General features: G+C 68.7%; 58 protein-coding genes (2 of these 58 only partly in view). 26 read left to right on the plus strand and 32 right to left on the minus strand.

Annotated features, from left to right (window positions below):
• From TU34_RS02060 to TU34_RS02080, 5 genes are all read right to left on the minus strand, one after another.
• Positions 1-85 carry the start of an MBL fold metallo-hydrolase gene (locus TU34_RS02060; RefSeq protein WP_045821184.1) on the minus strand. The gene continues 695 nt to the left of window position 1, outside the view, so 85 of the gene's 780 nt are visible here — the first part of the coding sequence; its start codon is at positions 83-85; the stop codon falls past the left edge of the window.
• Entirely contained in the window at positions 82-2,040 is a 1,959-nt protein-coding gene (locus TU34_RS02065; RefSeq protein WP_045821185.1) for a galactan 5-O-arabinofuranosyltransferase, read from the minus strand. The genes TU34_RS02060 and TU34_RS02065 overlap by 4 nt, the downstream gene beginning before the upstream one ends.
• A gap of 7 nt (positions 2,041-2,047) precedes the next feature.
• Positions 2,048-2,809: a decaprenylphospho-beta-D-erythro-pentofuranosid-2-ulose 2-reductase gene (locus TU34_RS02070; protein ID WP_045821186.1), complete on the minus strand. Its 762-nt coding sequence runs from the start codon at positions 2,807-2,809 to the stop codon at positions 2,048-2,050.
• A gap of 42 nt (positions 2,810-2,851) precedes the next feature.
• Positions 2,852-4,267 carry a decaprenylphosphoryl-beta-D-ribose oxidase gene (locus tag TU34_RS02075; RefSeq protein WP_045821187.1) on the minus strand — a complete coding sequence of 472 codons (1,416 nt, stop codon included), beginning with the start codon at positions 4,265-4,267 and terminating at the stop codon, positions 2,852-2,854.
• A gap of 78 nt (positions 4,268-4,345) precedes the next feature.
• Positions 4,346-4,909 carry a TetR/AcrR family transcriptional regulator gene (locus tag TU34_RS02080; RefSeq protein WP_045821188.1) on the minus strand — a complete coding sequence of 188 codons (564 nt, stop codon included), beginning with the start codon at positions 4,907-4,909 and terminating at the stop codon, positions 4,346-4,348.
• A gap of 74 nt (positions 4,910-4,983) precedes the next feature.
• Between TU34_RS02080 and TU34_RS02085 the strand changes: the two genes are divergently transcribed.
• Complete coding sequence (locus TU34_RS02085; protein WP_045821189.1) at positions 4,984-5,781, plus strand: SDR family oxidoreductase; 798 nt, start codon at positions 4,984-4,986, stop codon at positions 5,779-5,781.
• A 102-nt stretch (positions 5,782-5,883) separates the two neighbouring features.
• Here TU34_RS02085 and TU34_RS02090 read toward each other — a convergent pair whose 3' ends face one another.
• Entirely contained in the window at positions 5,884-6,375 is a 492-nt protein-coding gene (locus TU34_RS02090; protein WP_045821253.1) for a ribonuclease H family protein, read from the minus strand.
• 108 nt (positions 6,376-6,483) lie between these two features.
• Between TU34_RS02090 and TU34_RS02095 the strand changes: the two genes are divergently transcribed.
• From TU34_RS02095 to TU34_RS02105, 3 genes are all read left to right on the plus strand, one after another.
• On the plus strand, positions 6,484-7,485 hold the full coding sequence (locus TU34_RS02095; protein WP_045821190.1) for an oxidoreductase: 1,002 nt from the start codon (positions 6,484-6,486) through the stop codon (positions 7,483-7,485).
• A 118-nt stretch (positions 7,486-7,603) separates the two neighbouring features.
• Complete coding sequence (locus tag TU34_RS02100; protein ID WP_052688643.1) at positions 7,604-7,852, plus strand: hypothetical protein; 249 nt, start codon at positions 7,604-7,606, stop codon at positions 7,850-7,852.
• A 38-nt stretch (positions 7,853-7,890) separates the two neighbouring features.
• The gene (locus TU34_RS02105; protein ID WP_045821192.1) at positions 7,891-9,381 is read left to right on the plus strand and encodes a protein adenylyltransferase SelO; all 1,491 of its coding nucleotides are present in this window, start codon (positions 7,891-7,893) and stop codon (positions 9,379-9,381) included.
• A 6-nt stretch (positions 9,382-9,387) separates the two neighbouring features.
• On the opposite strand, the gene TU34_RS02110 is transcribed toward TU34_RS02105, so the two are convergent.
• Together TU34_RS02110 and TU34_RS02115 are read right to left on the minus strand one after the other, a co-directional pair.
• Positions 9,388-10,911, minus strand: a complete 1,524-nt coding sequence (locus TU34_RS02110; protein WP_082079759.1) for a phytoene desaturase family protein — start codon at positions 10,909-10,911, stop codon at positions 9,388-9,390.
• Between the two features lie 2 nt (positions 10,912-10,913).
• Entirely contained in the window at positions 10,914-12,146 is a 1,233-nt protein-coding gene (locus TU34_RS02115) for an MFS transporter (RefSeq protein WP_045821254.1), read from the minus strand.
• Between the two features lie 122 nt (positions 12,147-12,268).
• Here TU34_RS02115 and TU34_RS02120 point away from each other — a divergent pair, with 122 nt between their 5' ends.
• Positions 12,269-13,096, plus strand: a complete 828-nt coding sequence (locus TU34_RS02120; protein ID WP_238981130.1) for an alpha/beta fold hydrolase — start codon at positions 12,269-12,271, stop codon at positions 13,094-13,096.
• A 5-nt stretch (positions 13,097-13,101) separates the two neighbouring features.
• Positions 13,102-14,484 (plus strand): amidohydrolase family protein, encoded by a 1,383-nt coding sequence (locus TU34_RS02125; protein ID WP_238981133.1) that lies wholly within the window; start codon positions 13,102-13,104, stop codon positions 14,482-14,484.
• On the opposite strand, the gene TU34_RS02130 is transcribed toward TU34_RS02125, so the two are convergent.
• Together TU34_RS02130 and TU34_RS02135 are read right to left on the minus strand one after the other, a co-directional pair.
• Complete coding sequence (locus tag TU34_RS02130; RefSeq protein ID WP_045821195.1) at positions 14,457-16,046, minus strand: FAD-dependent monooxygenase; 1,590 nt, start codon at positions 16,044-16,046, stop codon at positions 14,457-14,459. The two genes, TU34_RS02125 and TU34_RS02130, sit on opposite strands and share 28 nt — an antisense overlap.
• A gap of 2 nt (positions 16,047-16,048) precedes the next feature.
• Entirely contained in the window at positions 16,049-16,942 is an 894-nt protein-coding gene (locus tag TU34_RS02135; RefSeq protein ID WP_045821196.1) for an alpha/beta fold hydrolase, read from the minus strand.
• Positions 16,943-17,049: 107 nt separating this feature from the next.
• On the opposite strand from TU34_RS02135, the gene TU34_RS02140 reads away from it, so the two are divergent.
• The 5 genes from TU34_RS02140 (at position 17,050) to TU34_RS02160 (ending at position 21,117) form a co-directional block, all read left to right on the plus strand.
• Positions 17,050-17,721 (plus strand): TetR/AcrR family transcriptional regulator, encoded by a 672-nt coding sequence (locus TU34_RS02140; RefSeq protein ID WP_045821256.1) that lies wholly within the window; start codon positions 17,050-17,052, stop codon positions 17,719-17,721.
• Positions 17,718-18,080 (plus strand): YidH family protein, encoded by a 363-nt coding sequence (locus TU34_RS02145; protein ID WP_045821197.1) that lies wholly within the window; start codon positions 17,718-17,720, stop codon positions 18,078-18,080. The genes TU34_RS02140 and TU34_RS02145 overlap by 4 nt, the downstream gene beginning before the upstream one ends.
• Positions 18,081-18,172: 92 nt before the next feature.
• Positions 18,173-18,814: a TetR/AcrR family transcriptional regulator gene (locus TU34_RS02150; RefSeq protein WP_045821198.1), complete on the plus strand. Its 642-nt coding sequence runs from the start codon at positions 18,173-18,175 to the stop codon at positions 18,812-18,814.
• A gap of 45 nt (positions 18,815-18,859) precedes the next feature.
• Positions 18,860-20,089: an acyl-CoA dehydrogenase family protein gene (locus tag TU34_RS02155; protein WP_045821199.1), complete on the plus strand. Its 1,230-nt coding sequence runs from the start codon at positions 18,860-18,862 to the stop codon at positions 20,087-20,089.
• A complete protein-coding gene (locus TU34_RS02160) occupies positions 20,086-21,117 on the plus strand; it encodes a phosphotransferase family protein (RefSeq protein WP_045821200.1) in 1,032 nt (343 codons plus the stop codon). The genes TU34_RS02155 and TU34_RS02160 overlap by 4 nt, the downstream gene beginning before the upstream one ends.
• A 27-nt stretch (positions 21,118-21,144) precedes the next feature.
• On the opposite strand, the gene TU34_RS02165 is transcribed toward TU34_RS02160, so the two are convergent.
• The 4 genes from TU34_RS02165 to TU34_RS02180 form a co-directional block, all read right to left on the minus strand.
• Positions 21,145-21,828 carry a histidine phosphatase family protein gene (locus TU34_RS02165; RefSeq protein ID WP_045821201.1) on the minus strand — a complete coding sequence of 228 codons (684 nt, stop codon included), beginning with the start codon at positions 21,826-21,828 and terminating at the stop codon, positions 21,145-21,147.
• A gap of 75 nt (positions 21,829-21,903) precedes the next feature.
• Entirely contained in the window at positions 21,904-22,119 is a 216-nt protein-coding gene (locus TU34_RS02170) for a hypothetical protein (RefSeq protein WP_045821202.1), read from the minus strand.
• Between the two features lie 70 nt (positions 22,120-22,189).
• On the minus strand, positions 22,190-22,426 hold the full coding sequence (locus TU34_RS02175; RefSeq protein WP_045821203.1) for a hypothetical protein: 237 nt from the start codon (positions 22,424-22,426) through the stop codon (positions 22,190-22,192).
• Positions 22,427-22,543: 117 nt separating this feature from the next.
• Positions 22,544-24,064, minus strand: a complete 1,521-nt coding sequence (locus TU34_RS02180) for an MFS transporter (RefSeq protein WP_045821257.1) — start codon at positions 24,062-24,064, stop codon at positions 22,544-22,546.
• A 99-nt stretch (positions 24,065-24,163) separates the two neighbouring features.
• On the opposite strand from TU34_RS02180, the gene TU34_RS02185 reads away from it, so the two are divergent.
• Complete coding sequence (locus tag TU34_RS02185; RefSeq protein ID WP_045821204.1) at positions 24,164-24,922, plus strand: TetR/AcrR family transcriptional regulator; 759 nt, start codon at positions 24,164-24,166, stop codon at positions 24,920-24,922.
• An 86-nt stretch (positions 24,923-25,008) separates the two neighbouring features.
• Entirely contained in the window at positions 25,009-25,350 is a 342-nt protein-coding gene (locus TU34_RS02190) for a helix-turn-helix domain-containing protein (RefSeq protein ID WP_045821205.1), read from the plus strand.
• A gap of 65 nt (positions 25,351-25,415) precedes the next feature.
• Here the strand turns inward: TU34_RS02190 and TU34_RS02195 are convergent, their stop codons facing one another.
• The 3 genes from TU34_RS02195 to TU34_RS02205 all read right to left on the minus strand — a co-directional run bounded on the left by TU34_RS02195 (position 25,416) and on the right by TU34_RS02205 (position 27,973).
• Entirely contained in the window at positions 25,416-25,976 is a 561-nt protein-coding gene (locus TU34_RS02195; RefSeq protein WP_045821258.1) for a hypothetical protein, read from the minus strand.
• A gap of 85 nt (positions 25,977-26,061) precedes the next feature.
• The gene (locus tag TU34_RS02200) at positions 26,062-26,727 is read right to left on the minus strand and encodes a response regulator (protein WP_045821206.1); all 666 of its coding nucleotides are present in this window, start codon (positions 26,725-26,727) and stop codon (positions 26,062-26,064) included.
• Positions 26,720-27,973 (minus strand): sensor histidine kinase, encoded by a 1,254-nt coding sequence (locus TU34_RS02205; RefSeq protein ID WP_045821207.1) that lies wholly within the window; start codon positions 27,971-27,973, stop codon positions 26,720-26,722. Before TU34_RS02205 ends, TU34_RS02200 begins: the two co-directional genes overlap by 8 nt.
• A 147-nt stretch (positions 27,974-28,120) precedes the next feature.
• Here TU34_RS02205 and TU34_RS02210 point away from each other — a divergent pair, with 147 nt between their 5' ends.
• The gene (locus TU34_RS02210) at positions 28,121-28,531 is read left to right on the plus strand and encodes a VOC family protein (RefSeq protein WP_045821208.1); all 411 of its coding nucleotides are present in this window, start codon (positions 28,121-28,123) and stop codon (positions 28,529-28,531) included.
• A gap of 28 nt (positions 28,532-28,559) precedes the next feature.
• Here TU34_RS02210 and TU34_RS02215 read toward each other — a convergent pair whose 3' ends face one another.
• Together TU34_RS02215 and TU34_RS02220 are read right to left on the minus strand one after the other, a co-directional pair.
• On the minus strand, positions 28,560-29,597 hold the full coding sequence (locus tag TU34_RS02215; protein ID WP_045821209.1) for a sigma-70 family RNA polymerase sigma factor: 1,038 nt from the start codon (positions 29,595-29,597) through the stop codon (positions 28,560-28,562).
• Between the two features lie 39 nt (positions 29,598-29,636).
• Entirely contained in the window at positions 29,637-30,107 is a 471-nt protein-coding gene (locus TU34_RS02220; protein WP_045821259.1) for a nucleoside deaminase, read from the minus strand.
• A gap of 277 nt (positions 30,108-30,384) precedes the next feature.
• Between TU34_RS02220 and TU34_RS02225 the strand changes: the two genes are divergently transcribed.
• Positions 30,385-31,932 (plus strand): DUF222 domain-containing protein, encoded by a 1,548-nt coding sequence (locus tag TU34_RS02225; protein WP_052688624.1) that lies wholly within the window; start codon positions 30,385-30,387, stop codon positions 31,930-31,932.
• Between the two features lie 82 nt (positions 31,933-32,014).
• Here the strand turns inward: TU34_RS02225 and TU34_RS02230 are convergent, their stop codons facing one another.
• Entirely contained in the window at positions 32,015-32,704 is a 690-nt protein-coding gene (locus TU34_RS02230; protein WP_045821210.1) for a TetR/AcrR family transcriptional regulator, read from the minus strand.
• A 79-nt stretch (positions 32,705-32,783) separates the two neighbouring features.
• Between TU34_RS02230 and TU34_RS02235 the strand changes: the two genes are divergently transcribed.
• Complete coding sequence (locus TU34_RS02235) at positions 32,784-33,926, plus strand: FAD-dependent oxidoreductase (protein WP_045821211.1); 1,143 nt, start codon at positions 32,784-32,786, stop codon at positions 33,924-33,926.
• A gap of 12 nt (positions 33,927-33,938) precedes the next feature.
• On the opposite strand, the gene TU34_RS02240 is transcribed toward TU34_RS02235, so the two are convergent.
• Genes TU34_RS02240 through TU34_RS02250 form a run of 3 tightly spaced genes read right to left on the minus strand, consistent with a single transcriptional unit; the run spans position 33,939 to position 37,501 of the window.
• Positions 33,939-35,153 carry an SfnB family sulfur acquisition oxidoreductase gene (locus tag TU34_RS02240; protein ID WP_045821212.1) on the minus strand — a complete coding sequence of 405 codons (1,215 nt, stop codon included), beginning with the start codon at positions 35,151-35,153 and terminating at the stop codon, positions 33,939-33,941.
• 2 nt (positions 35,154-35,155) lie between these two features.
• The gene (sfnG, locus tag TU34_RS02245) at positions 35,156-36,262 is read right to left on the minus strand and encodes a dimethylsulfone monooxygenase SfnG (protein ID WP_045821213.1); all 1,107 of its coding nucleotides are present in this window, start codon (positions 36,260-36,262) and stop codon (positions 35,156-35,158) included.
• 60 nt (positions 36,263-36,322) lie between these two features.
• The gene (locus tag TU34_RS02250) at positions 36,323-37,501 is read right to left on the minus strand and encodes an LLM class flavin-dependent oxidoreductase (RefSeq protein WP_045821214.1); all 1,179 of its coding nucleotides are present in this window, start codon (positions 37,499-37,501) and stop codon (positions 36,323-36,325) included.
• Between the two features lie 354 nt (positions 37,502-37,855).
• On the opposite strand from TU34_RS02250, the gene TU34_RS02255 reads away from it, so the two are divergent.
• The gene (locus tag TU34_RS02255) at positions 37,856-39,196 is read left to right on the plus strand and encodes an ROK family transcriptional regulator (protein WP_082079763.1); all 1,341 of its coding nucleotides are present in this window, start codon (positions 37,856-37,858) and stop codon (positions 39,194-39,196) included.
• Between the two features lie 4 nt (positions 39,197-39,200).
• Here TU34_RS02255 and TU34_RS02260 read toward each other — a convergent pair whose 3' ends face one another.
• The 3 genes from TU34_RS02260 to TU34_RS02270 form a co-directional block, all read right to left on the minus strand.
• Complete coding sequence (locus TU34_RS02260) at positions 39,201-40,457, minus strand: MFS transporter (RefSeq protein ID WP_045821215.1); 1,257 nt, start codon at positions 40,455-40,457, stop codon at positions 39,201-39,203.
• Between the two features lie 208 nt (positions 40,458-40,665).
• Positions 40,666-41,514 (minus strand): ABC transporter permease, encoded by an 849-nt coding sequence (locus TU34_RS02265; RefSeq protein WP_045821216.1) that lies wholly within the window; start codon positions 41,512-41,514, stop codon positions 40,666-40,668.
• Positions 41,511-42,512 carry a daunorubicin resistance protein DrrA family ABC transporter ATP-binding protein gene (locus TU34_RS02270; RefSeq protein ID WP_045821217.1) on the minus strand — a complete coding sequence of 334 codons (1,002 nt, stop codon included), beginning with the start codon at positions 42,510-42,512 and terminating at the stop codon, positions 41,511-41,513. Before TU34_RS02270 ends, TU34_RS02265 begins: the two co-directional genes overlap by 4 nt.
• Before the next feature lie 236 nt (positions 42,513-42,748).
• Between TU34_RS02270 and TU34_RS02275 the strand changes: the two genes are divergently transcribed.
• Positions 42,749-43,519: a lysophospholipid acyltransferase family protein gene (locus TU34_RS02275; RefSeq protein WP_045821218.1), complete on the plus strand. Its 771-nt coding sequence runs from the start codon at positions 42,749-42,751 to the stop codon at positions 43,517-43,519.
• Here TU34_RS02275 and TU34_RS02280 read toward each other — a convergent pair.
• On the minus strand, positions 43,501-43,785 hold the full coding sequence (locus tag TU34_RS02280) for a hypothetical protein (RefSeq protein ID WP_045821219.1): 285 nt from the start codon (positions 43,783-43,785) through the stop codon (positions 43,501-43,503). The genes TU34_RS02275 and TU34_RS02280 overlap by 19 nt on opposite strands.
• Before the next feature lie 121 nt (positions 43,786-43,906).
• Between TU34_RS02280 and TU34_RS02285 the strand changes: the two genes are divergently transcribed.
• Positions 43,907-45,922, plus strand: coding sequence for an SDR family oxidoreductase (locus TU34_RS02285; protein WP_045821220.1), 2,016 nt, complete (start codon positions 43,907-43,909; stop codon positions 45,920-45,922).
• Between the two features lie 102 nt (positions 45,923-46,024).
• Here the strand turns inward: TU34_RS02285 and surE are convergent, their stop codons facing one another.
• Complete coding sequence (gene surE / locus TU34_RS23410; protein ID WP_052688626.1) at positions 46,025-46,807, minus strand: 5'/3'-nucleotidase SurE; 783 nt, start codon at positions 46,805-46,807, stop codon at positions 46,025-46,027.
• 60 nt (positions 46,808-46,867) lie between these two features.
• Between surE and TU34_RS02295 the strand changes: the two genes are divergently transcribed.
• The 5 genes from TU34_RS02295 to TU34_RS02315 all read left to right on the plus strand — a co-directional run bounded on the left by TU34_RS02295 (position 46,868) and on the right by TU34_RS02315 (position 50,843).
• Complete coding sequence (locus tag TU34_RS02295; protein WP_045821221.1) at positions 46,868-47,695, plus strand: DNA-formamidopyrimidine glycosylase family protein; 828 nt, start codon at positions 46,868-46,870, stop codon at positions 47,693-47,695.
• Between the two features lie 67 nt (positions 47,696-47,762).
• The gene (locus TU34_RS02300; RefSeq protein WP_045821222.1) at positions 47,763-48,182 is read left to right on the plus strand and encodes a TOBE domain-containing protein; all 420 of its coding nucleotides are present in this window, start codon (positions 47,763-47,765) and stop codon (positions 48,180-48,182) included.
• Positions 48,182-48,982 carry a molybdate ABC transporter substrate-binding protein gene (gene modA, locus TU34_RS02305; protein ID WP_052688628.1) on the plus strand — a complete coding sequence of 267 codons (801 nt, stop codon included), beginning with the start codon at positions 48,182-48,184 and terminating at the stop codon, positions 48,980-48,982. Before TU34_RS02300 ends, modA begins: the two co-directional genes overlap by 1 nt.
• Positions 48,979-49,782, plus strand: coding sequence for an ABC transporter permease (locus TU34_RS02310; protein WP_045821223.1), 804 nt, complete (start codon positions 48,979-48,981; stop codon positions 49,780-49,782). Before modA ends, TU34_RS02310 begins: the two co-directional genes overlap by 4 nt.
• Positions 49,779-50,843 carry a sulfate/molybdate ABC transporter ATP-binding protein gene (locus tag TU34_RS02315; protein ID WP_045821224.1) on the plus strand — a complete coding sequence of 355 codons (1,065 nt, stop codon included), beginning with the start codon at positions 49,779-49,781 and terminating at the stop codon, positions 50,841-50,843. Before TU34_RS02310 ends, TU34_RS02315 begins: the two co-directional genes overlap by 4 nt.
• Positions 50,844-50,863: 20 nt before the next feature.
• On the opposite strand, the gene TU34_RS02320 is transcribed toward TU34_RS02315, so the two are convergent.
• Positions 50,864-51,862: a substrate-binding domain-containing protein gene (locus tag TU34_RS02320; RefSeq protein ID WP_045821225.1), complete on the minus strand. Its 999-nt coding sequence runs from the start codon at positions 51,860-51,862 to the stop codon at positions 50,864-50,866.
• Between the two features lie 146 nt (positions 51,863-52,008).
• Here TU34_RS02320 and TU34_RS02325 point away from each other — a divergent pair, with 146 nt between their 5' ends.
• Complete coding sequence (locus tag TU34_RS02325; protein WP_045821226.1) at positions 52,009-52,650, plus strand: TetR/AcrR family transcriptional regulator; 642 nt, start codon at positions 52,009-52,011, stop codon at positions 52,648-52,650.
• 2 nt (positions 52,651-52,652) lie between these two features.
• Here the strand turns inward: TU34_RS02325 and TU34_RS02330 are convergent, their stop codons facing one another.
• The 3 genes from TU34_RS02330 to TU34_RS02340 form a co-directional block, all read right to left on the minus strand.
• Positions 52,653-53,222 (minus strand): dihydrofolate reductase family protein, encoded by a 570-nt coding sequence (locus tag TU34_RS02330; protein ID WP_045821227.1) that lies wholly within the window; start codon positions 53,220-53,222, stop codon positions 52,653-52,655.
• Positions 53,223-53,285: 63 nt separating this feature from the next.
• Entirely contained in the window at positions 53,286-54,278 is a 993-nt protein-coding gene (locus tag TU34_RS02335; RefSeq protein WP_238981131.1) for an adenylate/guanylate cyclase domain-containing protein, read from the minus strand.
• Entirely contained in the window at positions 54,275-55,468 is a 1,194-nt protein-coding gene (locus tag TU34_RS02340) for a TetR/AcrR family transcriptional regulator (protein WP_045821228.1), read from the minus strand. The genes TU34_RS02335 and TU34_RS02340 overlap by 4 nt, the downstream gene beginning before the upstream one ends.
• A 153-nt stretch (positions 55,469-55,621) precedes the next feature.
• On the opposite strand from TU34_RS02340, the gene TU34_RS02345 reads away from it, so the two are divergent.
• On the plus strand, positions 55,622-55,984 hold the beginning of the coding sequence (locus TU34_RS02345) for an acetyl-CoA C-acetyltransferase (RefSeq protein WP_045821229.1). The gene runs 846 nt beyond the window's last position; only the first 363 of its 1,209 coding nucleotides appear in the window; it begins with the start codon at positions 55,622-55,624; its stop codon lies off the right edge, out of view.

Below are 55,984 nucleotides of genomic sequence, written 5' to 3' on the forward strand. Positions count from 1 at the left end.
GAACCCAGTTGACGTGTTCGGTGTGGATGAGATGCGCGCTTCCGCCACTCTCGTTCTCGACGGTCGTGATCGTGAAGTGACTCATCTGCGCACCACCAGGACGAAGGGACCGACCTCGGTCACGGTGAACCGGGGATCGTCGAACAGGGCCGAACCGAAGGCGACCGTGTACCGCCGCACGTTGGGGTCGTTCGGGTAGACGTCGGTGGCCAGGCGCAGAGCATATCCGTCGGCGCTGTAGCGGAACAGGAACACCTGCGGCGCGCGCCAGGGCGAGGTGTCGAGGGCGCGGATCAGCTCGTCGGGGGTCTGCAGGGTCGCCCACCGCTCGATCGCGGCGGCGCGTTTGTCGAACTCTGCCAGGGGGTTCGCGTAATGCGAGGTCAGTCCCTGGAAGCCGTAGTAGGGGTAGATCGACAGGAACCCGTAGTCGGCGGTGAGGACGATCGTCTCGTCGCGCGGACGTCCCGTCTGCTGCCGGATGAGCGTGTCGATCTGCGGGAAGTACGACTGCGCGCCGGGCGGGCGCTTGTCGGCGCGGTCACCGTTGCCGTCGGTGTCGGTGTAGGCGGTCGTGATCTCCGAACTCAGGTGATCGGGGATGTTCTGCGAAACCCCCACCGCGGCAACGACCGCCGCGACCACCACCAGGAAGCGGATGTCGCCGAACCGTCTCACGGCCGCCCGCGCGATCTCGGCGATGCCGAGAACCCCCGCGGCCGAGAGGATCACCGCGAGCAGCGGTTCGAGCCGGAACGACAGCAGTGTGGTCCCCATGGCCGTCAGCGCCATCGACAACAGGCAGAACAGGTAGATCGCGATCACGACGATCCCGAGTGCGAGCGACACCGTGCGCTGCCGGTTGCGCAGCAGCAACCACAGCAGGCCGATCATGCACAGCACACCGACCAACGTCAGGTGCAGCATCGGTGTGGGCAGCTGTGCCCCGCTCGAGGGCAGGTAGTGCTCGGCGGTCCCGCCGCTGGCCGGCGAATTACGCAGCCGTGCCAGGAGATACGGAGCCCACACGATCAACGCGATCAGCCCGGACACCACGCCCATGCCGATCAGCCGCGCCGCGTGTACGCCGAGTACCCGCAGGCGTCGACGCCGGAGGGCGCCGGGGTCGGTGGCCCGGTTGGCGGTCGCGCGGATCGCGTCGACGGCGAGGTAGAGGGCCATCAGCACCGCCGACAGCGCGAACAACCCGGCGAACAGTGTGTAGAAGGTGGCGCTGACGCCGATGAAGATCCCGCCGGCGAGCAGGGCCGCGCGTCGACCGGACCGCAGCGCGTGGAACACCGTGATCATCATCGGCGCACCGACGAGGATCAGCACGGCGGCATAGGGTTCCGGGCCCGCGTACATGATCGTCACCGCGGTCGTCGCCAGGGTGATCGCGATCGCGCGGTCGGTGCGGATCATGCGGGTCCACAGCGCCATCGCCACGGCGGCGGCCACGGCGATCGACAGGATCGCCCACGGCTTGAATGCCTCCCATGCGGGCTGATCGACGAGGTTCGCGTACCGACCTCCGAGCCAGAACCACCCGGCCGGGTAATACGGTGCGAGGTCGATGTAGGTCATGTCGGCCAGGCCGTGGGTGTCGGCGAGGCGCGTGAGGTACTCGGTGCGGAACTGCTGATCGACCGAGATCCCGAACAGGTAGAGCTTGGTGGCACCCAGTGGCATCGCGAGGGTGACCGTCGCGAACGCCGAGATGCCCACCCAGCTCAGCGGTGTCACCCACCGGGTGAGTGCACCCATCCGTGAGGCCACCACCGCGACGAGCAGGACCGCGATCGCCACGCACTGACCGACGGTGGTGAGCGCGCCGGTGACGTTCGAGGAGTTGAACGCCGGCCACTGCACCTGACCGATGGCGAACAGTCCGATCGCCCCGACCACCGCCGCGACCACCGCGGCCGCGACGATCGTCGCGGTGTCGACGCCGTACCGACGCAGGCCACGGTGTCCGGCGGGCGCGGGCGACGGGTGCGGCGACTCGGCCGTCGACGCGTCGGTGGTTGCGGCGCTCACGTCGGGATCAGATGGGGAGTTTGCGGAAGATCGGCCGCGGGATGTGGCGCAGGACGATCATCACGTAGCGGAACGGCGGCGGCGCCCACACGATCTCCTTGCCCTTGTCGGCGGCGCGTACCGCCAGGCGGCCCACGTCCTCCTTGTTCACCGTCATCGGGGCTTCCTTGACGTGCGCCGAGAGACGTGTGCGAACCATGCCGGGTCGGATGACCAGCACGCGGACGTTGAACTCGCGCAACGCCTCCCCGAGTCCGAGGAAGAATCCGTCGAGCCCGGCCTTGGTGGAGCCGTAGACGAAGTTGCTGCGGCGCACGCGCTCACCGGCGACCGAGCTCATGGCGATGATCTGGCCGTGCCCCTGCGCGCGCAGGCGCTCGCCGAGCAGGACACCCACCGACACCGCGGCGGTGTAGTTGATGTCGGCGGTGAAGACGGCCTTGCGCTGGTCCTGCCAGACCTCCTCGTCGACCCCCTGGACACCGAACGCCACGATCGCGACGTCGACATCGCCACCGGCGAAGGCCTTCTCGACCACCTCGGGGTGCGTGTCGGGCTTGAGTGCGTCGAAGTCGATGCGCTCGACCGACGTGGCGCCGGCGGCGGTCATCGTCTCGATCGCCGCGTCGCCGGCCGGGTCACCGGGCACCGTCGCGAGGATCACGCGCATCGGCCCCTTCTTCAGGTACTCGGCGCAGATCGCCAGGCCGATCTCGGAACTGCCACCGAACAGCAGCAGGGTCTTCGGCACGCCGACGGCGTTGATCATGGAGAGTTCCTTCGTTGTGGCGTACGGGTACGGGGGAGTGGCTCAGGCCAGTTCGAGGCGCCGGGCCATGTCGGAGACGAAGACGCCGTGCGGGTCGATCCGCCTGCGGGTGGCGATCCACTCGTCGATCCGCGGGTACATCGCGTGGAACGTCTCCGCGGTGGTGCGGGAGTCCTTGGCCGAGTACAGACGGCCACCCATCGACAGCACCCGTCGGTCGAGCTCGGTGACGAACTCGTGCAGGCCCTTCTTGATGGGGAAGTCGACGCAGATGTTCCACCCCTCCATCGGGAAACTCAGCGGCGCGCGGTTGCCCTCACCGAAGAGCTTGAACACGTTGAGGAAGCTCACGTGTCCCGAGGCCTGGATGTCGATGATGATCTGCTTGAACTCCTCGACCGCCTCCACCGGGACGATGAACTGGTACTGCAGGAAGCCTTTCGAGCCGTAGGCGCGGTTCCAGTCACCGAACAGATCCAGCGGGTGATAGAACTTCGTCAGGTTCTGGATCTTGCCGGTGTAGTTGCCGCCCATGCGGTAGTACGCCTCGCCGACGATCGCGAAGTCGAGCTTGTTCGCCAGACCGTTGGGGAAGATGTCGGGGAATTTGATGAGCGTCTTGCCGGTGAACGCCAACGGGTTCCGGGCCAGATCATCGGGCAACTGGTCGAGGCGTGCGAGCGATCCGCGGGAGAAGGTGCCGCGGCCCAGCTTCGGTGGCTTGCTGATCGCGTCGAACCAGCCCGAGCTGTAGGTGTAGTTGTGTTCGCTGCCGTCGGTGTGGAGTGCGATCGTCTCGTCGAGGGTGTGGGTGACGGCGCCGTCGGCGATGAAGTACGCCGTCTCGGTGCGCGTCATCGCGATCTTCGCGCGCAGGATGAGTCCGGTGAGCCCGATGCCGCCCACGGTCGCCCAGAAGATCGAGGCGTCGGGGTCGTCGCTGGTGCCCTCGGGCGTGATGGTGAGGACGCGGCCGTCGGCGACGAGCAGCGTGATCTCGGTGACGTGGTTGCCGAAGCTGCCCGCGCTGTGGTGGTTCTTGCCGTGGATGTCGTGAGCGATGGCCCCGCCGATGGTGACCTGTCGCGTACCCGGCAGCACCGGGATCCACAGGCCGTAGGGGAGCGCCACCTTCATGAGGGTGTCGAGATCGACGCCCGCGTCGACGTCGGCGATCGCCGTCTCGTCGCTGATCGAGTGGATCCGCTTGAGCCGGGTCATGTCGATGGTGAGGCCGCCGACGTTCTGCGCCGACTCGTTGTACGAGCGGCCCAGGCCGCGGGCGATGACGCCGCGACGCAGGTACGAGGGCTTGTCGGCTTTGCTGTCGGCGACCCGCGCGACGGCATCGGCGATGACCTCGACATCCGGCGTCGACAGCACCCGGCCGTCGATCGGCGTGGTGCGACTCCAGCCCACGAGTCGACGGGTTTCGATGGGCAGATCGGTGGTAGACATCGGTCGACAGCCTACTGCGTGGTCATGACGCCTCCGGCGTGGTCGACCATCTCATCCGGGTGACCGCACCCACCCTCCCTATCGCGCGACGGCCCAGGCCCGGGTGGTCGCCAGGGTCCGGTCGAGGGTGTCGTCGTCGATGAACCCCTGCGTGCGGGCCGAGAACAGACCGTTGATCGCGGCCCAGCTCGCGATGGTGCGGTCGAGGTCGTCGTGCTCGCCCACCGCCCGGACGAGCATCGCCGCGATGCGCATCCGGATGGCCGAGCGCGCCTCGTCGAACTTGGCGTCGGGTTCGAGGGCGTCGGTGAGGGCGATCAGCCGGAACGCCAGCTGGTCGTCGTCGCGGTGGAACCGCACGTAGGCGTCGAACACGGCGCCCGCCCGCTCGGCCAGGGTCGAGGCGGCGACGGCCTCGTCGAGGATGTGTTCGTTGGCCGCGACCGCCTGATCGGCGAGCGCGAGGTAGATGTCCTGCTTGCCGCCGGGGAAGTTCGCGTAGATGGAGCTGACCGCGACGTCGGCCGCGGCCGCGATCTCGGTGATCGTGGCCGCCTGGTAGCCGCGTTCCTCGAACAGCGTGCGCGCGGCGGTGCACACCGCGGTGATGGTGCGACGTCGTCGTCGGTCGAGATCGGCCATGGGTGGAACCGTAACGCCATTCCGATAACGGAACATCGTTCTCTGTGGGATCGATCACCTGCTAGAAAGCTCTCATGGCCCCGAAAAGCGTGTTCATCACCGGCGCTGCTGCCGGCATCGGTCGTAAGACGGCCCTGTCCTTCGCCCGCAAGGGCTACATCGTCGGTGCGTACGACATCGACGAGGCGGGGCTCAAGACCCTGTCCGACGAGATCGAGGATCTGGGTGCGACCCCGGTCATCGGCCACCTCGACGTCACCGACGCCGAAGAGTTCGCCGAGCGGCTCGCCGAGTTCACCTCGAAGACCGGCGGCAAGCTCGACGTGATGCTCAACAACGCGGGCATCCTCATCGCCGGCCGCTTCGAGCAGCTCAAGGTCTCCACGCTGCACAAGGAGATCGACATCAACACCAAGGGCGTGGTCAACGGCCTGCACGCGGCGTTCCCGTACCTCAAGGCCACCAAGCGGTCGGTCGCGATCAACCTCGCGTCGGCGTCGGCGATCTACGGTCAGGCCGAGCTGGCCAACTACAGCGCGACCAAGCACTTCGTCCGCGCGATCACCGAGGCCCTCGACATCGAGTGGTCGAGCTACGGCATCCGCGTCGTCGCCATCTGGCCGCTCTACGTGCAGACGGCGATGACCGCCAACATCAAGACCGGCACCACCGATTCCCTGGGCATCAAGCTCGGGCCCCAGGACGTCGCTGACCGCATCATCGCCGCGGCCGAGCCCAACCTGTTCAGCAAGCTGATCCACCAGGTGCACTACAACGTCGGGACACAGACCCGCTTGATGGCCGCCGGCTCGCGCTTCTCGCCGGTGTACCTCACGCGTCTGGTCAACAAGCGCCTCGCCGGGAGTCACTGACACCCGCCGTCTCCCTCGCCAGACGACTGAGATCTACCTCTGAGCGGATCGGCATCGCCCTGTGCGGCATGCCGGTCCGCTCAGCGGCTTTTTTGGTCACTGTCAGAACAGGGTCACCGGTTCGGCGATCTCGGCGGGACGGTGATTGGCCGACGCACGGCCGCTGGTCTGCGCCTCGCGTGCGGCGACACCGGCGAGTTGATCGGCCATCTCGTTGAACTCGTTGCCCATGTGGCCGCGCACCCAGCGGAAGCGCACCGGGCCGGTACGGCCGGTGATCGCGGCGTCGATGGCCTGCACGAGGTCGAGGTTGCGCACCGGCGAGCCCGAGGCGGTCCGCCATCCCTTGCGCTTCCAGCCGGGGAGCCACTCCGACGAGCATTTGATGCCGTACTGCGAATCCGACTCCACCATCAGCGGTTCCGGACCGGGATGCGCGGTGATGGCCTCGAGGATCGCGTGCAGTTCGGCGGTCTGATTCGTGCCCGACGGCGCCCCGCCGCTGGCCGTGGGACCGGTGTGGTCGACCCAGGCCCACCCGATGGCTCCGCCCGGATTCTTCAGACACGACCCGTCGGTACTCACGATGATCACGGGACGCGAGTCTACGGTCGGCACGCGACATCGCCGGGCAGGCGCGACGCCGCTCCGGATCGATCGATGCGAACGAGTGCACGGTCGAGGGATGGTTAGGGTTGCGACATGAGCTCCTTCTCGGCCCGCGTGGCCCGCGAATCCGACGGCACGGTCTCACTGACCACCGAGACCGTCGACGAGTCGTTCCTGCCCGAGGGCGACGTGACCATCGACGTCGCGTACTCGTCGGTGAACTACAAGGACGCACTGGCGATCACGCCGGGTGCGAGTGTGGTCCGCAACTACCCGATCGTTCCCGGTATCGATCTCGCCGGCACCGTGCGGGAGTCGGCGAGCCCCGACTTCGCCGCCGGCGATCCTGTCGTCGTGCACGGGTACCAGACCGGGGTGTCGCGCCACGGTGGCTACGCCGAGCGCACGCGGGTTCCCGCCGAGCAGGTCGTCGCCCTCGGTGACGGTCTGACCCCGCGCCAGGCCGCGACCATCGGTACCGCGGGATTCACCGCGGCGCTGAGCGTCGCCGCCCTCCTGCGACACGGGGTCACCCCCGACGACGGTCCGATCCTCGTCACGGGTGCGACCGGCGGTGTCGGTTCGGTTGCCGTCGATCTGCTGGCCGGTGCCGGTTTCGAGGTCGTCGCGTCCACGGGCAAGAACGACAAGCGCGACCTCCTGATCGCGCTCGGAGCGTCGGAGGTCATCGGTCGTGTCCCGGAGGACCCCGAGGCCAAGATCCGTCCGCTCGACAAGGCGCGCTGGGCCGGTGCCGTCGACTGCGTCGGCGGCAAGACGCTGGCCTGGGTGCTGTCGACCGTGCGGTACGGCGGCGCCGTCGCGGCCAGCGGCCTCACCGGCGGGGTGTCGTTGCCCACCACCGTGATGCCCTTCATCCTGCGAGGCGTCGCCCTGCTGGGTATCGACTCCGTCGAGCTGCCGATCGCCGAGCGACGGGAGACGTGGGCGCGTCTGGCCGGTGACCTGCGCATCCGTCACCTCGACGACCTGACCGTCGAGGTCCCGGTGTCCGACGTCGACGCCGTGCTCGCCGAGATCGCGAATGGTGGCCGCACCGGTCGCACTGTGGTGGCCGTCGCCGGCGGCTTCTGAGCCACTACAGCGGGTCGCACGGGCGTACGGTCGAAACCGGGTTCGTGCAGTTGGGAGGCTCCGCATGCAGGTCTTGTCGAGGCGACGGGCGATCTTTCACGACGTCTGTGGGACCGCGATGTCGCGCTCGCAGACCGACAGCGCCGCGAGACAAGCGCGACGCGCTGCGCGAGACGCGCAGGAATCACTGACCCTCACCGCGCGGCGACAGTACCGGCGGTATCGGGCGCAGGCGGGTGATGTGTTCCTCGACTGGCCGCGATGGCAAGGCTTCTACCTCGAGGCGTATCACCGCACCTCGCCGGACCTCGCCGAGAAGAATCAATGGGGTGGGATGCCGCCGGGCTCGTTCGGCGGCACGTTCTGACGGGACCCACCCGTGGCAACCGTGGTTAGCCTGGTCGTATGACGTCATCGGCCGCCACGTCGACCCTGTTCACTCTCGAGAACACCTTCGCCCGCGATCTCGAGGGCATGTTCGTGCCCTTCGTCGGCGAGCATGCACCCGACCCGCGTGTACTGGTGGTCAACACCGACCTCGCCGAGGAACTGGGCCTCGACCCCGAGGCACTGCACACCGCCGAGGCCGCGCAGATCCTGTCGGGATCGACACCGCCCGCGGGCGCGACCACCATCGCGATGGCCTACTCCGGACACCAGTTCGGGGGCTATCAACCGCTCCTCGGTGACGGCCGCGCGATGCTGCTCGGCGAACTCGTCGACGCCGACGGCGCGCGTCGGGATCTGCACCTCAAGGGCTCCGGCCGGACCCGCTTCGCCCGCGGTGGCGACGGCCGCGCCGCGATCGGCCCGATGCTGCGCGAATACCTCATCTCCGAAGCCATGCACGCGCTCGGCATCCCGACCACCCGCGCGCTCGCGGTCACCGCGACCGGGCAGACGATCATGCGCGACGCCCCCGAGCCGGGCGCGGTGCTGGCCCGCGTCGCGTCGAGCCACATACGGGTCGGCAGCTTCGAGTTCGCGCTCCGGCAGGGCGACCCCCTGCAGCCGTTGGCCGATTACGCGATCGCGCGCCACCACCCCGACCTCGTCGGCGCCGACGACCGCTACCTGCGGTTCTTCGAGGCCGTCGTCGAGAAGCAGGCCGCACTGGTGGCGCAGTGGATGGCCGTCGGGTTCATCCACGGCGTGCTCAACACCGACAACACCACAATCTCCGGCGAGACCATCGACTACGGGCCGTGCGCGTTCATGGACGCCTACGACCCGGCCACCGTGTTCAGCTCGATCGACGTCCAGGGTCGCTACGCCTACACCAACCAACCCCCGGTCATCGGATGGAATCTCGCCCGCTTCGCCGAGTCGCTCATCCCACTCGTCGCAGCTCAGATCAGCGCCGATCCCGATAAGCCCGACACCGACGCGGCGATCGCGGCACTCACCGGGGTGCTCGGGACCTTCCTCGACCGCCACGACGCGCACCTCGCACGCCACTTCGCGGCGAAAATCGGCCTCGCCGAGCCCGATTCGGCCCTGATCGATGACCTTCAGACCGTGATGCGTGAGCACCGCCCCGACTTCACCGGCACGTTCCGGGCTCTCGCCGAGGAGCTGCGCGGAAACTCCCGCCCCCTCGACGACCTGATCCCACGCGACGCCATCGCGCCATGGCTCGACCGGTGGCGCGCCGCGCTCCCCGAGGCGGAGGAGGCCACCGCCGCGGCGATGGATCGCGTCAACCCGATCTACATCCCGCGAAACCATCTCGTGGACATCGCGTTACGCGCCGCCACCGAGGGAGACCTCGAGAAGTTCGAGGTGCTGTTGCGTGTGATCACGCGACCGTTCGACGCCGACCCCGCCCTGGGTGCCTACGCGCAACCGGCGCCGGACGACTTCGGTGCCGGCTTCCAGACCTTCTGCGGCACCTGAACCCGGTCATCGCTCGAGCGCATACCGCGCGGCGTTGTGGCCGGGGATGCCGCTGACACCTCCGCCACGTCGCGCGCCGGCGCCGCAGATCGTGAGCCGGGGGTGGCGGGTCTCGACACCCCACGTGCCGATCTCGGCGTCGGTCTCGGCCCACGGCCACTGCAGCGACCGGTGGAAGATGTTGCCCCCGGGTAGCCCGACCGACTCCTGCAGGTCGAGCGGCGACCTCGCCTCGATGCACGGGACGCCGTTCGTGTCGACGGCGATGACGTCACGGATCGGTTCGGCGAGGACCGCATCGAGCGACGCCAGCGTGGCCTCGACAGCACGGTCGCGTGCCCCCGGCGAGACGAAGAGGTCCGGCGGCATGTGCAGTCCGAACAGCGTCAGGGTGTGCATGTCGTCGAGTCCCGGGCCGAAGATGCTGCGGTCGGACAGTGTGTGGCAGTAGATCTCACAGGGCGGCACCCGCGGGATCCGACCGGCCGCGGCGTCGGCGAAGGCCGACTGGATCTGCTCGAAGCTCTCGTTGATGTGGAACGTCCCCGAGAACGCGGCGGCGGGATCGACGGTCGTGTCGCGCAGGCGGGGGAGGCGGGTCAGCAGCAGGTTGATCTTCAACTGCGCCCCTCGCGGTGCCGGTTCGGTGTCGATCGGCTCGTCCAGCATCGAGTTCAGCACGCTCGGTGCGCATCCCGCGTGCACCATCGCGCCGCGGGCCTCGCCACCGGCCCACGACACCACGCCGCTGTCGGGGTCGACCGCCTCGACGCGCACACCGGTGCGGATGTCCGCGCCGGCCGCGACAGCTGCTCGCGCCAGCGCTCCGCTGACCGCACCCATCCCGCCGATCGGGACGTCCCAGTCGCCCGAGCCGCCACCGATCAGGTGGTAGAGCAGGCAGATGTTCTGCCGCAGCGACGTGTCGTCCAAGTCGGTGAAGGTGCCGATGAGAGCGTCGGTCGCGACCACGCCGCGCACGGTGTCGTCGGTGAACGTCGAGGTGATGAGCTCGCCGATCGGCCGCTCCACGAGCGCCGACCACAGCTCGTCGTCGTCGACGAGTGACCGCATCTCCGATGCCGAGCGCAATGGCTCGGTCACCGTCGGGAACACGCGATGCGCCAGTCGACCCATGCGATCGTAGAACCGTTGCCACGCAGCGTGATCGGCGTCCGACCCGGTGACGGTGGCGAAGGATCGGCGCGTGGCGTCGGTGTCGCCGTTGTCGACCAGCAGTCCTGTCCCGGGCTGTCCCGGAACCGGCGTGTAGGACGAGAAGCGTCGACGGACCAGGCGGACGTCGAGGTCGAGATCGGCGATGATCGATCGGGGCATCAGCGACACCAGGTACGAGTACCGCGACAACCGCGCATCGACACCGGGGAAAACCTGCGCCGAGATCGAGGCGCCACCAACGTGACCGGAGCGCTCCAGCACCAGTACCCGGCGTCCGGCGCGGGCCAGGTACGCGGCGGTGGTGAGCCCGTTGTGGCCGGCGCCGATGACGATGTCGTCGAAGGTCTGCACGCTCACACGCTAGCGGCGGCTCGGCGTTCGAGTCGGTCGAACGCACCCCACAGCGCGAGTCCGACCACGGCGGCGGCCAGACCGATCGCGCAGACGGCGAGCCATCCGGCGACGCCGTAGGCGACACCCGAGCACACCGATCCCGCGACCGCGCCCAGGAAGTAGGTGACCATGTAGGCCGTCGTCACACGACTGCGCGCCTCGGGTGCGAGTGCGTAGATCGCGGTCTGGTTCGACAGCTGCGAGGCCTGCACGCCGAGATCGAAGACCAGCAGCCCGATGATCAACGCCACCAGGGATTCTCCCGACCACCCGAGCGCGAACCAGCCGACGATGATGATCAGCCACGCCGAGGTGGTCGCCAGGCGCGACCGTCCACGATCGGCGAGGCGACCCACCAGGGGTGCGCCGGCCGCACCGGCCACCCCGGCGAGGCCGAACAGCCCGATGGCGGTCTCGCTGAAGTGGTAGTGCTCGCCACGGGTCCCGGCCAGCAGGAACGCCACCGAGGTCCACATGGCGCTGAAGCCGAACATGGTGAGGAAGCCGAGCAGCATCCGGTGTCGGAGCACGGCCTCGTCGCGGACCATCGTCGCGACCGAGAGCAGCAGCCGACCGTAGGGCTGTGTCGATCGCGGACCGTCCGACGGCGTCGAGGTGAACACCACGATCGCGAGCGCCAGCATCAGCGCACTGGTCACGAACAGCACGAGCCGCCACCCGCCGAGACCGGCGATGAGTCCACTGACCACACGCGCCAGCAGGATGCCGATCAGCAGGCCGCTCATCACGGTCCCGACCACACGACCCCGCTCGTGGGGCGCGGCCAACGATGACGACCACGGCACCACGACCTGCGCGGTGCCCGCGAAGACACCGACCGCCAATGACGCCACCAGCAGCATCGGGAAGTTCGGCGCCAGGCCCGACACCAGCAGTGCGATCGCCGACGCCACCAGCAACGCAGGTGCGAACACGCGACGGTCGAGCCGATCGCCGAGGGGCACCAGCAACAGCAGGCCCGCGGCATAGCCGAGCTGGGGTGCGGTGACCACCAGGCTCGTGGTGGACGAGCTGATGTGGAAGTCGCCGCGGATCTCCTCCAGCAGAGGCTGCAGGCAGTAGATCGCCGAGACGGTCACACCTGCGGTGATCGCGAACACTGCGACCAGTGCGCGACTGATCCCGCGCTCGCCGGCGTCGGCCGTGGACGCGGTGATGTCGGTGTCGGTCATGTCCCAACGCTGCGCGATGGGCTCGGGCATGTCGAATCGGCCGACATCGGTACCCCTTCAGAGGTATTTGGATACGATGTATCCGAAACTAGCCCGACCCGCCTACGACGAGGATCCGACCCGTGGCAGACAGCTTCTCCTCCGACCCGCTCGCCGACCGGTTCCTCGAGGTCGACGGCATGTCGATGCGCTACCGGCGATCAGGAACCGGGACGACGCTGCTGTTGCTGCACGGGACGGCGTCGTCGCTCGAGCACGTCGACGGCGTCGTCGCTGGGCTCGGTCCGGGTATGGACATCATCCGACTCGACCTCCCGGGTTTCGGGATGACCGACCCCCATCCTCGTCGCGACTACCGGATCGCGGCCTACGTCGACGTGGTGACCCGACTCCTCGACGCACTGGGGGTCGAGCTCTGCGCCGTGCTCGGCAACTCGCTGGGCGGCAACATCGCCTGGAATCTGGCGCTCGACCACCCCGACCGGGTCGGTGCACTGGTCCTGGTGAACGCCACGGGCTATCCGGAGAAGGAGCTGCCGACGGGAATGGCCCTGGCCCGCAGTCCCTGGATGCGTCCGATCCTGCGGCGGGCGATGCCACGGGGTGCGGTCGAGCGGAACCTCCGTGGTGCGGTCGGTCCGGGATCGACCATCGTCGACGACGCGATGGTCGACCGGGTCCACGGCTTCTGGTCGCGCCCGGGGCATCGCGGAGCGTTCGTCGACCTCGTGAACACCGACCAGATCGACCGCACCGGGGAGCTCGCTCGGATCACCACGCCGACACTGGTTCTCACCAGCGCGAGCATCCCGTCACACTTCGCCCGCGACATCCCGGGCGCGACCGAACGCGTCCATCCCGACGGCGGTCACCTCCTGCCGGAGGAACAACCGGACTGGGTGGCGCGCCACCTCGCGGCGTTCCTCGCCGATCACAGGTCGATGTCGTGAGCGCGATGCTGCTGACCGGGGCGACGGTGATCACCATGGCCCACGACCGACCCCGCCACGAAGCGGCCGAGATCCTCGTCGTCGACGGCGTGATCACGGAGATCGGCGTCGGAATCGTGCCGCCGGGTCGCGCCGACGTCGTCGACCTCGCCGGGCGGATCATCACCCCCGGTCTGGTCAACGCCCACCTGCACACCTGGCAGTCCGCGTTGCGTCTCGTCGGCGCCGATTGGACGCTCCCCGAATACCTCGCCCGGGTGCACGGTGACGCCGCGCACCGCTATTCACCCGACGACATGCGTGTCGGCACGGCCCTGGGCGCCACGGCGCAGATCGACGCCGGGGTGACCACGATCGGCGACTGGTGTCACAACTGCTTGACCCACGAGCACGCGGTCGGCGCGATCGGCGGGCTCGTCGAGTCGGGCATCCGGGCTGTGTTCCTGCACGGCACACCGCACGGGCTGCGCGAGCGCACCCACGACCTCGCCGTGTTCGACCGTCTCGTCGACGGCCCGGTCGCGACCACATCGCTGATCACTGCGGGGATGGCGATCAAGGGACCCCAGTTGTCGTCGGCGACCACGGCCGTCGCGGACATGTCCGCGGCGCGCGAGCGCGGTGTCGTGGTGACGATGCATCAGAGCAACGGGGTGCCCGGCGACGCCTGGGACACCGTCGACCGCCACCGACTGTGGGGCCCGCGGGTCAACATCGTGCACGGGACCCAGATCCCGACCCCGCTGCTGCGGCGGCTGCTCGACCGTGGCGTCACCTTCACCAGCACCCCCGAGAACGAACTGGGGCAGGGACATCGAGCCGACATCCTCTCCGAGGTGGCGGCGAGCGGCGGGATCCTGTCGCTGGGTACCGACAGCGACGCCTTCGGGTCCGGCGACGTCCGCGTCGCGGCGCGGGTCGCGCTGAGCCGGCACCGTGCGGCCGAACACGAGCGCTCGCTGGCGGCCACCGGCATGATCGCGGAGTCGGTGGCAAGCGGCACCTGGGATGCATTGCGGTGGGCCACCATAGGGGGTGCACACGCGCTCGGTCTCGCCGACTCCGTCGGCACGCTCGAGGTCGGCAAGCGTGCCGACCTGCTCGTCGTGGACGCGACCGGCGTCGCGATGTGGCCGCATCACGATCCTGTCGCCGCGGCTCTGCACGCCCATCCCGGAACGGTCGAGGCCGTTCTCGTTGACGGCCGGTGGCGCAAAAGGGATCACGCACTCGTCGGCGTCGACGTGGCCGACCTCCAAGCCCGGGCGTGGCGATCGGGCTCACGGTTGGTCGGCCACCTCCGAGCCGACGGCGTGCACCGTCGGGTACGGCGAGAAGTCGTCCGACGGGTGGTTCACCGTCAGTTCATCGGCCCGCGCGAGGAATGACCGACCCCCATCGCGGTGAGGGTGAGGGCGGCGGCCGCGGTCGCTGCGACGAGGTCGCCGGTGATGATCGCGCCGATGTACCCGTCGGGCCGGATCAGCACGATCGCGTCGTCGACGAGTCGGTAGGTGTCGGCGAATCGGTCCGAGGGATCGGTGACCGTCTCGATCGACTCGTGCGCGTCGTCGCCGGCGAGTGATCGGGCGACCACCGCGACCCGGCGCACCGGTGCGCCTGTGGCCGGCCAGTCCAGGCGCGTAAGAGCGGCGGTCGCCGAGGAGCCAAGCGCGATCGCCGTGAACTGCGGGCCCTGCAGGATCTCGAACAGTGGGATCGGCGTCCCGTCGGCGAGTCGCAGCGCGACGTCGGGTGCGCGGTCGCCGGCCGTGACCGCCGAGGGATCCGATGTCCTCGTCGGCGCCAGCGGGCCGCCGCGGTAGGTCAGGGTCAGCTGTTGTTCGTCGGTCCCGCGTTTCAGGCTGGCGGGATCGAGTCTGCCCATTCCCTGGTACTTCTCGGTCGACAGCCCGAGGACCGCCGCGGCGATCGGCCGCCGTTCGGCCTCGTAGGTGTCGAGGAGGGTGTCGTCGCCGCCGGCGATGACCTGAGCGAGCTTCCAGCCGAGGTTGTGGGCATCGCCGATGCCGGTGTTCATGCCCTGGGCCCCGGCCGGTGTGTGGACGTGCGCAGCGTCGCCGGCGAGGAGCACCGGACCACGTCGATAGGTCTCGGCGAGACGGATGTTGGGCCGGAACACTGACCGCCACTCGACCGACCGCAGGCGCAGACCCGACATCCGGGTCTGGCTGCGGATGCGAGCGGAGATCGCCTCGACGCCCACCGGCGGGTCCTCGCCGGGCGAGAGACGGATCATCCACTGGAACAGGTCGCAGTGGGGCAGGGGACAGGCGCCGACGAACCGACCGCGCAGCCCTGGCCACACGTGCCAATAACTGCGGGACAGGTCGACCCCGTCGACGGCGGCGTCGACGATCAGCATGCGATCGGCGTCGTCGGTGCTGCCGGTGAACCCGATACCCACCCCCTTGCGGACGCGGCTGCTGCCGCCGTCGGCGCCCACGAGGAAGCGTGCGGTGATCTCCTCGGGTCCGTCGGGGCCCGTCACCTCGGCGACGACACGGGTCGCCGACGGCGTGTACGACGTCAGTTCGGTCCCCGGTTCGACACGGCCGCCCAGGTCCTCGCAGCGGGAGTGCAGGGCGGCGATGGTGCGGTTCTGCGGAATGAGCCAGACGTCGGGGTAGGGCACGGTGGGACTCTTGCTCGGTGCCGCCATCATCCGCTTGGGCACGGTCAGCGGTCCGAGGTGGATGCCCATCTTCGGGTACGGACTCCCCTCGGCCACGATGCGCTCGATCACGCCGAGGTCCTCGAGCACCTCCATCGTGCGGGGCTGAATCCCTTTCGCGCGCGACCCGTCGAACGATTCGATCCCCTTGTCGATCAGCCGCACCGACACGCCGCGTCGGATCAGGTCGATCGCCAGAGCGGTGCCCGTGGGCCCGGCTCCGACGACGAGGACATCGGTGGTGGACGACATCATGACTACAGCGGCTTCCTGTCGGGGGTCACGAACTCGGCGATGGTCTCGGCGACGAGCGAGGGACGTTCGAACGGCACCATGTGCCCGCAGTCCTCGACGACGCGGAGTTCGTCGGGACGCAGGAGGTCGCGGACGTGATCAAGGGCGTCGATGGGGGTGACGAGATCATCGGTGCCCCACATGAGCACGGTCGGGATCGCCAGCGATCCGATCGCGGCGTAGAGCGATCCGCGGTCGAAAAGGGGGAAGTGCCCGAGGGTGGAGAAGAACGCGTAGAGCGATCCCTCGTGGCGATAGGCGTCGGCGATCATCGCCTGCAGTCGCGCAGCCGACTCCGGGTCGGTGATGTTGCGTCGTCGATGCTCGTCGAACACCCGGCGTCCCCATCGTCGCGCGACGACGCGGGTCACACGGTCGCTGATCGTCAGCAGCCGTTGGGTGAGGGGGCGGGAACTGACCCCTGCCGGTCCGATGAGGGCGAGCGAGCGCACCGCGGTGGGGGTACGACGCGTGTACTCCATCGCGACCAAGGCACCCATGGACGCACCGACGACATGGTTTGGCCCCGGTGGGGCGAGGGCCTCGATGAGCTCCGTGAGCTGCCGGACGAACAGGTCCTCGTCGTACCGGCCACGGACTCTGTCGGAGTACCCACGGCCGTAGGCACTGTAGGTCAGCGTCCGAAACCCTCTGTCGTGCAACGCCGCCACGGTGTCGTCCCAATAGAACAACGGAACTGTGATCCCGCCGGTGAGCACCACGACATCGCCGTCGGGTGGACCGGTCAGCTCGTAATGGGTGACGCCGTCGGAGAGCGCGATGAACGCGCCCCGCAGTGCGGCTCGAGTGCGCGGGGTGAGCGCTCGATCCTCGCGGGCGTCGAGGAAGTACTCCATGAACGGCTTCCCTCCCTCGGTGGCCTGTCGGGCGCACTGGCGACCTAGTTATGGATACAGTGTTGCCTAAATTAAGGCGGGTGGTCAAGCCCGTCATACTCGACGTCATGAGCACGCCGTCAGGGTCACGAGGGCGCGGTCGGCCGCCGGTTCCGTTGGACCGCATCGTCGCGACCGCGATCGCGCTGCTGAACGACGAGGGCGCCGATGCACTCTCGATGCGGACCCTCGCCCAACGTCTGGGCTCGGGCACGGCCACGCTCTACCGCCACTTCGAGGGACGTCCGCAGCTGATCGCTCACGTGGTCGACGAGATGTTCGCGGAGATGGCGGCGCACCCCGGCGTGGACGACAGTGACGTGAAGGCCTGGCAGGACTCGTTGGCAACCGCGGCGCGGACTATGTTCGAGGTGCTGCGCCGGAACCCGAATGTGGCACCTCTGATGATCGAGAACACCCCGGTCGGACCCCACGCCCTTGCGCTCCGCGAACGCGCACTCGCCATGCTGCTCGACGCCGGATTCGACGCCGGCCTCGCGGTGCGCGCCTGGGTGACGGTGGCCCGGTACGTGCTGGGGTTCGCCGCGCAGTTGCGGACCGACGATCCCGCGATCGAGCAGGTCGCGGCTTGGGAAGCGGTCGACCCTGCCGATTTCCCCGCGTCGATGGCCGTCGCCGCGGAGGTTCCGGTCCCGCTCGAGGAGGAGTTCACCTTCGGACTGACGATGCTGATCGCGGGACTCGAGACCGCGGTCGGAGAGAGCTCGGTGACGCCATGAGCGACGACACCGACGCGCGCGAGAACCGCCCACCCGGTTCCGTCGACGCCCGGTTCACCCTCGCCGCCGAGCGCACCGTGCTCGCCTGGATCCGCACCGCCCTCGGGCTGATCGCCGCCGGGATGGCCGTCCTCCACGTGCTGCCCGACTTCTCCTCGCAGGGTGTGCGCGACGTCGTCGGGATCGGTCTCATCGTGCTCGGCGCCGGAGCCGCGATCGCAGGGGGCGTGCGGTGGCGGCGGACCACAGTGGCCCTGCGCGACGGCGCCCCGATGCCCGGTCCGGCGCATGTGTGGGCCGTGATCGCCGGCGTCGTCGTGCTGTCGGTGATCGCCGTGATCGCGGGCCTGGCGAGCTGAGCACGCCGGTGTGACCTGCACCGACACGCCCGGGCGAACGCTCGGTAGGGACTGGGTGACACGCAGGGGCGGCGGCGCACTAGGTTGGTCTCATGACCGAAGAGTCGCCGCTGGCCGTGACCGAGGCCTGGCGTGACTACGGCCGGGCCGATCTCCCCGTGCCGCTGGCCGCCGCGCTCGCGGCCTTCGCCGAGCAGGGGTACCACGGGACGTCGGTTCGGGAGATCGCGGCGCGGGCCGGATTGTCGGTGCCGGGCCTCTACCACCACTACCCGTCCAAGCAGTCGATGCTGCAGGGTCTGCTCGAACTGACGATGGCCGATCTGCTGTGGCGCTCGGAGCAGTCGATCGCCGCTGCGGGCGACGACCCCGTCGACCAGTTCGACGCCGTCGTCGAGACGCTCCTGCAGTTCCACATCCATCGGCGCGCGCAGGCGTTCATCGGCTCGACCGAGATCCGCAGCCTCGACGACGACTACCGCAAGAACTACACGAGCAAACGGCGCGAACAGCAGCGCATGGTCGACGACATCATCGTCGCCGGCGTGCGCGCCGGGGTGTTCATCACCGAGGTCCCCGAGGACACCGGACGCGCCGTCACCACCATGTGCGTGGGGGTGTCGACCTGGTACAAGCCCGAGGGGCGTCTCTCGCCCGACGAGATCGTCACCCGCTTCCGCGGGATCGCCCGCGCCACCGTCGGTTACGTCGGTGACGCCGCGCGTCGAGACTGACCGATCACAGCGCCGCACCAGCGGACCGAGGAGGAGGAGTACGCCATGGCTGTCGAACTTCGATACGACACCGATGTGAGCGAGACCGTTGCGGCCACCGAACGTTTCATCGCCGACTACGTGTTGCCGCTCGAGGACGAGTTCGTCGGCGACATGACCGCGGCCGGTGGCGACGACCTGCGCGTGGAGATGCAGGGAAAGGCCAAGGCGGCAGGCATCTTCGCGCCGCACGCGCCGGTGGAGTACGGCGGCCTCGGTTACAACATGTCCGACCGTGCACCGGTGTTCGAGGCCGGCGGCCGTTCCCTGTTCGGCCCGATCGCGCTGAACATCGGCGCGCCCGACGAGGGCAACGTGCACATGCTCTCCCACATCGCGAGCGAGGGTCAGAAGCAGCAGTTCCTCGCCCCGCTCGCCGCCGGTGACGTGCGGTCGGCGTTCGCGATGACCGAGCCCGCGCCCGGTGCGGGCGCCGATCCATCGGCCCTGCGCAGCTCGGCGACCCGCACCGACGGTGGCTGGAAGATCAACGGCCACAAGTGGTTCATCACCGGTGCCGACGGCGCGGGTTTCTACATCATCATGGCGCGCACCTCGGGCGAGCCCGGCAGCCGCGGCGGGGCCACGATGTTCCTCGCGCCGGCACCCGATCCGGCGATCGAGATCGTCCGTCACGTCGGCACCATCGACAAGGCGGGTATCGGCGGGCACTGCGAGATCCGGTTCCACGACCTGTTCGTGCCCGACGAGAACGTGCTCGGCGAGGTCGACGAGGGTTTCCGCTACGCCCAGGTGCGCCTCGGCCCCGCCCGCATGACGCACGTGATGCGATGGCTCGGTGTCGCTGTGCGGGCACATGAGGTCGCTGTCGACTACGTGGCGCGCCGCGAGGCGTTCGGCACCCTGCTGGGTGATCTGGGGATGATCCAGCAGATGGTGGCCGAGAACGTGATCGACCTCGCCGCCTCGCGCGCCTTGCTCGTCAAGGCCTGCCACGAACTCGATCTCGGCCACCACGCCGGCGACGAGACCTCGATCGCGAAGACGTTCGCCGCCGAGGCGTACTCGCGTGTGCTCGACCGCAGCATCCAGATGTGCGGCGGCACCGGCGTCACCGACGACCTCCCGCTGGCACGCCTGCAGCAGGAACTCCGCCCGTTCCGCATCTACGACGGGCCGTCGGAGGTGCACCGCTGGGCTCTCGCGAAACGTGCCGTGGGCAAGGCGAAGAAGAAGATCCATGCGGAGAACGAGCGCGCCGGGACCGCTCGATGAACCTGTCGGCAGACCTGCCCGGCATGGATGTGGCCGCGCTGACGACCTTCCTCACCGGACACGGCATCGACCTCGCCGGCGATCTCGAGGTCGAGCTGATCGCCGGTGGCCGATCGAACCTCACGTTCATCGCCTCCGACGGAACCACGAAGTGGGTGGTGCGACGCCCGCCGACGAGTGGACTCACCCCCTCGGCGCACGACATGAACCGTGAGTGGACGGTGACGCAGGCGTTGCAGCACACCGCCGTTCCGGTCGCGCCGACCATCGCGTTCGACGCCGACGGCGACGTCCTCGGCGCGCCGTGCACGGTCGTCGGGTTCGTCGACGGCACGGTCATCCGGTCCGCTGCGGATCTCGACGCCTTCGATGACGCCACCGTCGACCGCAACGTCGATGCACTCATCCGGAGCCTGGCCGATCTGCACGCGGTCGACCACCAGGAGGTCGGGCTCGGCGAGTTCGGTCGGCCGGAGGGTTTCGTCGCGCGGCAGGTGAAGACCTGGACCCGACAGTGGGAGATCGTGAAGACCCGCGACCTGCCCGATGTCGACAAGCTGTCCGCGGCCCTCGCCGAGAACATCCCCACCGACAGCGCGAACGCGATCGTGCACGGCGACTACCGCGTGGACAACACGATCCTGGGCGTCGACGATCCGGGAGTGGTTCGTGCGGTGGTCGACTGGGAGATGTCGACGCTGGGCGATCCGCTCACCGACGTCGCTCTGATGTGTGTCTACCGCCAGCCCATCTTCGATCGGGTGCTGGGGTTGTCGGCGGCGTGGACCAGCGATCGCTACCCCGACACCGACGAACTCGCCCAGCGCTACGCGGTCGCCGCCGGGGTCGACATGGCGCACTGGAACTTCTATCTCGCGCTGGCGAACTTCAAACTCGGCGTGATCGGCGAGGGCATCGCCTACCGCGCCCTGCAGGGTTCGTCGTCGGGTGCGGGTGCGGAGAAGGCCGCCGAGGCCACCGCCGAGTTCATGGCCACCGGACTCCGGGCGTTGCAGACCTCGGACTGACGCCGATACCGACGGACCGCCGGACGCTCAGCGAAAGGTCATCAGCGAACGGTCGGCGACGAGATCGACGTGGGCGTGGTCGTTGATCGAGACGATCGAACAGCCCGACCCGCCGACGATGATCTTGGTGATCGAGGTGTTGATCATGGTGCGGGCCAGGGTGAGCCAACGTTCGTCGTCGAGACCCCACAGGCCGGCGAGCACCGCACAGATGGTGCCGGCCGAGGAGACCGCGAGCACCGTTCGGCCCGAACCGGCCTGTGCGACAGCGTCGTCCATCGCGGCGTCGGCGCGCGACCGGTAGTCGGCCCAGGTCTCCGACCCCACGACCCGACGGGCGATCCAGTCCCGTAAAGAGTCGTCGAGGTGGGCCTGGAACCGCTTCTCGGTCGGGCTCTCGGTGCGGTCGGTGTCGCTGATGATGGCGTCGAGGTCGTACTCGTTCCACCGTGGGTCCAGGCGGGGTTCGAGTTCACCGTCCGGTGTGGTGGGGAACTCGGCGAGGATGCGGGCGAGGGTCTCGCGCTGTCGCGCCAGGTCACCCGACACGGCATGGTCGATGCGACCGACACGTGCGGCGAGCGCGACGCCGGCCCGACGTGCCTGGTCGGCGCCGAGTTCGGTCAGACCACCCTCGTGCTGTGCCCACGCGCCCGCGCCGTACGCCTGCGCACGCGCCTGCCCGTGCCGTACCAGATAGAGAACACCCATGTGTCCATCATCGCGGGCATGGGCCTGCCGGTGACGCAATGGGTGCGCCACCGGCAGGTCGGATCGGGTCGGGCCCTAGGAACCGAAGCAGAAGATGCCGGTGCAGGGCGGCGTGTAGGTGAGCGTGACAGTGAAGCTCCCCGAATTGTTGAAGTAGCCGTTGATGTTGTCGTTGATCGCGAACGTCACCGGCCCGGTGCCGGAGAGGATCGTGGGTCCGGCGCCGACGAGCACCGGGGCCGCCGTCCCGACCTTGCCGATGAGTGCAACGTAGTTCTGGCCGCCGATCACACAGGGTGAACTCGGCGAACCGCACACGACACCGGTGCGCCCGTTCGGTCCGACCGGGGTGATGGTGGGGTCATAGGTGGCGGTTCCGGTGGCGCTGACGGGTGATCGGGGCGCCCGCGACGGCGACGACGCCGCTGTCGGCGAAGACCCCGTTCGCGCCGGCGGTCTTCGCGTCGACGGTGATCGTTTTCGTGACCGGTGCGGCGTTGGCCGTCGCGGGGAGGGCGAGACCGACACCGGTGGCGACGGTGGCTGCGGCGAGGATCGAGCCGAGGCGGATGCGTGCAGTGCGTGAGACGGTGACCATCGGTCCCCCTGACGACGAGAACGGGCGTGGAGTGCGCCGTCGGCACCGGATTCTGCAGTACCGGGCATTTGTACGGTAGCAAGTGTGCGGCGGAGGCTTGGTGGATTTCGTCGGATCTCAGACATCGACCTCGCTCCTGACCTCTGGTGCGCGGTCGCGTACCCCGAGCATCCGCAGGCAGACGATCGCGGTGACGGCGAGGAGGACAGCACCGGCGAGTGCCGCACCGTGCAGACCGGAGACGAAGGCGTCGCGCCCGGAGTCGAGGACCTCCCGGCCGGCGCCGGGGACACCGCTACCCATGCGCCCTGCGGTCGCGACGGCGCCCGCGAGGCTCTCGCGCGCCGCCGTGTCGGCGCCGGGTACGCCGGCCGGAAAAGCGTTGCGATACAGCGCGTTGACGACGGAGCCCAGGACGGCGATGCCGAGCGCACCGCCGAGCTCGCTGGTGGTCTCGAGCAGACCGGCAACCGACCCGGCCCGATCGGACGGTGCGACACCCACGACGTGGTCGGCCACCAATGCGGTCGTCGCGACCAGTCCCGCCGCCAGCAGTCCCGCACCGACGAGCACCGCGGGCAGCGACGCGGGACCGGTCATGGTGGCGAGCACCGCGAATCCCGCCGCGGCGACCACCAGACCACCGCTCATCACCGCGGGTCGACCGAGACGCGCCGCGAGGCTCGTCGCGGCAGGCGCGGCGAACGCGACGACCACGCTGGGAGCCAGGCTCCAGAGGGCAGCGCGCAGCGGTGAGAACCCGAGCACCGACTGCAGGTACTGCGTCATGAGGATCGCGTTCCCGATGACGCCGAACATGGCGATCAGATTGATCCAGATGGACGTGGCGAAGCGACGGTCGGAGAACATCCGCAGATCGATCAAGGGATGCGCCAGGCGCAGTTGGCGATGCGCGAAAACGACACCGACCACCACCCCGGCGACGACGACACCGATCCGGTCGGCGCTCACACCGTCAGTGCTCAGGGCCTTCACCCCGCCCACGATCGGTAGCAGGGTCGCCAGCGCGAGAACCGAACTCGCGAGATCGATCCGACGTGATCGGTCGCCGGTTCCGCCGGGCAGCAGCAGGGGAGCGACGACGACGAGCGCGACCATCACGGGGACGTTGATGAGGAACACCGAGCCCCACCAGAAGTGCTCGAGCAACACGCCGCTGATGATCGGCCCGACGGCGACCCCGCCGGACATCACCGCCGACCAGGTGGCGACGGCGGTGGCCCGCTGTCTCGCGTCGTCGAACAGGTGGCGGATGAGCGCCAGTGTCGACGGCATGAGGGTGGCGCCGGCGACGGCGAGCAGTGCCCGGGCGGCGATGAGGGTGGCGGCGCTGTCGGCGTAGGCGGCGAGGATCGACGCCGCACTGAACCCAACGGCTCCGACCATCAACAGTCGGCGGTGGCCCACGCGGTCGGCCACCGCGCCCATCGTCAGCAGAAGCCCGGCCAGGACGAATCCGTAGACGTCGAAGATCCAGAGCTGCTGCGCGGGGCTGGGATCGAGGTCGGCCGAGATGAACGGGACGGCGAAGAACAGGACCGAGACGTCCATGGACACGAGCAGCATCGGCAGGCACAACGCGACCAGGCCCCACCAAGGTGATCGACGAGCGGACATCGGCATCTCCTATCTGTGTACCTCATTAACTGTTTATCACGCACGCTGATGGTAGAAGGTATCTGCGTATCGCGCAAGCAGTTCATCTACGATGGCGCCATGACCGGCGACGCCTCCGCACTCCCGCGGTATCTCGAACTGCTGTGGGACCGCGAGGTCAAGGTGCGGCGGGGGCCGAAGCCCGGTGTCGGGATCAGGGACATCGGTGCGGCGGGCGTCTCGATCGCCGACCGGGATGGACTCGACGCGGTGTCGATGAAGGCCGTCGGCGCCGCCCTCGGGATGACGACGATGTCGCTGTACCGCTACGTCGACTCCAAGGACCAGTTGCTGATGGTCATGCTCGACGAGGCCTACGGGCGGCCGACCCTGCGCTGGGGTGCGGGCGAGGAATGGCGCGCGCGGGCCCACCGATGGTCACGGGCGTTGGCCGATGCTCTCGTCGCCCACCCGTGGGTGGTGTCGGTGCCGTTGACCGCGGCGCCGCTCACCCCGAACGTGCTGGCCTGGACCGAGATGGGGGTGCGCGCCCTCGAGGCCACGCCACTCGGGGCACAGGACACCCTGTCGTCGCTCCTGGTCCTCGACGGCTTCGTGCGCAACCACGTCCGCCAGGCGATGCAGCTCGGGGCGATCGGACCCGATGGCACGCCGACGCCCGACGACGGCTCCTACGAGTCCACGATCGCGGCGATCGTCGACGAGAAGCGTTACCCGGCACTCCTGCGCGCCGCGCAGGAGATCCGTTCGGGCGAGCCGTCGGAGTTCTACGGGCACGAACTCGCGTTCGGTCTCGGCGTCGTGCTCGACGGGATCGCGGCCCGCATCGACACCGTCGTCGGAAGTGATCCGCTGTGAGCGGAATCGGCTCGTCGGTGCGGCGTGCGGTGTCGAGGCCGCACTACGTTGGGGAGCACATATCCCGACGACAGCCGGAGGCATCGATGGCAGATCATCTCCACGTGGTGGCACCGGCCGACCCGGAACCGGCCCCCGCGCCTCCACTCCTGCGGCAGCTGCTCGGCGACACCCTGCGGTCGGCACGCCGACGCCAGGAACGGACCCTCAAGGACGTAGCCGAGCGGGCCGGCGTCTCGATGACCTACCTGTCGGAGATCGAGCGAGGTCAGAAAGAGGCGTCGTCGGAGGTCGTGGGTGCCGTCACCCGTGCGCTCGGCGGCAACCTCGTCGACCTGCTCACCGAGATGACGACCCGCGCCATCCCGGCACCCGCACCCACGACACATCCCGGTGGCGACAAGGTCGCCATGCGCGCCGTCGCCTGATCTCCGGGGCGGCTCAGCCGCCTGTGACTCCGGGGCGGCTCAGCCGCCTGTGCTTCCGGGGCGGCTCAGCCGCCGATGTTGGGATTGTCGTCTTCTTTGATGTCGACGCCGTTCTTGCTCGACGACGAGCTGATCGAGCTGATCGACGAGTTCACCGCGTCGACCCCGGAGGCGTCGCCGCCCTTGAGCTTGTCGAAGGCGGCCTCGACGGTGCCGCCGACCTTGGCCAGCGGCGCGGCGATCGCCTTGCACAGGGTCGGGTTCGCCTTCACGTCCTCGCTCGCCAGACGCACCTCACGCTTGATGAACAGGGCCGCGACACCGCCCTTGACCGTGGCGGTGATCCGGCCGTCGGCGCCCTTCTTGAACGTGCCCGCCTTGTAGGGCTTGTAGAGGTAGCGGTGGAACGCGCCGAACGCGAGACCGCTGTGCAGGACGAACTTGGTCTTCGCGAACGAGGTGGTGTTGCTCGTCGGGCAGTCGGTCGAACCCGAGTCCGCCGAACTGGCCACCGCGGCGCTGGTCGGGGCGGCACTGCTCGACGCCGAATCCGACGACGACTTGCAGCCGGACACGATCAGCACCGGCGCGAGCAGCAGGACGAGGACGGTCAGCAGTTTCTTCATCGACACTGCCTACCACAGCGGTGCTCGACCACCTAGCGATCCGAAAGCCATTGCGCACCAATCGGACACAATGGACATAGCAGGTTCAGGTGCGCTGCACTCCCGCGTCGTGCACCAGCAGGGCGATCTGCACGCGGTTGGTCAACGCCAACTTGTCGAGGATGTGCGAGATGTGGCTCTTCACCGTCGCCACCGTCACGAACAGCTCGCGAGCGATGTCGGCGTTCGAGAGACCCTGCGCCACAGCGACGGCGACGCGCTGTTCGCCGGGCGTGAGGTCGGCGATCTGACGGGTCGCCGTGGCCGAGCGGGCGTCGCGGTCGGGTTCGGTGACCTGCTCGATCAACCGACGCGTGACCTGCGGCGACAGGATCGGATCGCCGGCGACGACGGCGTGCAGCGCGGCGACCAGATCGGCGGGCGGGGTGTCCTTCAGGAGAAATCCGCTGGCACCCGCCCGCAGCGCGGCGACCACGAGATCATCGGCGTCGAAGGTCGTCAGCATCACGACGTGCGGCGGCGACGGCAGCGCGCAAAGACGCTCGGCGGCGGTCAGCCCGTTCACCCCGGGCATGCGGATGTCCATCAACACCACCGTGGCGCCGGTCTCGGCGACCAGCTCGGCGATCCCGTCGCCGTCGGCCGCCTCGCCGACGATCTCGATGTCGGGATCACCGCTGAGCATCGTGCGCAGTCCTGCGCGCACCAGCCACTCGTCGTCGACGAGCAACAGTCGTATCGCCTCAGGCATCCACCGCTCCTGTCTCCCAGGGAAGTCGCGCGCTCAGTACGAACCGGTGGTCGATCACGCCGTGCATGAGTTCACCACCGGCCAGCGTCACGCGTTCGTTCAGTCCGGTCAGACCCGTTCCGGTGCCGGGTATCTCGGGGAGTCCGATGCTGTGGTTGAGAGGTTGACTCACCGAGATCGACAGTCCGTGTCCGGGCCCACCGGCGATGTCGACCGCCACCGGTACCCGGCCACCGTGCTTGCGCGCGTTGGTCAATCCCTCCTGCACGATCCGGAACGCCGCGCGACCCACCACGCCGGGCACGTCGTCGGCGCGATCGACCTCGATGTGCGGGGTGATCACCGCGCCGGCCTGACGGGCCTCGGCGAACAGGCTCGGCACGTCGGGCAACGAATGGGTCTGCGCGGCGAGATCGTCGGATTCCTCACGCAGCATGAGGATCACGTCCCGCAGGTCCTCCAGCATCTGGTGGACACCGCTGCGGATCACCCCGGCCGCGCGGGCGATGTCCTCCGCAGGCGCATCGGGGCGGTACTCGAGGGCGCCCGCGTGCACCGAGAGCAGGCTCATCCGATGGGCCAGCACGTCGTGCATCTCCCGCGCCAGACGCTCACGCTCGGTTGCCCGCGCGGCCCCGAGTCGTTCGCGCTGTTCGGATTCCGCGCGGCGGGCACGTTCGGCGAGAGAGATCAGCAGTTGGCGACGGTTGCGGACCGATGTCCCCCACCCGACGGCCACCGCGATCAACAGCACCAGGAACATGGCGTTGAAGAAGAAGCCGTTGTCGTCACCGATGATCGTGAGGTTGGCCATGCCCGCGGCGATACCCAGCGCCGCGACGCCGATGGAGTGTCGGAAAGGGCGATGCACCGCGAGGGAGAAGATCGCGAGATACGCCGCGCCACCCGCACCGGCGAACGGGATGGACATGATGTTGACGATGATCGCGATCGGCAGCGGCCAGCGTCGCCGCCACACCAGCAGCAGGCATCCGATCGCACCGACCGTGAGGTCCACCGGCAGGTCGATCGTGTGTCCGTGGAAATAGGGCAGCGCGCCGACGAGACCGATGAAGGCCGCCAGGGCGATCACGAGGATGTCGACGACGACGTCGCGGGGACTGCGACGACCCGTCAGCGGGCGCGGGTCGTCCTCGAGTTCGGCGCGCACCGCACCCGGCAGCCAGGGGCGGCGCAGGCTGCCGGCCGGCGGACTCCCGGGACCCGGCATCGCAGAGATCGACATGGTCGTCCCATCGTGACCCATCGATGCCCGTGCGCGCACCCGGCCAAAGACTGATCCGAGACGGCACCGATGAGTTCTCGCCCCAGCCCCGGTCTTCATCGGTGACCCGCCGCGATCCCGCGGCGACCACACCCAGGAGGAGCCCCCATGTCCCGCATGCTGTTCGTGAACCTGCCCGTCGCCGATGTCTCGGCCTCCCGCTCGTTCTTCACCGGTCTCGGGTTCGACATCAACGAGGCCTTCTCCGATGAGACGACCATCAGCGTCGTGCTCAGCGACATGGCGACCGTGATGATGCTGCAGACCGACCGCTTCCGTTCGTTCCTCGCCGACGGCGACATCACCGACACGGCGACCTCGCGCGAGGCGCTCCTCGCCATCTCCGCCGACTGTCGTGAAGCGGTCGATGCCCTCGCCGACGCAGCGCTCGCGGCCGGTGCGTCGCAGTGGACCGATCCGCAGGACCACGGGTTCATGTACGGCCGCAGCTTCCGTGATCTCGACGGCCACGCGTGGGAGGTCGTGTGGATGGACCCCACGCAGATGCCCGCCGAATAGCCCTCGCTCTGGGGCGCCCTGTGGGCCGTCAGTCGTTGGATGCGGTGGCCGGGAGGCCGAAACGCGCGAACTCGGCCACCAGGTCGCCGGCGAAGAACGCCACCACGTGGCGCACCGAGCCGTCGGTGTCGAGATCGAGGACCTGCAGCTGGAACGGGCGGTGCACGCCGTCGTCGCCGATCATGTACAGCCCGAACGCCGGCTGCCCGCCGTTGGCGGTGGTCGGCAGCAGGATCTGATCGCCCGCCTTCTCGGCCGGGCAGTTGCCGCGGATGAGCTTCCCGATCTGCTCGCCACCGAGATACCAGCCGGTGAACGGCGGCATCTCCCAGATGGAGGAGTCGGTGAACAGCGACACGATCGCGTCGACGTCGTAGTCCTGGAACGCGGCCACATAGCGCTCGAGGGTCGCGCGTTTCGTGGACTCGTCCAGCTCGGTCACCGAGTCGCGTTCGGGGGCAACCTCTTTGAGCTGGGCCCGGGCGCGCTGCTGGAGGCTGTTCACGGTCGCGACCGTGAGCCCTAGGGTGTCGGCGACCTCGGCGGCGCGCCAGGCGAGCACGTCACGCAGGATGAGGACGGCCCGCTGTCGTTCGGGCAGGTGCTGTAGCGACGCGATGAACGCGAGCCGGATCGACTCGCGTGAGCCCACTACCTGAGCCGGATCGGCCGATTCCGGAGGTGCCGCGGCATCATCGGCGTAGGGCTCGAGCCACGGGACCTCGTGGTCCTGCAGCAGAGGTGCCTCGGGGTCGTAGGCGTCGCCGCCCAGACCGCTGGGGAGCGGACGGCGCTTCTTGCTCTCCAGTGCGGTGAGGCAGGTGTTGGTGGCGATCTTGTGCAGCCAGGTGCGCACCGACGCCCTCTGGTCGTAGCCCGCATACCCGCGCCAGGCCCGGATGTAGGTCTCCTGCAACAGGTCCTCGGCATCGTGGTGGCTGCCCATCATGCGGTAGCAGTGCGCCATGATCTCGCGACGGTATGGCTCGATGATCTCGAGGAACTCGCTGTCGGTGACCGTCTGAGCGGATGTCTTCGCTGCCGGTGCGGTGGGCTGGGCTGTCATGCGTGCCAGGGTACGAAGAATCGGACAGTTGCGCAGCGGTTACCGGGACCAGAAGCCGGCGTGTACCTCGCGCGCCTTCGGCAGGTCGACGGGGCCGCGGACCTCGATCTCGCGCACCCCGCGGGCGAAGACCTCGCGGCAGGGGAGATCGAGGACGGGGTTGGCCGGGTCGGCGCCGGCCAGCTGGCGTAGCTCCGACTCGGCCAGCGCGTAGACCACGGCCCCGATCCCGGCCCAGTAGATGGCGCCCGCGCACATCGCGCACGGTTCGGTGCTGGCGTACATGGTCATGGTCGACAGGTCCGCGCGGCTGATGCGGCCGCCCACCGTGCGCACGAGGTTCGTCTCGGCGTGGCCGGTCGGATCGCGGTCGGTGACCACGGTGTTCAGGCCGCTGCCGACCACCGTCCCGGACCGGCCCACCAGTACCGCTCCGAACGGGTGGTCACCACTTGCCCGTGCCTGTTCGGCGAGGTCGATGGCCTGGAGGAGGAAACCCGCGTCGTCCACGTCGTCGACGGTAACAACATGCGGTTGGATTGCGTCGGTGGTGCTGACGGTGCTGACTGTGTGGAAACGGTCGTCGAGTGTGCTCACTGCACACCGCGAGCCGACGACGAGGCAACGCACACTCGGCGTCCGGCTTCCGCACCGTCAGCGGCAGGAGACCGCAACCACCCACCCGAAATACACTCACGTTCAACACTATTCACCAAAATCAATCTCCCACCCCTCGAACACGCGTGCTAGAATAGACGTACAGTCACACCTGGGGAGGAGCGTCACCGTGAACGATCTCGTAGCGGATTACGCTGCCCTGGAACAGATCTTGAACAAGATCGCTGCATCCGACTCCACAGCGTGCGACGACGAGACCGTCGCCGAGCTGGCGATCCGCCACGAACACACCATCCGCCGAATGGAATCCATCGGCAACCAGCGCATCCTCGAGGTCTCCGACCGCGACGCCCACCGCACCGTCGGATGCGTGACCGTCACCGAATTCCTCCAGACGAAACTCCGCATCACCCACCCCAAGAAGCGGCTCGACGCAGTCCGGTCCCTCGAACCCATGCACGCGATGACCGGTGAGAAGCTGCCGCCGGTGTGCCCGAACACCGCGCGCGAGTTGGCCGCCGGAACGATCGGGCCTGATCACGTCCACGCGGTGTTGGACGTGCTGAAGAAGATCCCGTCGGCCGGCGACGTGGAGCAGCGGGCGCGGGCAGAGGAAGTCCTGGCCGAATTCGCAACCACGTTGACGCCGAGAGAGATCACCGCCGCCGGCGTGCGGATCCTCGCCCACCTCGATCCCGACGGGCAATTGACCGACGACCGTGATCGCGCACGGAATCGGAAGCTGAATCTCGGGTGTCAGGACAGCCAGTTGATGTCGAAGCTGACCGCGACGTTGGATCCGATCACGCGAGCCCTGTTCGACGTGGTTCTCACTAAGTGGGCCGCGCCCGGGATGAACAACCCCGACGACGACCTGTCCCCAAAAGGCGACCACGACGACGCCGATCCCGAGTTGTTGCGGGAGGCCGCGGACCGGGATTGCCGCAGCCAGAGTCAGCGGAACCACGATGCGTTCAAAACTTTGCTGGATGCTGCGGTCAACGGTGGCCTGCTTGGTGGCTCGCATCGGGGTTTGCCGCCGCAGATCATCGTGTCCATCACCGACGCACAGCTCCGGGAGCACGCCGGTGTAGCACGCACCGCCACGGGAATTGACCTGCCGATCAGCGACGTCGTGAAACTCGCGGCCGAAGCACAGCCCCACCTGGCCGTCTTCAGCGACGTCACCAACGAACCGTTGTTCTTCGGCCGGTCCCAACGATTGGCGTCGCAGGTGCAACGGTTCATGGCCTTCACCCAGTACGGCGGCTGCAGCAAGGACGACTGCACGACACCGTTCGCGACACCGAAATGCATCACGCCGAACGCGATTGGGCCGACGGCGGACACACCGACTCGCCACACATGGCTCCCGCCTGTGGTCGACACAATCGAGCCGTCGGACCCGAACCGCATCAGTGGAGCACGGAGAAGATCACCGACGGCCCCGACAAGGGCCGCTACGGGTGGCGTCGTAACACCGACCCACCCGACCAGGTTCGCGCCAACCACCTGCACCGGATCGACGAACTGCTGCAACGACATTCCCGAGAGGTCGATCCACCGTGCCCCGAGCGGAGTGAACCGCCGCCGGCTCGGAGCTTCGACCTCACCTGGCCCCGGGCTCCGCTGTACCTCGCTGCCTCATAGCTGGTTGCGTTCTACCACCGCTGACTGTGCGGAAAGTCGGCGTCGAGTGTGCGCTGTTCGGCTGTGAACTCACGCGTCGCGGTGAGCACACTCGACTGGACTTTCCACACACTCAGCACCACCACCACCCGACTCGACTATTCACACACTCAGCCGTCGCGCCTGTGCGCCTGGATGCCGGTGAGGATCAGGTCGATGCCGGCGAGGAATTGGTCGCGGTCGTCGTGATCTCGGAGGGCGGCAGCCATCTGGCGGACGAACGGGAACTCGACCGGATCGAGGTCGGCCCATCGATCGGCCATGGCGGCGAGCTGCGTCGCCCGGTCGCCCAGATGCGTTCGTGTGCGGGCGGTCTGGGCGTTCTCCGCGTTCTGGCCCGCGACACCGAGCACGTAGTTCACCAACGCCGACGTCGCATCGAACGCCTCTCGGGACGACAGCGCGCCGAGCGTGACCACCCGGCTGCCGATGCTCTCGAAGAACCGCATCAGCGAGTCCTGCCCGGCCTCGCGAGGTAGCTGCCCGCCGACCCACGGGTGCGCGTCGATCGCATCGAACATCCCCACCGCGACGGTGCGAATGGCCCGCGCCGGATCGTCCTCGTCGACCACCGACGACACGACCGGTTCGACGACCACCGACGTCGCTGCACCCAACAGTTCGTCCTTGTTCGCCACGTGGTGATAGATCGCGCCCGCACCGGTGTTCAACCGCGTCGCCAGCACGCGGAACGTCAGACCGGCGGCGCCGTCGACGTCGAGGATCGCGACGGCCTCCTCCACGATCCGATCCGTCGACAACGCATCGGTGCGGCGCTCAGCTCGTCGCGTCGTGGGCATGCCTCATCTTGACATTGTTGGAACGACGTTCCAAGCTATTGGCAATGGAATGGCGTTCCAACGAGGCGAGGAGTAACCCATGAACACGAACATCACGATCATCGGCGCAGGTCTGGGCGGTCTGGTGCTGGCGCGGGTCCTGCACGTCCACGGCATCGCCGCGACGATCTACGAGGCCGAACCCTCGGCCATGGCCCGTACCCAGGGCGGCCAGCTCGACATCCACGAGAACGACGGCCAGGTCGCCCTCGCGGCCGCCGGCCTCACCGCCGAGTTCCGCACGATCATCCACTCCGGTGGCGAGGCCATGCGGATCCTCGACCGACACGCGACGCTGCTCTACGAGGACGTCGACGACGGCACCGGCGGCCGCCCCGAGGTCCTGCGCGGCGACCTGCGGCGCATCCTCATCGAGTCGCTGCCCGCCGACACCATCCGCTGGGGCGCGAAGGTGACCCACATCCTCTCGCTCGGCGACGGGCGACACCGAGTGGTCTTCGACGACGGATCGAGCGTCGAGACCGGCCTCCTCGTCGGGGCCGACGGCGCGTGGTCGAAGGTGCGTCCGCTGGTGTCGGATGCGACTCCTCAGTACTCGGGGATCACGTTGGTCGAGACCTACCTGCACGACGTCGACGACGAGCACCCGGAGGCGGCCGGCGTCGTCGGTGACGGCGCGGTGTTCGCGCTCGCGCCCGGACGATCGATCTCGGTACACCGCGAGGCGAATGCCGTCCTGCACACGTACGCCGCGCTGGTCGAACCCCTGGACTGGTTCACCGGCCTCGACGTCACCGATGCCGCCGGGATCGCGACCGTCATGACGGGTTTCGCCGACTGGGCACCGGCGTTGACGGCGCTGATCACCGACCACGACGCGACACCGGCATTGCGTCCGATCCACGGTCTGCCCATCGGGCACGAGTGGTCGCATCGGTCGGGGGTGACCCTCGTCGGCGATGCCGCGCACCTCATGCCACCGGCCGGTGACGGTGCGAACCTCGCGATGATCGACGGTGCCGAACTCGGGCTGGCGATCGCCGCGCATCCCGACGACCTCGACGCGGCGATCGGGAGCTACGAGCAGACGATGTTTCCCCGCAGTCGCGCCGCGGCCCACGACTCGGCCGCCATGCAGGAGCTGCTGTACGGCGATCGCGCCCCGCAGTCCCTCGTGGAGTTCTTCACCGGCACGCACGCGAGAGTCGCTGCCGAGGGCTGAACTCCGACGGGATCAGACGGTCGCGCTCAGCGGCGGTGGAGTTCCGCGCAGCACGAATCGGCCGATGTGCTGGTACTTCCAGCGGACCGGGTCGTGCAACGTGTGCGTGCGGGCGTTGCGCCAGAAGTGCGACAGGTTGAGTTCATCCACCGCGCTGCGGGTCCCGCTCACCTCGAACAGTGCCGACGACACCTCGGTCGCCGCGCGATCCGACACGATCTTGGCCGTCGCGACGGCCGTGGAGGCCTCGGCGGCGAGCAGACGGGGATCGTCGGGTGAGGTGATGGTGGCGTCGACCGCGCGGGCCGCGGCGTCGAGTGTCGCCTCAGCCGTCGAGACGAGCACTGCGAGCTCGCCGAAACGCTGCACCAACAGCGGGTCGTCGATGGCGTTGTCCACACCGGCCTCGAACCACGGTCGCGACTCGGTCCGCACGAAATCGACTGCGGCATACAGTGCGCCGGCGGCGATACCGGTGTCGATGGCCGCGTGGATCAGCTGCGAGAACGCCCCGTAGGCGGCGGGCACCTCGACTGCAGGGGTCCGCGGGACGAGGTCGTCGTCGGCGACCGCGACCGCGGTGAACCGCGCCGTACCGCTGCCGGTGGTGCGCTGCCCGATGCCGTTCCAGTCGTCGATCAACTCGACGCCTTCGGCGTCGGGGGAGACGAACACGACGTACTCGCCCGGCTTGTGGTCGCCGTCGGCCTCGTCGAGACGGGCCAGCACGGCCAGCCGTGTCGCGAACAACGTCCCCGTGCAGTAGAACTTCTCGCCGTCGAGCCGGAAGAGGCTGCCGTCGCGCGTGATCCGGGTGTCGACACCGTCGGCGAACGCGGTCGCCCGTTCGGCCTGCGCGTTCGCGGCCCGGCCACCGGCGAGGACATGGGCGAAGTGTCGCGCCTTCTGCTCGTCGGTCCCGGCGAGGCGCAGGAGGTTGAGATTCGTGAAGTGGCTGTGCGGGATCTGTGCGACGTTGGGGTCGGCCGCGGCCAGGATGCGCACCACCTCGGCCACGGTCGACGGCGGCAGATCCGGCCCGCCGAACGCGGCGGGGACGGTGATCGCGAGCAACCCCGACGCCGAGAGGGCCTCGATCTCGGCGTGGGGTAGCGACCGCTGACGGTCGCGCTCCGCCGCGCCCGGACCGAAACGCGCAGCCAGACAGCGAGCGGAATCGACTGCCTGGGTGTGGGTCTCGATACGGGCGGCGACGGATGCGGTCATGACTAGACCGAGACCTTCTCGGCGGCCTCGAGCTCACGCACGAGCGGCATGACCTTCTCACCGAAGTACTCGATCTCTTCCTGGAAGTGCAGGAAGCCACCGAGGATGAGGTCGACGCCGAGCTTCTTGTAGGCGACGATCCGCTCGGCGATCTGCTCGGGCGTACCGATCAGCTGGGTCTTGAACCCGTCGTTGTACTGCACGAGGTCCTCGAACTTCGAGTCCGCCCACATGCCCTTGCCGTCGGAGGTGGACTTGCCGGCCTGCTGCACCGAGTCGCGGAAGCCCTCCACCGCGGGCTTGTTGGCCTTCTCGATGATCTCGCGCAGGGTGTCGCGGGCTTCCTTCTCGGTGTCGCGGGCGATGATGAAGCCGTTAAGGCCGAACTTGGTCTCGCGGTTGTGGGCCTGGGCGACCGAGCGCAGGTCCTCGATCTGCTCGGTGACGCCGTCGAAGTCCTTGCCGTTGGAGAAGTACCAGTCGGCGAACTGACCACCGTTGCGGCGCGCGGCCGAGGAGTTGCCACCCTGGAACAGCTCGGGGTTCGGGCGCTCGGGGGTGTTGAGCGGCTTGGGCTTCAGGCTGAAGTCGCGGATCCGGTAGAAGTCGCCGGCGAACTCGACGTTGTCCTCGGTCCAGATCTTCCGGATGACCTCGAGGAACTCGGCGCTGCGACGGTAACGCTCGTCGTGCTCGAGCCACGGCTCACCGAGGGCCTTGAACTCGCCCGAGAACCAGCCCGAGACGACGTTGATCGCGAAGCGGCCGTTCGACAGGTGATCGGCGGTGGCGCCGAACTTCGCCAGCACGGCGGGATGCCACAGACCGGGGTGGATCGCGGTGATCACCTTGAGCTTCTCGGTCGCCATCAGCAGTGCCAGCGAGAACGACGTCGACTCGTGCTGGAACTCGGCGCCGTACGACGCCATGTACCGCACCTGCGACAGCGCGTACTCGAACCCGACCTTCTCGGCGGTCTGCGCGAGCTTCTTGTTGTACTCGAACTCCCAGTTGGTGCGCTGCTCGATGTCGCTGGTGACCAGGCCACCGCTCACGTTCGGGACCCAGTAGGCGAACTTCACTTCGTCGGCGATCTTCTCGGTGCTCATCTCATGTCTTTCGTGTTCGGGATACAGCTGGATGTCGGGTGGGCAGAACAGAACGGCGTGTCAGGATGCGCCTGCGCGCTCCAGCGTAGGCAGGAACGCCCCCTGCACAGGGTGCGCCGTGGCGATTCCACTGTCGATGAGACCACGCCGCGCGAGTGCGGGACGCACGCCCTCTCCCACGTGGTACGCCTCCTCGAGATGCGGATAGCCCGAGAGGATGACGTGCTCGATACCGAGATCGGCGTACTCGGCGATCCGTTCGGCGATCTCCTCGTACGATCCGACGATGGCGGTACCGGCGCCACCACGGACCAGTCCGACGCCGCTCCACACGTTCGGGTGGATCTCGAGCGCGCGGGCATCGCCACCGGCGACGAATCCCGAGCCGCCGCCGTGGAGCTCCCGCATGCGTTGCTGCCCCACCGACTCCGACCGCGCCAACGCGGCCTGGGCGTCGGCCACGACGCCGGGGTCCAGAGCGGAGAGCAAGCGGTCGGCCTCGGCCCACGCCGCCTCGGAGGTCTCACGGGCGATGACGTGGAATCGGATCCCGAAGTCGACCGCGCGGCCGGTGGCGGCGGTGAGATCGCGGATCCAGTCGAGCTTCTGCGCGACCGCGGCGGGCGGCTCACCCCACGTGAGGTAGGTGTCGGCATGCCCGGCGGCAACGGTCCCCGCGGCCGGCGACGACCCGCCGAAGAAGACCGGGGGCAGCGGGTCCGGCCGCCGCGAGAGTGCCGCACCCTCGACCCGAATGTGCTTGCCGTTGAACGTCAACGGCTCGTCGGAGGTCCACAGGTGCCGCACGATGTGAAGGAACTCGCCAGACCGCTCGTAGCGTGCGTCCTTGGAGAGGAAGTCGCCGAACGCGCGCTGTTCGGCCGATTCGCCGCCGGTGACGACGTTGAGCAGCAGTCGCCCACCCGACTGCCGCTGCAGCGTGGCGGCCATCTGCGCGGCGAGGGTCGGACTCGTCAGGCCGGGCCGCAGCGCCACCAGGAACTTCAGGGTCTCCGTCGACTCGACGAGCATCGCCACCGACAGCCACGCGTCCTCGCACCACAGGCCGGTCGGGGTGAGGACCGAGTCGAAGCCGTTGATCTCCGCGGCCCCGGCGAGCTGTCGCAGATACCGCAGGTCTGCCGGCCGGTCGCCCGACATCGCTGCGCCGTGGCCGCCCGCCATCAGGTTCCGCGAATCGCCGTACGTCGGCAGGAACCAGTGAAGACGCAGGGACACGATGTCCTCTCGGGGAGACAGGGGGCTGATGACACCCCGGCCCGTGCGCGCACGTGGACGAGGTCGCGCTCCAGTCTCGCCGCGTACCGATCCATGGGCAGGGGTTGGAATCGCGGTGATCGAAAAGCCCTCGTGCGGCTGCCTTTGCCGTGGTCGGCGGCTCTTGCTAGATTGCGCTCATGCCGAGCACGACGTCGTACATCCCGGAGGTCACCTACGTGATCACCGCGTTGGGTTGTCGTCTGCCGTTCGCACGTCTTCTCTGTCGCACGAATCTCTGACCTTTTTCAGACATTCGTTCTCCACATCCACGCAGTTCACGCGCGGTGTGGCACATTCGACAGGGACATCTTCATGACCGCTTCACTCGATCATCTCTCGACCCGTACCCGGCGTCCGGCGCAGACCCGCACCCGACTGTCCGGACCCCGACCCGGTAGTGGTTCCCGTCCGCTGGCGATCGGTGTCGCCGACGGGCCCCTCACCGGCCAATCGCTGCGAACCAGGACCCCGACCATCCACATCGCGACCCCCCAACTCCAGCTGTCGACACGCCCGTCGGCCGTGGTGTTGCGGACCGCGCGACTGCAGGGCCCCATCTTCCGCGACGACGCCGCGGCCGGTTCGGGTCTGTCCATCTCGACGGTGAACCGTCAGGTCAGCGCCCTGCTGAAGGCAGGCCTCGTTCGGGAGCGCGCCGACCTGGCCCCCGCAGGCGCCATCGGTCGCCCGCGTCTGCCGTTCGAGGTCAACGTCGCCGACTTCCTCACCGTCGGCATCCACATCGGCCTCAAGGTCACCTCGATCACCACCCACGACCTGCTGCACCGTGTGGTCGGCGCGATCCAGATCCCGACCCCCGCCGGCGACAACCCCGAACAGACCCTGACCGCGATCGGTCTGTCGGCCCGTCGCTTCGCCTCCCGCTGGCCCTCGCAGCGACTCCTGTGGAGCGGTGTCGCCATCGGTGGCCGCGTCGCCGAGGGCGGTTTCGTCGACCATCCACGCCTGGGCTGGACCGCCGCGCCCGTCGGACCGGTGCTCTCGCAGACCATCGGACTGCCGGTCTCGGTCGCCTCGCACGTCGAGGCGATGGCCGCCGCGGAGCTGCTGGTCAACCCGCAGCAGTCGGTGGGAACCGACGAGCCGGGGAGCTTCCTGTACTTCTACGCCCGCGAGATGGTGGGCATCGCGTTCACCGTCGGCGGCACGGTCTACACCCCGAGCGCCGGCCCGCCGGTGATCGGTCACTTCCCGAGCGGTCCCACCACGCTTCTCGACCCGCGTCGCACCGGCACCCTCGAGGCGTCGGCGAGCGACACCGGCGTGGTGGACGCGGCGCGTGCCGCCGGTCTGACCGTGGAGTCCGTCGAGGACGTGCACGCCGCGGCCGCCGCGGGCGACGACACCGCCTCGGCGATCCTGCTCGAGCGCGCCGAGGTGCTCGGTCGCGCGGTGTCGCTCATCGCCGACATCTTCAACCCCGACCACGTGATCCTGGGTGGTCAGGCCTTCACCGACGCCCCGTCGACGCTGCCCGCGGTGGCCCGCGCCGTCCGGGCGACCCCGGCGGCGAGCAACCGCGACGTCCGCGTGACACGGGCAGGTGCCGGCGTGCAGCAGCAGGCCGCAGGCGCGGTGTCCCTCGACGCGATCTACAGCGACCCGATCGGAGCCCTCGCTCTCACCGCGTGAGACCTCAAACACCGACCGGTTCGGTCTCTTCTGTGAAGTCGACCGCGGTGGCCTGCGCGCCCACCAGGGTGAGTACGGCCACCGCGACGGCGGCGATCGCGACGGTCACCGACAACGCCATCGGGTACCCCCATCGCTCCGAGAGGTGTTGCTGGATCGGCAGGTTCAGCGCGGCGATCACGTTGCCGAGCTGATAGGTGACGCCGGGGTAGAAGCCGCGGATGGCGTTGGGCGACATCTCCGACAGGTGCGCGGGCACCGACGCCCAGGCGCCCTGCGTCGCGGCCTGGATGAGGAACGAACCGAGACAGAGCATCCCGGCCGTGGTCGAGTAGGCGAAGATCGGGATGATCGGCAGGGTCAGGACGGCCCCGACGAGGATGGCGCCCTTGCGCCCGATACGGTCCGACGCCCATCCGAGGACGAATCCGCCGATGATCGCTCCGACGTTGTAGATCACCGCGATCCAGGTGGCGGTCGCGGCGTCGAGGCCTGCGCCGCGGTTCTCGTCGGACTTGAGGAACGTCGGGTAGAGATCCTGGGTCCCGTGCGACAGGAAGTTGAACGCGGCCATGAGGATCACGAGGAACACGAAGCGCCGCAGCACCTTCGGGTTGAGGAACACCGTGCGGACCGAGGTCTTGTTCTTCTCCAGCAGCGCCTTCGTGTTCACCCACACCTCGGACTCGCGGACGTTGAGTCGGATGATGAGGCTCACGAACGCGGGGAGGATCGACAGCGCGAACAGGTACCGCCAGCTCAACCCGAGCCACGAGTTCACCACCAGGAACGCGACCGACGCCAGCAGGTAACCGCCGGCGTATCCGCCCTGCAGGATCCCGGAGAAGAAGCCGCGACGGTGCGCGGGCACCTTCTCCATCGACAAGGCCGCTCCCAGCCCCCACTCGCCGCCCATGCCGATGCCGTAGAGCAGCCGCAGCACGAACAGCACCCAGTAGTTCGGGGCGAAGGCACACAGGAAGCCGATCACCGAGTACAGGCACACGTCGACGATGAGCGGTGTGCGGCGACCGATCTTGTCGGCCCAGATCCCGAACAGGTACGCCCCGACCGGTCGCATCACCAGGGTGACCGTCGTCAGGTAGGCCATCTTGTCGAGAGACACACCGAAGTCGTCGGCGATCTCCTTGTAGACCAACACCAGGATGAAGTAGTCGAACGCATCCATCATCCAGCCGAGATAGCTCGCCGCGAAGGCCGAACGCTGGTCGGTGTCGAGTCTCTCGCCGGCTGATCGCATGCGTGGAGTGTCCGTCCCGTCGCCATGGTGTCTGTGGCTAACGGCTTACCCGAGCCGGGTGCGAAACACCAGGCGGCGCTGCGGCTTTGACCGAGATGCGCGTTATGTCGGAGATGGTCGTCTGCGGGCGCGGTGTCCTCCGGTGCGCTCGTCACCCGGCGAGGTCAACCCTCGCCGGGTGACGGGACGCGTCTCGGCGCGCGCCCGGTCAGTCGACGGTGCGCTTGTTGTAGGCGCGCAGTGCGAACGGGGCGAGGATCGCGGTGAGACCGATGGTCCACAACACGGTCGCGAGCACCGGGTGGTGCAGCGGCAACTGCGCCGAGGGAGCGGCGGCGGGACCGTTGCCCCACAGCTCGCGCATCGCCTGTACGAGCGACGAGATCGGGTTCCACTCGGCGATCACGCGCAACCACGTCGGCATGGGCCCGGTGGGGACGAACGTGTTGGCCAGGAACGTGATCGGGAAGAGGACGGTGAACATCACACCATTGACCGCCTCCACCGACCGCATGAGCGAACCGACCAGGATGCCGAACCAGATCATCGCGAACCCGAACAGGAGGATCAGCGCGAACGCGCCGATCGCCTCGCCGACACCGTTGCGGATGCGCCAGCCGATGAGCAGACCGGTCACGGCCATGACCGCGATACCGATCGACGAGTGCATGAGGCTGGCGATGGAGCGGCCGATCAGCACCGACGACCGCGCGATGGGCAGCGACCGGAAGCGGTCGATGATCCCCTTCTCGAGGTCGGAGGTGATGCCGGTGGCCACGACGAACGCCGAGAACACGATGGTCTGCCCCATGATCCCGGGTAGCAGGAACTCGCGGTAGGAGACGCCGCCGGTGTCGGTGATGGACGCGCCGAACACGAACGCGAACAGCAGCACGAACATGATCGGCTGGATGGTCACATCGGAGAGCATCTCCGGCATGCGCTTCGTGTGGATCAGATTGCGCTTGACCATGATCCACGACTGCTGCGCGAGATTGGTGTCGCGGATCTCGGGTCGGGTGATCACGACGGTGGGTGCGGGGGCGGTGGTGGTCATACCGAGGTCTCCTGAACTGAGGTGGCGGGATCGGTGTCGGCGGCGTTGTCCTCGGCGGTGTGGCCGGTGAGGGAGAGGAACACGTCGTCGAGGCTGGGGCGCGACAGCCCGATGTCGTCGACGGCGATGCCGCTCTCGGTGAACCAGCCGATCACCCGGTTGAGATCGGCGAGGCCCTCGGCGGGCGCGGTGAGTCGGCGCGCGCCGAGATCGACGAACACCTCGCCGCCGGTCTTGCGGAGCAGTCCCTCGGCGGCGCCGATGTCGTCGGCGTGCGACACGGTGAGTACCAGGCTGGCCTGACCGGCCTGTTCCTTGAGCTGCAGCGGCGAACCCTCGGCGATGATGCGGCCCTTGTCGATGACGACGATGTTGTCGGCGAGTTGGTCGGCCTCCTCGAGGTACTGCGTGGTCAGCAGCAGGGTGGTGCCCTGTTTCACCAACGCGCGCAACACATCCCACAGCTCCGAACGACTCCGCGGGTCGAGTCCGGTGGTCGGCTCGTCGAGGAACAGGACCGGGGGTGCGGCCAAGAGACTGACCGCGAGGTCGATCCGTCGGCGCATACCGCCCGAGTACCCCTTGACCGGCCGGTCGGCGGCGTCGGTGAGGGAGAACTGCTCGAGCAGTTGGTCGCCGATGGCCCTCAACTGCTTGCGGCCGATGCCGTAGAGCCCGCCGATCATCATGATGTTCTCGCGGCCGGTGAGGATCTCGTCGACCGTGGCGGCCTGCCCGGTGAGTCCCATCGCGCGACGGATCTGCTTGGGCTGCTCGACCACGTCGTATCCGGCGATGCGGGCGGTCCCGCTGGTGGGCGGGGTCAACGTGGTCATCATGCGGACGGTGGTGGTCTTACCGGCGCCGTTCGGGCCCAGTAACCCCAGGACGGTGCCCTCGGGGACGGTGAAGCTGACCCCGTCGACAGCGGTCTGGTCGCCGAACTTCTTGACGAGGTCGATCGCCTCGATGGCGGGCGCGGAGGTGGGTGCGGACATGGGTGTCAAGGTAGCGGTCGAGTCCGACAAATCGCCATGCGATTTGCGGGTGGTCACCTCGGGTACAGGGGTCATGGGACGGGCTCCTCGAGAGATCGGGCGTGATGGTCGCGGTTGCGTCGGCGGGTGGCTGTCGGATGCAGGGGTTGACCGGCGCGGTACGCGGAACTCATCGGTGATGTCGTCACGGGAGCGGAGAATCCGGCGGAAGCCGAAACCTACGCTACCGTAGGTTCATGGCAACGACGCCGCTCATCGCGGTGACCCTGGAGAACGCCGACGCGGTCTACCGCTATTACGCCGAGCACCAGCAACCGCGGTGGAAGTCGCGATTCGCCTACTTCTACCTCGCGCGTACCTACCGACCCCGCGTCGGCTTCGACGGCGACGCCCGCGGGATGATCGCCGCCCTGATCCGCAGCGGTGTGCCGATGGTGATCTGCGCGAACCACCTCACCGACCGCGATCAGTTCATCCTCGCCGCGACCGCCTGGCGGTCGACGCTGCGGCCACGGATCGGGCACACCCGTGTGCTCGCGAAGGACGAACTGTTCGTCGATCCCGGCCAGCGCGCGAAGATCGACATGATGGGCGGCATCCCGGTGTTCCGCGCGAAGAATCACGACACCCGCACCGCCGTCGCGGCGGGCCGGCAGATGATCGACATCTGCGTCGAACGTGCGGCCGCCACGGGCGACAGCATCGCGATCTTCCCCGAGGGCACCCGCAACGAGAACCCGGCGGTGCTGCTCCCCATCGCGAGCGGGGTGGGCCACATCGGCTCGGGCATCGCGCGCCGCACGCCGGTGGCGCTGGTGTCGATCGGCATCGCCTATCCCGACGCCAGCTGCCGCGACGCCGAGGTGGTGATCGGTGAACCCCGCACCATCGCCGCCACCGACAAGCCCGCCGCGATCACCCGCACCGTGCGGGTCGACCTGCAACACGCGGTCGACCTCGCGCGCGACCGGCTCGCCGGCCGGGCCGATCACCCCCGGTCGAGGTAGAAACCCGCCGTCTCGGTCGCGACCGCCGCCACGTCACGCGCGGTGTCGGGGTCGATGTCGTGATCGGAGTGCAGCGCGGCGGCCAGGGCGTCGCCGCGCAGGTCGCGGGTACGCAGCAGATCCCAGGCGAGCTCCACCAAACGCACCGAGGTGGGGTGGTCGAGGGCTGGACGGTTCGAGCGCAGCGCCGTCGCCGCCCAGTCCGCGTCGAACGTGCCCCGCGGCGGTCCGAAGACACGCTCGCCGGAGGAGTAGGGATCGGACACACCGCGACCGTACCAACCCCGTGGCCCCGCAGGGATTTGGCGAAGTCCGTCCACCGGTGACGCCGGGTGGGCGACCATTGAGCCCGACAACGTGCCCGCCTGCAACGAACGTGGAGAAACCATGTCCACCTATATCGTCACCGGCGCGACCGGCTTCCTCGGACGGAGGGTCGTCGCCCGACTGCTCGAGCGCGAACCCGCCGCGACCGTCCACGCGCTCGTCCGTGCGTCCTCGGTCCCCCGCATCGAGCGGATGGCGTCGGAGTGGGTCGGCGGCGACCGCGTACACCCACTCGTCGGCGATCTGACCCAGCCCGAACTCGGGCTCGGCGACGAGCCGCCCGCGGCCGACCACATCATCCACCTCGGCGCGGTGTACGACATGACCGCATCCGCCGCCCAGTCGGAGGCGGCGAACGTCCAGGGCACCAAGGCGGTCATCGACCTCGCCCTGCGCCTCGACGCCGTCCTGCACCACGTGTCGTCGGTCGCCGTCGCCGGCGATCACGTCGGTCCCTTCACCGAGGACGACTTCGACCTCGGGCAGGGCCTGCCGTCGCCGTACCACGAGACGAAGTACATGGCGGAGAAGATGGTTCGCGACGCCGTCGGGCTGCGGTGGCGGGTCTACCGTCCGGCGATCGTGGTCGGTGACTCCGAGACCGGCGAGATGGACAAGATCGACGGTCCCTACTACTTCTTCACCGCCATCAGGCTTCTCGGCGCGCTGCCGCACCTGTTGCCCGCTGTGGTCCCCGAGGTCGGCGACACCAACGTCGTGCCCGTCGACTACGTGGCGTCGGCGATGGTCGAGCTGATCCACGCGAGCGGACTCGACCACCGCGCCTTCCACCTCGTGAACCCCCGCCCGCAGTCGACCCGCGAGATCTTCGGAGCCCTCGCCAAGGCGGACGGCGCGCCGACCGTGGTCGGTTCGGTGCCCGCGCCCATCTCGACCGGGGCGCTGCGGCTCAGCGAACTGCCCGGCATCAAGATCGCCCGCGACCTCCTCCTCGATCAGGTCGGGATCCCGCCGGTGGTGATCGACCACCTCACCTTCCCGTCGGTGTTCTCCTCGGAGAAGACGCAGAAGGCGTTGGCGGGCAGTGGGTTGGCCGTGCCCGAGTTCTCCCACTACGCCGACGTCCTCTGGCGCTACTGGTTCACCGAACTCGACCCGAACCGTGCGCGCCGCCCCAACCCGGCCGGGGAACTGGCCGGGCGTCGGGTGATGATCACCGGCGGCTCCTCGGGCATCGGGCTGGCGACCGCGCACAAGGCGGCGCGTCGTGGTGCGCGCGTCATCCTCGTGGCCCGCGGGGCCGAGGACCTCGAGGCGGCCGTCGACGAGATCCGCGCCTCCGGCGGCGACGCCCACGGATATCCGTGCGACATCACCGACGACGAGTCGGTCGACATGATGGTGAAATCCGTTCTGGACGAACACGATCACGTCGATTTCCTCGTCAACAACGCCGGCCGCTCGATCCGGCGCGGCGTCGTGTACTCGACCGAGCGCATGCACGATTTCGAACGGACGATGAGCGTCAACTACTTCGGCGCGGTCCGCCTGGTGCTCGCCCTGCTGCCCGGGATGCGTGAGCGTCGCTTCGGCCACATCGTGAACATCTCGTCGATCGGTGTGCAGACCAAGGTGCCGCGGTTCTCGGCGTACGTGGCGAGCAAGGCCGCGCTCGACGCGTTCAGCGACGTGATCGCCTCGGAGGTCCACGACGACGGCATCACCTTCACCTCCATCAAGATGCCGCTGGTGCGTACGCCGATGATCGCGCCGACCACCATCTACCAGTCGCTGCCCACCTCGTCGCCGGATGACGCCGCCGACATGGTGATCCGGGCGCTCGAGAAGCGTCCGGTCCGCATCGACACCCCGGTCGGCACCATCGCGGAGTTCACGGGCATGTTCGCCCCGCGGTTCAAGAACGCGTTGCTGCACCAGGCGTACCGACTGTTCCCGGAATCGGCTGCGGCCAAGGGGGAGAAGCCGGTCGAGTCGTCGACGGGTTCGGACAAGGCCGGCAAGAAGTCGTCGCGTCCGCCGGTGCCCGTCCCCAACGCGGGGCTTCCGGAGTCGGCCAAGCGCATCGCGCGGCTGATCCCCGGCGTCTACTGGTGAGCTGACGCCGCTGCGGAAAACTGCCCCGAGAGCGGTGTCCGAGGGGAATATGCCCTCCGTGGTCCCTCAGGGGGACGTTTTCCGCAGAAGCGGCAGCAGCTATCAGCGCCAGGTGATGTCGGCCTCGGCGAGGCGCTCGAGCCGGCCCGCGACCTCGGCGTCGAGATGCCCGCTCACCGGCACGATGCTCAGGCTGACGTCGCCGCCGCGGATGGTCGCGACATCGGTCCCGGGCAGCGGTTCGGGACCGGGTTCGAAGGTGAGGGCGTAATCGGGTCCGTCGCCGGTGTAGCCGATGCGGCCCATCGGGAAACGGTCGGGCGTGGTGGCGACGAGGCGCGCGGTCGCGTCGTGCTCGGGTGCGGGCACGTTGACGTTGAGCACGGTGCCGTCGGCGACGAGATCGCGCGGTGCGGCCGAACCGAGCAGCGCGACAACGATTCTCGTGGTCGCATCGAACTGCGCGATGGCGGGCTCGGTGGCCCACGGCAGGTCGGTCGACACCGCGACCGCGGGCACCGCGAAGCTCGCCGCGGTGACCGCTGCACCGACGGTGCCCGAGAAGTGCACGGCCTGGCCTGCGTTCGCGCCGGCGTTGGCGCCGGAGACGACGATGTCGGGTGCGGCGTCGGCGAACACCTGCGAGAGCCCGAAGATCACCGAGTCGGCCGGCGACCCCTCGACCGACCAGACGTCGATCTCCCCGTCGGGGCGGGTGACCGTGAGGTCGCGGCCCGCGCTCAGCCGTGCGCTGGCCCCGCTCTGATTGCCCGAGGGCGCCACCACGGTCACCGCGTGCCCGGCCGCCCGGAGCCCCTCGGCGAGGGCGACGATCCCCGGCGCCTGCCATCCGTCGTCGTTGGTCAGCAGGATGCGCAGGCTCATGGGAGACGACGCTATCGGCCGACCGCCACCCGACGCACGCGGGCCGGGCACGATGGGGGAGTGCCCGAAGGTGACAGCGTCTATGTGGCCGCCCGCAAGCTCGACGTGCTCGTCGGCCGGACGGTGACCCGTGGCGAGCTGCGCGTTCCCCGACATGCGACCGCCGACCTCTCCGATCACACGGTGCTGGGACTCGACACGCACGGCAAACACCTGCTGACCAGGTTCTCCGACGACCTCACGCTCCACACCCACATGCTGATGAGCGGCACGTGGACCGTCTCCCGACAGGGCAAGTGGCTGCCGCGCGACCTCATGGCCGAGGTACGGGTGCTGCTGCGCACGGCCTCGGCGTCCGGTGGTGACGGTCCCGCGGCGTACGGCATCTCGATGCCGATCGTCGAGTTGATCCGCACCCGCGATGAACACACCGTGATCGGACACCTCGGCCCCGATCCGCTGCGTGCCGACTTCGACGCCGACGAGGCCGTGCGCCGCATGACGGCCGACCCTGACCGCGCCGTCTCGGCCGTTCTCCTCGACCAGCGCTGTGTCGCGGGCTTCGGCAACCTGTGGGTCAACGAGCTGTGCTTCCTGCGCGGACTGAACCCGTGGACACCGATCGGCGAGGTCGACGTGCCTGCGCTCCTGCGTCTCGGAGGCACGGCGCTGCATCACTCGGCGACGGTGCGCGGCGCCTATCAGGTCACCACCGGCAACAGCCGCCGCGGAGAACAGCACTGGGTCGCCGGCCGGCGAGGCCGTCCGTGCCTGCGGTGCGGCACACCGATCCGCGTGGTCGCCGAGGAACCCAACGACCCCGAGCGCCGACGGACCTGGTGGTGCCCGCACTGCCAACCCGGGCCGGAGGCCCCACCCCGGCGCTGATCCATCCTGTCTCCGCACGTGCGGCTCACAAGACCGATCGCAGACGCGTATGCGTAGAATTCCGCGCGTGGAACAGATCCGCGTCCGACGCGCCGCCGAACTGCTCGGTGTCAGCGACGACACCCTGCGCCGATGGATCGCCGCCGGCGAGGTGTCCTCGACGACCGACGACGCGGGCCGCACCGTCGTCGACGGCGCCGACCTCGCGCGGCTGGCCAGTCGCCGTGCCCCCGAACCGGTCGCCGACGGCATCGGCGCCGAACGCTCGGCCCGCAACCGCTTCGTCGGCCTTGTCACCGACGTCCGCTCCGACACCGTGATGTCGCAGGTGACCATGCAGTGCGGGCCGTTCGAGGTCACGTCGCTGATGAGCACCGACGCCGTCCGCGACCTCGGCCTCGAGGTCGGGGTCGTCGCCACCGCACTCGTGAAGGCGACCACCGTGATCGTCGAACGCCCCGACAGCTCCCTCGAGAAAGAGAACTGATGAACCGCAACCGGATTCGTCTCGCTGCTCTCGCGATGACCGTCGCCGCACTCGCGACCGCGTGTTCGTCGAACGACAGCGGGTCGTCGGCATCGGACTCGTCGTCGCCGGGTTCCTCGGCGAGCGGCGCGCCCGTGACGCTGACGGTGTTCGCGGCCGCGTCGCTGAAGAAGGGCTTCACCGAGATCGCGCAGGACTTCGAGAAGGCGCACCCCAACGTCACCGTGAAGACCACGTTCGACGGGTCGTCGGCTCTGGTCACCCAGATCAAGCAGGGTGCGAGCGCCGACGTCATCGCCACCGCCGACCAGAAGACCATGACCTCGCTCGGTGCCGATGCGCTCGACCCGACGACGTTCACCCGCAATGTGCTGACCATCATCACCGCGCCCGGCAACCCCAAGAACATCACCTCGGTCCGCGATCTCGCCCGCTCGGGTGTCACGACGGTCCTGTGTGCCCCGCAGGTCCCGTGCGGCAACGCCGCCGCGACCGTCGAGAAGAACACCGGCGTCGACATCCGCCCGGCCAGCGAGGAGACGTCGGTGTCGGGCGTGGTGACCAAGGTGACGAGCGGTCAGGCCGACGCCGGCCTCGTTTACACCTCCGACGCCAAGGCCGCCGGGTCGAAGGTCGCGGCGGTGAACGATCCCGCCTTCGCCGCGGTGGTCAACGAGTACCCGATCGCGACGGTGAAGGGCACGCAGCACGCCGGCGAGGCCAAGCAGTTCATCGACCTCGTCACCGGCACCGAGGGTCAGCAGGTGTTGAACGCGTTGGGGTTCGGCGCCGGACGGTGAGAAAGCAGCCGGGCGCGCGCGGTGTACCCGTCTGGCTGTACCTGCCCGCGCTCGTCGGGTTGGCGCTCATCGTCATCCCGCCGATCGCGCTCACCCAGCGTTTGCCATGGCGTGACTTCGTCTCGTCGATCACCTCCGAATCATCGCTGCAGGCACTGGAACTGAGCCTGCGCACCGCCGTGGTCAGCACGGTGCTGTGTGTGATCATCGGGGTGCCGATGGCGGTGGTGTTCGCCCGATCCGACGGAGTGGTCCTCCGTGTGGTGCGCGCTCTGGTGCTCCTGCCGCTCGTGCTGCCGCCCGTCGTGGGCGGCATCGCACTGCTGTATGCGTTCGGACGCAAGGGGCTGATCGGTGAGCACCTCACCGTCCTCGGCATCGACATCGCCTTCTCCACCACCGCGGTGGTCCTGGCGCAGACCTTCGTGGCGTTACCGTTCCTGGTGATCAGTGTCGAAGGGGCGCTGCGGGTCTCCGGCTCGTCGTATGAGCAGGTGGCAGCCACGCTCGGCGCCGGACCGACCCGCACGCTGCTGCGGGTCACGGTCCCGCTGGTCGCCCCGGCACTGCTCAGCGGGCTGGTACTCGCGTTCGCCCGCGCGATGGGCGAGTTCGGCGCGACGATCACGTTCGCCGGCAACGCGCCGGGCGTCACGCAGACCGCGCCGCTGAAGATCTACGTCGACGAGATCAACGACCCCCAGCAGGCGCTACCGTTGTCGTTCGTGCTCATCGTCGTCGCGCTCGTCGTCGTGATCGCGGTGCATCTCCGTCGGCCCGGTGCGGGGAACGCGCTGTGACACTGCGTGTGCGGGCGACGTCGGCCGCCCCGGACCTCGATGTCGACATCACGGTGCCCGACGGGTCGACGGTGGCGGTGCTCGGTCGCAACGGCGCGGGCAAGAGCAGCCTGCTCAATCTCGTCGCGGGTCTGTTGCGGCCGACGAAGGGCTCGATCAGCGTGGGCGGGCGGATCCTTGTCGACGACGACACCTTCGTCGCACCGCACCGACGATCGGTCGCCCTGCTGGGCCAACAGTCGCGACTCTTCCCGCACATGACGGTCGCCCGCAACATCGCCTTCGCCCCCGCCTCGGCACGCCTGGGACGCCACGAGATCCGACAGCGGGTAGAGCGGTGGGCCGATGCCGTCGACGTCACCGACCTCCTCGACCGCAAGCCGCATCAGCTCTCCGGTGGGCAGGCGCAACGGGTCGCCGTCGCCCGCGCGCTCGCCGCCGACCCCGCGGTGTTGCTCCTCGACGAACCGTTCTCGGCGCTCGACGTCGACGTGGCGGCGCGCCTGCGCACCCTCGTCGGACGGGTTCTCGCCGACCGCGGACGCATCGCGCTGCTGGTCACCCACGACCTCGTCGACGCCGTCACCCTCGCCGACACCGCCGTCGTGATCGCAGGGGGTCGGGTCACCGCGCACGGACCGGTCCGCGACGTACTCGCCCGTCCCACCGACGATTTCGCCGCACGGCTGGCCGGGCTCAACCTCGTGACCGGTCGCTGGGACGGGGAGGCCGTGACCGCCGACCGCCTGCGGGTCGTGGGTGAACCGTCGGCGGATGCCGTCCCCACCACAGGCGGCGGCGCGACCGCCGTCTTCGATCCGGCCGCGGTCGCGGTCTACACCGAGCCGCCGGCCCACGGCAGCCCGCGCACGGTCATCGCGGCCCGGGTCTCCGAGATCGCACCGGCCGGCTCCCGTGCCTCGGTCCGCTGTGTCGCAGGACTCGCCGAGATCACCGCCGAGGTCAGCTGGGCTGCGGTCGCCGACCTCGGACTCGTTGCCGGAACAGATGTGTGGCTGACGGTGAAGGCGGCCGAGGTGACGGTCTACCCGGCGCGCTGACCGTCCGCGCTCGACGACCATCAGGTGTCGAGCAGGGCCGGCACGATGATCTCCTCGACCTGCAGACGGCGCCGGGTCAGGCCCTGCTCATGGCTGTACCGCAGGAAGGTGTCCAACGCAGTGCGATTGGCCGAGGTGCCGTAGGGCCACCAGTCGTCGCCGAACAACGCCCGGTTCGATGCGAACAGGTCACTGAACCAGGGCGTGATGACGGACATGTGCTGCTTGGACGCCCCCTCGAGGTACTGCTTCTGGACGATCGTCTTCGCCTCGTCGAACCCGGCGTACAGATCGCGCATGAAGGCCGCGTCCGCGGCGAGCTCACGGCGGACCGCGATGGCGTGCATCATCGGGAAGATGCCGGTGCGCTCGTAATAGTCGCGTTCCACCGTGCGGTGATCGGGGAAGAGTCGGCGGATCCTGTGCGACGTGCCGTCGAGAAAGGCACGCGGGACGTCGACGGAGAGCAACGCGTCGACCTCGCCGCGCTCGAGCATCTCCGCCAACGTCTGATCCGGCCCGGCGTGACGGACGTCGACGCCCTCGGGGACCGGCTGGGGGATCCAGTCGAACGACGGTATGGGGTGATCGGTGCCGCCGATGACCCACGACATCTGGTCTGGGCTGATCCCGTACTCGTCGTGCAGGACCCCCTTCATCCAGACACCCGGATCATGCCCCCAGAGGGCGAACTCCCCGACGACCTTGCCGACGAGGCCGGACGGGTGGTCGATCCCCGCGTCCGCGTTGACGAACAGCGCCGAATGGCGGAAGTTGCGGTTGGGGAAGATCGGCAGCGCCAGGAACGGCGAGTCGTCCTGCTCGAAGGTGCGGACGAAGTAGGTCAGCCCGTATTCGGCGATGTCGAGCCCGCCGCCCGCCGCCTCGCGGAACAGATCCGAGATGAGATCAGCACTCACGAGGGGCTTGTCGACACCGTCGATGTCGACTCGTCCGTCGAAGAGCGGCTCCGTGTGTTCGTAGCGGTACACGCCCATGCGGTGTGGTGCTCGCATCATCTCGTCGTCCTCTCTGTCGGCCGCACCACGACCGCGCTCAGGGTTCGACGACCGGGTGCTGATCTCTCGATCCTTGATACTCTGGAGTCGACTCCATGTCTAGAGTTGACTACAAATTTGGGGAGATCGGTGTTAGGGTCGCGATCGTGACCGAGGCCAGTCTCCGAGAGCGCAAGAAGCGACGCGCGCGTGCCGAGATCGCGGATGCTGCAGCACGTCTCTTCGGTGAGCGTGGGTACGAGAACGTCTCGGTGGCAGACGTCGCCGCCGCGGCCGAGGTCTCGCCGCAGACCGTCTACAACCATTTCGGGACGAAACGGGACCTCTTGTTCGACCGTGACGAGGAGGTCACGTCCACGCTCGTGCGGCTGGTGACCGCCCGACCCCGCGGGGTCTCGCCGGTCGCGGCGGTCCGGCCCGCTTTCCTCGCCGAGGTCGACATCCTGCGCGGGAGGTCGCCCGGCGAGTCGGCGGGCGACCTACCCGCGTTGTGTGCGACGAGCAGCGAGGTGCGGCGCTATGTTCTCGAGTCGCGTGACCGCCAGGCGGATGCGCTGACGGCCGCGATCGTCGACACGGGCGACGAGGACGAACTGTTCACAGCGAAAGCCTGTGCGGCCGCGCTCCTGTCGGTTCTGCAATCGTTCGTCGACCACGTCGGACGCCGCATCGTCGACGGTGCACGCCCCGGTGATGTCGCCGACGAGGTCGAACCGATGGTGGCGGCGGCGCTCGACGGTCTGGAGCGCCGATGCTCTCCGCGCCGTCGGAGAACGCGGGCGGACTGACCTCAGTCGGCGTGGACGACGTCGAAGACCTGCTTCTGGATGCCGTTGCCGTAGGCCTCGTGTTCGACGAGGCGCAGACGCGAGCTGTCCTTGTCCGCCTCGCTGAACAGGCGCTTGCCCGCGCCGAGCAGTACCGGGAACACCAGCAGGTGGTAGCGATCCACGAGGCCGGCGTCGGCGAGTGATGCGCCCAGAGATGCGCTGCCCTGCACCAGGATCGGGCCGCCTTCGGTCTCCTTCAGTGCGGCGACGTCGTCGACCGAGCGCAGGATGGTGGCCGGCCAGCGGTCGTCGTCGGACTCCAGCGATGTGGAGACCACGTAGCGGGGGAGGGTGTTCATCTGGGCGAACTCCTCCATCGTCGGCCACACCGGCGCGAACGCCTCGTAGGAGGTGCGACCGAACAGCAGGGCGGTCGACTCCTGCTGTTCGCGTCCCTTGATCTCGTATGCGGCGGGATCGAACTCGATGCCCTCGAAGGTCCAGCCGGAGTTGCGGTAGCCGGGCTCGCCGCCGGGGGCCTCCATGACCCCGTCGAGTGAGACGAACGCGGTGATGATCAACGGGCGCATGGCAATCCTCCGGATGTGTGGGTGGGGCGATCTGAAGGGGTAGACCGGTGTGGAGTCAGGAAGTCATCGCGCGTCGTCGGCCGGCTGGTGATCCCGGTTGAGCTCGATGACCCGGGCCTTGAGGTGGCGGTACCCGCGGACGCTGAGCGAGCCGATCGATTTGAAGAAGTAGCGCTCGTCGTCGACGGCGTCGGCGAGCTCGGCGTCGCACAGCGAGGTGCCGGGGCGCGCCGATCCGGTGAGTCGGGCCGCGATGTTGACCGGTTCGCCGAAGACGTCGCCGAACCGGGTGAGCACGCGCCCGTAGGCGAGACCGACCCGCAGCGGCGGGATGTCGTGCTGCTCGGTGAGCGTGTGCAGCTCGAGCGCGATCTGTGTGGCCTGCACCGGGTCGGCCACGGTGAACATCACCGCGTCGCCGAGCGTTTTCACGATCTGCCCGTCGTGCTCGGTGATGATGTCGTTCGCGCGGCCCTCGAACGCCTCGAGCAGCGCGTTCAGGTCGTCCATGCCGATCTTGCGGGAGAGGCTGGTGTAGCCGACGATGTCGCAGAACCCGACGACGAGTTCGTGCCCGACGGCGTCGTCGGGCACGCGGTCGGAGTCGATGTTGCGCAGTGCGGCGGCGAGGTGGCGACGCCAGATGAGGGTCTGCACACGGCTCATCGCCATGGCCATCTGACCGAGGCTGGTGTCGACGCCGCTGTCGCGATCGAGCTCGTCGAGCCGGTAGGCCTGCCAGTCGGCCAGACGCGACATCGTCTGCCCGATGGCGCGCGCCGCGGCGACCGCCTGACCCTCCGGCGCCGAACGGTAGGCCGCGATGACCAGTCCCATCGCCGAGAGATCGTCCTCGGTGAAGATCGGCTGATCCCGCGAGTCGTGCGCGAAACCGAACGCCCGCCAGATCTCGTCGGCGAACTGCGGGTCGATGTCGAGTTCGCTGACCGCCTGATCGCGGGTGAAGACGCGGGGACCGCCGAGCAGCATCTCCTCGACCGCGGCCAGTCGATCGTGCGGGGGATCGCCCTGCGGGGTCTCCTCGGCAGCGGTCACAGTCCCAGAACGCCTTTCATCATCAGCGCGAGTTGTCCGGGGAGCTCCGGTCGGTCACGTCCCCGCCGCATGCGCATCGCGTCGTTGGCGATGCTCAGTGCTGCGTGCACGGTGACCGCGGCCTCGGCCCGGGGGAGTCCGGGGTCGATCTCGCACACCAATTCGATCCAGCGTCGCACGTACTGGCGCTGTGCGGCCAGCAAATCGCGCGCATCGACATCGCGCAGCACGGTGCCGTTGTGGAAGGCGACGGCGAGGTCGGGTGTCGCGGTGAGGACCGTGACGTAGGAATCGGCGAGCCGCGACAGGAATTCGTGCGGTGTGCGCGACGCGGCGTGGGCGGCCATCGCGCCGGCCTCGAGCCGCGCGGCGCTGCGCTGACCGATGCTGGTGAGGATCGCGACCTTGCTCGAGAAGTGTCGGTAGACGCTGGGCCCGGTGATGCCGACGGCCTCACCGATCTCGTCGACACCGACGTTGCCGAACCCGCGGCGTTCGAACAGATCCGACGACGCGTCGAGGATCTCGTCGCGACGGCCCATCGGTTCGGGCCCGGGCAGTGCACCGGTCTCGAGCAGCGGTGCGTCGGCGGTGCGGACCGACACCACCCGGGTGATGAGCAGGCGCAGCCGGGCGTGCGCCCGCGCCGCCGGGATACGGGTCGCGTGCATGCTCGTGCTACCCGCGATGCTCAGCGCCGCCCACGCCAACTGGCGGGCGCCGCGGTCGTCGAGGTCGGCCCGCCCGACCTGCAGGGCGCGGGCCCACCGTGCGAGCACCGCCGTGGTGCGGGTGGCGACCTCGCGGTTCTGGTCGTCGGAGAGGAAGGCGCCGTTCCAACGCCACAACACCGCGGCGTCGGGGCGGCGGATACCCATGGTGCAGATGCTGTCGACGAGGCCGTCGAGGCGCGCCGGATCCTCGGGGGCCAGGCCGTCGGCGCGGTCGAGGGCGCGGTCGGTGCAGGCCTCGAGGTCGTCGACGCCCGCCAGCACGGCGGCGGCGAGAAGTGCCTGCTTGTCGGCGAAATGGCGGTACACCGAGGGGCCGGTGACCCCGGCGGCCTTCGCGATGTCGGCGACTGACACGTGCGAATAGCCCCGCTCGCCGAACAGCTGCGCCGCGAGTGCCACGAGTTGGCTCTTGCGGTCGGCCGGGCGGCGCGTGACGGGTGGGTCGGTGGCGGTCATGGTGAACAGACCTTAGCGCAGAAACTGACCCCGCCGACCGGTTTGACGAGCCGGTATAGCCAAACAAGTTATCGAGCGTTAGCCTCATGCTCAAGAGTTGCCCGGGTATCGGACCCGCCAACCGAAGATGTACATCGGAAAGGAACATGCACCATGAGTGACGCATTCATCTACGAGGCGATCCGCACGCCTCGCGGCAAGCAGCGCAACGGTTCGCTGCACGGGATCAAGCCCGTCGATCTGGTGGCCGGACTCATCGGTGAGCTCCGCACCCGCTTCCCCGACATGGACCCCGCCGACATCGACGATGTCGTGCTCGGCGTCGTCTCGCCTGTCGGCGAGCAGGGCGCGGTCATCTCGCGCACCGCCGCCCTCGTCGCCGGCCTGCCCGACACCGTTCCCGGCACCCAGATCAACCGCTTCTGCGCCTCGGGCCTCGAGGCCACCAACCTCGCCGGCCAGAAGGTCGCGTCGGGCTGGGACAACCTGGTGATCGCCGGTGGCGTCGAGTCGATG

It is taken from the genome of Williamsia herbipolensis (assembly GCF_000964005.1).
Lineage (GTDB): Bacteria > Actinomycetota > Actinomycetes > Mycobacteriales > Mycobacteriaceae > Williamsia_A > Williamsia_A herbipolensis.

Excerpts from the sequence above, each read along its gene's own strand:
- TU34_RS02070 (WP_045821186.1), bottom strand. The coding sequence starts at position 2,809 with ATGATCAACGCCGTCGGCGTGCCGAAGACCCTGCTGCTGTTCGGTGGC.
- TU34_RS02075 (WP_045821187.1), bottom strand. The coding sequence starts at position 4,267 with ATGTCTACCACCGATCTGCCCATCGAAACCCGTCGACTCGTGGGCTGG.
- TU34_RS02080 (WP_045821188.1), bottom strand. The coding sequence starts at position 4,909 with ATGGCCGATCTCGACCGACGACGACGTCGCACCATCACCGCGGTGTGC.
- TU34_RS02085 (WP_045821189.1), top strand. The coding sequence starts at position 4,984 with ATGGCCCCGAAAAGCGTGTTCATCACCGGCGCTGCTGCCGGCATCGGT.
- TU34_RS02095 (WP_045821190.1), top strand. The coding sequence starts at position 6,484 with ATGAGCTCCTTCTCGGCCCGCGTGGCCCGCGAATCCGACGGCACGGTC.
- TU34_RS02100 (WP_052688643.1), top strand. The coding sequence starts at position 7,604 with ATGTCGCGCTCGCAGACCGACAGCGCCGCGAGACAAGCGCGACGCGCT.
- TU34_RS02105 (WP_045821192.1), top strand. The coding sequence starts at position 7,891 with ATGACGTCATCGGCCGCCACGTCGACCCTGTTCACTCTCGAGAACACC.
- TU34_RS02115 (WP_045821254.1), bottom strand. The coding sequence starts at position 12,146 with ATGACCGACACCGACATCACCGCGTCCACGGCCGACGCCGGCGAGCGC.
- TU34_RS02125 (WP_238981133.1), top strand. The coding sequence starts at position 13,102 with ATGCTGCTGACCGGGGCGACGGTGATCACCATGGCCCACGACCGACCC.
- TU34_RS02130 (WP_045821195.1), bottom strand. The coding sequence starts at position 16,046 with ATGATGTCGTCCACCACCGATGTCCTCGTCGTCGGAGCCGGGCCCACG.
- TU34_RS02135 (WP_045821196.1), bottom strand. The coding sequence starts at position 16,942 with ATGGAGTACTTCCTCGACGCCCGCGAGGATCGAGCGCTCACCCCGCGC.
- TU34_RS02140 (WP_045821256.1), top strand. The coding sequence starts at position 17,050 with ATGAGCACGCCGTCAGGGTCACGAGGGCGCGGTCGGCCGCCGGTTCCG.
- TU34_RS02145 (WP_045821197.1), top strand. The coding sequence starts at position 17,718 with ATGAGCGACGACACCGACGCGCGCGAGAACCGCCCACCCGGTTCCGTC.
- TU34_RS02150 (WP_045821198.1), top strand. The coding sequence starts at position 18,173 with ATGACCGAAGAGTCGCCGCTGGCCGTGACCGAGGCCTGGCGTGACTAC.
- TU34_RS02155 (WP_045821199.1), top strand. The coding sequence starts at position 18,860 with ATGGCTGTCGAACTTCGATACGACACCGATGTGAGCGAGACCGTTGCG.
- TU34_RS02160 (WP_045821200.1), top strand. The coding sequence starts at position 20,086 with ATGAACCTGTCGGCAGACCTGCCCGGCATGGATGTGGCCGCGCTGACG.
- TU34_RS02165 (WP_045821201.1), bottom strand. The coding sequence starts at position 21,828 with ATGGGTGTTCTCTATCTGGTACGGCACGGGCAGGCGCGTGCGCAGGCG.
- TU34_RS02175 (WP_045821203.1), bottom strand. The coding sequence starts at position 22,426 with ATGGTCACCGTCTCACGCACTGCACGCATCCGCCTCGGCTCGATCCTC.
- TU34_RS02180 (WP_045821257.1), bottom strand. The coding sequence starts at position 24,064 with ATGTCCGCTCGTCGATCACCTTGGTGGGGCCTGGTCGCGTTGTGCCTG.
- TU34_RS02185 (WP_045821204.1), top strand. The coding sequence starts at position 24,164 with ATGACCGGCGACGCCTCCGCACTCCCGCGGTATCTCGAACTGCTGTGG.
- TU34_RS02190 (WP_045821205.1), top strand. The coding sequence starts at position 25,009 with ATGGCAGATCATCTCCACGTGGTGGCACCGGCCGACCCGGAACCGGCC.
- TU34_RS02195 (WP_045821258.1), bottom strand. The coding sequence starts at position 25,976 with ATGAAGAAACTGCTGACCGTCCTCGTCCTGCTGCTCGCGCCGGTGCTG.
- TU34_RS02200 (WP_045821206.1), bottom strand. The coding sequence starts at position 26,727 with ATGCCTGAGGCGATACGACTGTTGCTCGTCGACGACGAGTGGCTGGTG.
- TU34_RS02205 (WP_045821207.1), bottom strand. The coding sequence starts at position 27,973 with ATGTCGATCTCTGCGATGCCGGGTCCCGGGAGTCCGCCGGCCGGCAGC.
- TU34_RS02210 (WP_045821208.1), top strand. The coding sequence starts at position 28,121 with ATGTCCCGCATGCTGTTCGTGAACCTGCCCGTCGCCGATGTCTCGGCC.
- TU34_RS02215 (WP_045821209.1), bottom strand. The coding sequence starts at position 29,597 with ATGACAGCCCAGCCCACCGCACCGGCAGCGAAGACATCCGCTCAGACG.
- TU34_RS02230 (WP_045821210.1), bottom strand. The coding sequence starts at position 32,704 with ATGCCCACGACGCGACGAGCTGAGCGCCGCACCGATGCGTTGTCGACG.
- TU34_RS02235 (WP_045821211.1), top strand. The coding sequence starts at position 32,784 with ATGAACACGAACATCACGATCATCGGCGCAGGTCTGGGCGGTCTGGTG.
- TU34_RS02240 (WP_045821212.1), bottom strand. The coding sequence starts at position 35,153 with ATGACCGCATCCGTCGCCGCCCGTATCGAGACCCACACCCAGGCAGTC.
- sfnG (WP_045821213.1), bottom strand. The coding sequence starts at position 36,262 with ATGAGCACCGAGAAGATCGCCGACGAAGTGAAGTTCGCCTACTGGGTC.
- TU34_RS02255 (WP_082079763.1), top strand. The coding sequence starts at position 37,856 with ATGACCGCTTCACTCGATCATCTCTCGACCCGTACCCGGCGTCCGGCG.
- TU34_RS02260 (WP_045821215.1), bottom strand. The coding sequence starts at position 40,457 with ATGCGATCAGCCGGCGAGAGACTCGACACCGACCAGCGTTCGGCCTTC.
- TU34_RS02265 (WP_045821216.1), bottom strand. The coding sequence starts at position 41,514 with ATGACCACCACCGCCCCCGCACCCACCGTCGTGATCACCCGACCCGAG.
- TU34_RS02270 (WP_045821217.1), bottom strand. The coding sequence starts at position 42,512 with ATGTCCGCACCCACCTCCGCGCCCGCCATCGAGGCGATCGACCTCGTC.
- TU34_RS02275 (WP_045821218.1), top strand. The coding sequence starts at position 42,749 with ATGGCAACGACGCCGCTCATCGCGGTGACCCTGGAGAACGCCGACGCG.
- TU34_RS02285 (WP_045821220.1), top strand. The coding sequence starts at position 43,907 with ATGTCCACCTATATCGTCACCGGCGCGACCGGCTTCCTCGGACGGAGG.
- surE (WP_052688626.1), bottom strand. The coding sequence starts at position 46,807 with ATGAGCCTGCGCATCCTGCTGACCAACGACGACGGATGGCAGGCGCCG.
- modA (WP_052688628.1), top strand. The coding sequence starts at position 48,182 with ATGAACCGCAACCGGATTCGTCTCGCTGCTCTCGCGATGACCGTCGCC.
- TU34_RS02320 (WP_045821225.1), bottom strand. The coding sequence starts at position 51,862 with ATGATGCGAGCACCACACCGCATGGGCGTGTACCGCTACGAACACACG.
- TU34_RS02330 (WP_045821227.1), bottom strand. The coding sequence starts at position 53,222 with ATGCGCCCGTTGATCATCACCGCGTTCGTCTCACTCGACGGGGTCATG.
- TU34_RS02340 (WP_045821228.1), bottom strand. The coding sequence starts at position 55,468 with ATGACCGCCACCGACCCACCCGTCACGCGCCGCCCGGCCGACCGCAAG.